The organism is Pseudomonas sp. AL10, assembly GCF_029960685.1.
Classification (GTDB): Bacteria; Pseudomonadota; Gammaproteobacteria; order Pseudomonadales; family Pseudomonadaceae; genus Aquipseudomonas; species Aquipseudomonas lactis.
In genome coordinates, this window is the sequence record NZ_JASBQZ010000021.1 from 1 (window position 1) to 57,671 (window position 57,671).

General features: G+C 53.6%; 46 protein-coding genes, 2 tRNA genes and 2 pseudogenes (1 of these 50 running past the window's edge). 27 read left to right on the plus strand and 23 right to left on the minus strand.

Annotated features, from left to right (window positions below):
• Positions 1-2 precede the first annotated feature (2 nt).
• Together QK296_RS18605 and QK296_RS18610 are read left to right on the plus strand one after the other, a co-directional pair.
• Positions 3-1,076: an ATP-binding protein gene (locus QK296_RS18605; protein WP_282391168.1), complete on the plus strand. Its 1,074-nt coding sequence runs from the start codon at positions 3-5 to the stop codon at positions 1,074-1,076.
• 141 nt (positions 1,077-1,217) lie between these two features.
• Positions 1,218-1,763, plus strand: a pseudogene (locus QK296_RS18610) (hypothetical protein).
• Positions 1,764-1,959: 196 nt separating this feature from the next.
• Here QK296_RS18610 and QK296_RS18615 read toward each other — a convergent pair.
• On the minus strand, positions 1,960-3,312 hold the full coding sequence (locus QK296_RS18615; RefSeq protein WP_282391169.1) for an MFS transporter: 1,353 nt from the start codon (positions 3,310-3,312) through the stop codon (positions 1,960-1,962).
• Between the two features lie 525 nt (positions 3,313-3,837).
• Between QK296_RS18615 and QK296_RS18620 the strand changes: the two genes are divergently transcribed.
• From QK296_RS18620 to QK296_RS18660, 9 genes are all read left to right on the plus strand, one after another.
• On the plus strand, positions 3,838-4,365 hold the full coding sequence (locus QK296_RS18620) for a VOC family protein (protein ID WP_108538195.1): 528 nt from the start codon (positions 3,838-3,840) through the stop codon (positions 4,363-4,365).
• A gap of 89 nt (positions 4,366-4,454) precedes the next feature.
• Positions 4,455-5,228, plus strand: a complete 774-nt coding sequence (locus tag QK296_RS18625; protein WP_224796969.1) for a class II aldolase/adducin family protein — start codon at positions 4,455-4,457, stop codon at positions 5,226-5,228.
• A 170-nt stretch (positions 5,229-5,398) separates the two neighbouring features.
• Positions 5,399-6,745: a DUF1329 domain-containing protein gene (locus QK296_RS18630; protein WP_158275424.1), complete on the plus strand. Its 1,347-nt coding sequence runs from the start codon at positions 5,399-5,401 to the stop codon at positions 6,743-6,745.
• Between the two features lie 39 nt (positions 6,746-6,784).
• A complete protein-coding gene (locus QK296_RS18635) occupies positions 6,785-8,635 on the plus strand; it encodes a DUF1302 domain-containing protein (RefSeq protein WP_108538193.1) in 1,851 nt (616 codons plus the stop codon).
• Between the two features lie 84 nt (positions 8,636-8,719).
• Positions 8,720-11,083 carry an efflux RND transporter permease subunit gene (locus tag QK296_RS18640; protein ID WP_282391170.1) on the plus strand — a complete coding sequence of 788 codons (2,364 nt, stop codon included), beginning with the start codon at positions 8,720-8,722 and terminating at the stop codon, positions 11,081-11,083.
• A 9-nt stretch (positions 11,084-11,092) separates the two neighbouring features.
• Positions 11,093-12,100 (plus strand): YCF48-related protein, encoded by a 1,008-nt coding sequence (locus QK296_RS18645; RefSeq protein WP_108538191.1) that lies wholly within the window; start codon positions 11,093-11,095, stop codon positions 12,098-12,100.
• A 54-nt stretch (positions 12,101-12,154) separates the two neighbouring features.
• Entirely contained in the window at positions 12,155-12,325 is a 171-nt protein-coding gene (locus tag QK296_RS18650) for a hypothetical protein (protein ID WP_158275423.1), read from the plus strand.
• 131 nt (positions 12,326-12,456) lie between these two features.
• The gene (locus tag QK296_RS18655) at positions 12,457-14,013 is read left to right on the plus strand and encodes an acetolactate synthase large subunit (RefSeq protein ID WP_108538190.1); all 1,557 of its coding nucleotides are present in this window, start codon (positions 12,457-12,459) and stop codon (positions 14,011-14,013) included.
• A gap of 105 nt (positions 14,014-14,118) precedes the next feature.
• Positions 14,119-15,753 carry a methyl-accepting chemotaxis protein gene (locus QK296_RS18660; protein WP_282391171.1) on the plus strand — a complete coding sequence of 545 codons (1,635 nt, stop codon included), beginning with the start codon at positions 14,119-14,121 and terminating at the stop codon, positions 15,751-15,753.
• Positions 15,754-15,883: 130 nt separating this feature from the next.
• Here the strand turns inward: QK296_RS18660 and QK296_RS18665 are convergent, their stop codons facing one another.
• From QK296_RS18665 to QK296_RS18685, 5 genes are all read right to left on the minus strand, one after another.
• Entirely contained in the window at positions 15,884-16,966 is a 1,083-nt protein-coding gene (locus QK296_RS18665) for a saccharopine dehydrogenase NADP-binding domain-containing protein (protein ID WP_108538188.1), read from the minus strand.
• A 166-nt stretch (positions 16,967-17,132) separates the two neighbouring features.
• The gene (locus QK296_RS18670) at positions 17,133-18,506 is read right to left on the minus strand and encodes an FAD-dependent oxidoreductase (RefSeq protein ID WP_158275422.1); all 1,374 of its coding nucleotides are present in this window, start codon (positions 18,504-18,506) and stop codon (positions 17,133-17,135) included.
• A gap of 53 nt (positions 18,507-18,559) precedes the next feature.
• Positions 18,560-19,108 carry a VOC family protein gene (locus QK296_RS18675; protein WP_108538186.1) on the minus strand — a complete coding sequence of 183 codons (549 nt, stop codon included), beginning with the start codon at positions 19,106-19,108 and terminating at the stop codon, positions 18,560-18,562.
• A 16-nt stretch (positions 19,109-19,124) separates the two neighbouring features.
• Positions 19,125-20,777 (minus strand): GMC family oxidoreductase, encoded by a 1,653-nt coding sequence (locus QK296_RS18680; protein WP_282391172.1) that lies wholly within the window; start codon positions 20,775-20,777, stop codon positions 19,125-19,127.
• Between the two features lie 37 nt (positions 20,778-20,814).
• Positions 20,815-21,684 carry an alpha/beta hydrolase gene (locus QK296_RS18685; RefSeq protein ID WP_108538184.1) on the minus strand — a complete coding sequence of 290 codons (870 nt, stop codon included), beginning with the start codon at positions 21,682-21,684 and terminating at the stop codon, positions 20,815-20,817.
• Between the two features lie 167 nt (positions 21,685-21,851).
• Between QK296_RS18685 and QK296_RS18690 the strand changes: the two genes are divergently transcribed.
• From QK296_RS18690 to QK296_RS18700, 3 genes are all read left to right on the plus strand, one after another.
• On the plus strand, positions 21,852-23,150 hold the full coding sequence (locus tag QK296_RS18690; RefSeq protein ID WP_150689058.1) for an FAD-dependent oxidoreductase: 1,299 nt from the start codon (positions 21,852-21,854) through the stop codon (positions 23,148-23,150).
• A 146-nt stretch (positions 23,151-23,296) separates the two neighbouring features.
• A complete protein-coding gene (locus QK296_RS18695) occupies positions 23,297-24,046 on the plus strand; it encodes a TetR/AcrR family transcriptional regulator (protein WP_108538182.1) in 750 nt (249 codons plus the stop codon).
• A 460-nt stretch (positions 24,047-24,506) separates the two neighbouring features.
• Positions 24,507-24,803 (plus strand): SCP2 sterol-binding domain-containing protein, encoded by a 297-nt coding sequence (locus tag QK296_RS18700; protein ID WP_108538181.1) that lies wholly within the window; start codon positions 24,507-24,509, stop codon positions 24,801-24,803.
• Between the two features lie 377 nt (positions 24,804-25,180).
• Here the strand turns inward: QK296_RS18700 and QK296_RS18705 are convergent.
• The 11 genes and pseudogenes from QK296_RS18705 to QK296_RS18755 form a co-directional block, all read right to left on the minus strand.
• Positions 25,181-25,657, minus strand: a pseudogene (locus QK296_RS18705) (efflux RND transporter permease subunit); the annotation flags it as partial.
• A gap of 460 nt (positions 25,658-26,117) precedes the next feature.
• Positions 26,118-27,056: a FecR domain-containing protein gene (locus QK296_RS18710; RefSeq protein WP_108538475.1), complete on the minus strand. Its 939-nt coding sequence runs from the start codon at positions 27,054-27,056 to the stop codon at positions 26,118-26,120.
• A gap of 19 nt (positions 27,057-27,075) precedes the next feature.
• Positions 27,076-27,582, minus strand: a complete 507-nt coding sequence (locus tag QK296_RS18715; protein ID WP_108538476.1) for a sigma-70 family RNA polymerase sigma factor — start codon at positions 27,580-27,582, stop codon at positions 27,076-27,078.
• A gap of 1,417 nt (positions 27,583-28,999) precedes the next feature.
• Positions 29,000-30,448, minus strand: coding sequence for a metalloprotease TldD (gene tldD, locus QK296_RS18720; RefSeq protein ID WP_108538477.1), 1,449 nt, complete (start codon positions 30,446-30,448; stop codon positions 29,000-29,002).
• Between the two features lie 16 nt (positions 30,449-30,464).
• The gene (locus QK296_RS18725) at positions 30,465-31,811 is read right to left on the minus strand and encodes a metallopeptidase TldD-related protein (RefSeq protein ID WP_282391173.1); all 1,347 of its coding nucleotides are present in this window, start codon (positions 31,809-31,811) and stop codon (positions 30,465-30,467) included.
• Positions 31,812-31,837: 26 nt separating this feature from the next.
• On the minus strand, positions 31,838-33,076 hold the full coding sequence (locus tag QK296_RS18730) for a thioredoxin domain-containing protein (protein ID WP_108538479.1): 1,239 nt from the start codon (positions 33,074-33,076) through the stop codon (positions 31,838-31,840).
• 9 nt (positions 33,077-33,085) lie between these two features.
• The gene (locus tag QK296_RS18735) at positions 33,086-34,825 is read right to left on the minus strand and encodes an ABC transporter ATP-binding protein/permease (protein WP_108538480.1); all 1,740 of its coding nucleotides are present in this window, start codon (positions 34,823-34,825) and stop codon (positions 33,086-33,088) included.
• Positions 34,826-34,855: 30 nt separating this feature from the next.
• Complete coding sequence (locus tag QK296_RS18740; RefSeq protein WP_108538481.1) at positions 34,856-35,281, minus strand: biopolymer transporter ExbD; 426 nt, start codon at positions 35,279-35,281, stop codon at positions 34,856-34,858.
• Entirely contained in the window at positions 35,281-36,027 is a 747-nt protein-coding gene (locus QK296_RS18745) for a MotA/TolQ/ExbB proton channel family protein (RefSeq protein WP_108538482.1), read from the minus strand. The genes QK296_RS18740 and QK296_RS18745 overlap by 1 nt, the downstream gene beginning before the upstream one ends.
• 22 nt (positions 36,028-36,049) lie before the next feature.
• Positions 36,050-36,847, minus strand: coding sequence for an energy transducer TonB (locus QK296_RS18750; protein WP_158275431.1), 798 nt, complete (start codon positions 36,845-36,847; stop codon positions 36,050-36,052).
• 19 nt (positions 36,848-36,866) lie between these two features.
• Complete coding sequence (locus tag QK296_RS18755) at positions 36,867-37,226, minus strand: STN domain-containing protein (RefSeq protein ID WP_108538484.1); 360 nt, start codon at positions 37,224-37,226, stop codon at positions 36,867-36,869.
• Positions 37,227-37,981: 755 nt separating this feature from the next.
• Between QK296_RS18755 and QK296_RS18760 the strand changes: the two genes are divergently transcribed.
• Positions 37,982-40,393 (plus strand): TonB-dependent receptor, encoded by a 2,412-nt coding sequence (locus QK296_RS18760; protein WP_108538485.1) that lies wholly within the window; start codon positions 37,982-37,984, stop codon positions 40,391-40,393.
• A gap of 70 nt (positions 40,394-40,463) precedes the next feature.
• Positions 40,464-41,462: a DUF2891 domain-containing protein gene (locus QK296_RS18765; RefSeq protein ID WP_150689056.1), complete on the plus strand. Its 999-nt coding sequence runs from the start codon at positions 40,464-40,466 to the stop codon at positions 41,460-41,462.
• A gap of 564 nt (positions 41,463-42,026) precedes the next feature.
• On the opposite strand, the gene QK296_RS18770 is transcribed toward QK296_RS18765, so the two are convergent.
• On the minus strand, positions 42,027-43,025 hold the full coding sequence (locus tag QK296_RS18770; RefSeq protein ID WP_224796968.1) for a LysR substrate-binding domain-containing protein: 999 nt from the start codon (positions 43,023-43,025) through the stop codon (positions 42,027-42,029).
• A gap of 59 nt (positions 43,026-43,084) precedes the next feature.
• Between QK296_RS18770 and QK296_RS18775 the strand changes: the two genes are divergently transcribed.
• The 3 genes from QK296_RS18775 to QK296_RS18785 are packed head-to-tail and all read left to right on the plus strand — an operon-like array spanning position 43,085 to position 44,825.
• Positions 43,085-43,645, plus strand: coding sequence for a sugar ABC transporter (locus QK296_RS18775; protein ID WP_108538489.1), 561 nt, complete (start codon positions 43,085-43,087; stop codon positions 43,643-43,645).
• Complete coding sequence (locus QK296_RS18780; RefSeq protein WP_108538490.1) at positions 43,638-43,964, plus strand: hypothetical protein; 327 nt, start codon at positions 43,638-43,640, stop codon at positions 43,962-43,964. The genes QK296_RS18775 and QK296_RS18780 overlap by 8 nt, the downstream gene beginning before the upstream one ends.
• Before the next feature lie 21 nt (positions 43,965-43,985).
• Complete coding sequence (locus QK296_RS18785) at positions 43,986-44,825, plus strand: MBL fold metallo-hydrolase (RefSeq protein WP_108538491.1); 840 nt, start codon at positions 43,986-43,988, stop codon at positions 44,823-44,825.
• A 45-nt stretch (positions 44,826-44,870) separates the two neighbouring features.
• Here QK296_RS18785 and QK296_RS18790 read toward each other — a convergent pair whose 3' ends face one another.
• Positions 44,871-45,779 (minus strand): LysR family transcriptional regulator, encoded by a 909-nt coding sequence (locus QK296_RS18790; protein ID WP_177480939.1) that lies wholly within the window; start codon positions 45,777-45,779, stop codon positions 44,871-44,873.
• Between the two features lie 153 nt (positions 45,780-45,932).
• Here QK296_RS18790 and QK296_RS18795 point away from each other — a divergent pair, with 153 nt between their 5' ends.
• Both QK296_RS18795 and QK296_RS18800 read left to right on the plus strand, forming a co-directional pair.
• Entirely contained in the window at positions 45,933-46,637 is a 705-nt protein-coding gene (locus QK296_RS18795) for a type 1 glutamine amidotransferase domain-containing protein (protein WP_108538496.1), read from the plus strand.
• 15 nt (positions 46,638-46,652) lie between these two features.
• Positions 46,653-47,834, plus strand: coding sequence for an MFS transporter (locus QK296_RS18800; RefSeq protein WP_282391174.1), 1,182 nt, complete (start codon positions 46,653-46,655; stop codon positions 47,832-47,834).
• A gap of 707 nt (positions 47,835-48,541) precedes the next feature.
• On the opposite strand, the gene QK296_RS18805 is transcribed toward QK296_RS18800, so the two are convergent.
• Positions 48,542-48,775, minus strand: coding sequence for a LysR family transcriptional regulator (locus tag QK296_RS18805; protein WP_158275432.1), 234 nt, complete (start codon positions 48,773-48,775; stop codon positions 48,542-48,544).
• A gap of 1,367 nt (positions 48,776-50,142) precedes the next feature.
• Between QK296_RS18805 and QK296_RS18810 the strand changes: the two genes are divergently transcribed.
• Both QK296_RS18810 and QK296_RS18815 read left to right on the plus strand, forming a co-directional pair.
• Positions 50,143-50,218: transfer RNA gene (locus QK296_RS18810), tRNA-Val, on the plus strand.
• Between the two features lie 19 nt (positions 50,219-50,237).
• Positions 50,238-50,314 (plus strand) — tRNA-Asp (locus tag QK296_RS18815).
• A gap of 89 nt (positions 50,315-50,403) precedes the next feature.
• Here QK296_RS18815 and QK296_RS18820 read toward each other — a convergent pair.
• A complete protein-coding gene (locus QK296_RS18820) occupies positions 50,404-51,537 on the minus strand; it encodes a catalase family protein (protein WP_282391175.1) in 1,134 nt (377 codons plus the stop codon).
• 29 nt (positions 51,538-51,566) lie between these two features.
• Positions 51,567-53,375: a di-heme-cytochrome C peroxidase gene (locus QK296_RS18825; protein ID WP_212614018.1), complete on the minus strand. Its 1,809-nt coding sequence runs from the start codon at positions 53,373-53,375 to the stop codon at positions 51,567-51,569.
• A gap of 247 nt (positions 53,376-53,622) precedes the next feature.
• On the opposite strand from QK296_RS18825, the gene QK296_RS18830 reads away from it, so the two are divergent.
• The 4 genes from QK296_RS18830 to QK296_RS18845 all read left to right on the plus strand — a co-directional run bounded on the left by QK296_RS18830 (position 53,623) and on the right by QK296_RS18845 (position 56,325).
• Complete coding sequence (locus QK296_RS18830) at positions 53,623-54,363, plus strand: FKBP-type peptidyl-prolyl cis-trans isomerase (RefSeq protein WP_005786709.1); 741 nt, start codon at positions 53,623-53,625, stop codon at positions 54,361-54,363.
• A 702-nt stretch (positions 54,364-55,065) separates the two neighbouring features.
• Positions 55,066-55,521, plus strand: coding sequence for a YkvA family protein (locus tag QK296_RS18835; RefSeq protein WP_282391176.1), 456 nt, complete (start codon positions 55,066-55,068; stop codon positions 55,519-55,521).
• 97 nt (positions 55,522-55,618) lie between these two features.
• Positions 55,619-55,957, plus strand: a complete 339-nt coding sequence (locus tag QK296_RS18840; RefSeq protein ID WP_282391177.1) for a helix-turn-helix transcriptional regulator — start codon at positions 55,619-55,621, stop codon at positions 55,955-55,957.
• A complete protein-coding gene (locus tag QK296_RS18845; protein ID WP_003190138.1) occupies positions 55,954-56,325 on the plus strand; it encodes a hypothetical protein in 372 nt (123 codons plus the stop codon). Before QK296_RS18840 ends, QK296_RS18845 begins: the two co-directional genes overlap by 4 nt.
• Here QK296_RS18845 and QK296_RS18850 read toward each other — a convergent pair.
• Positions 56,322-57,671, minus strand: the 3' portion of a protein-coding gene (locus QK296_RS18850; protein WP_003190139.1) for a bifunctional diguanylate cyclase/phosphodiesterase. 420 nt of this gene lie beyond the right edge of the window; the window shows 1,350 of its 1,770 coding nt (coding positions 421-1,770); its start codon lies beyond the right edge, outside the window; its stop codon occupies positions 56,322-56,324. The genes QK296_RS18845 and QK296_RS18850 overlap by 4 nt on opposite strands.

The following is a 57,671-nucleotide window of genomic DNA, read 5'->3' on the forward strand; positions in this document are numbered from 1 at the left end:
GCATGTGGATCAACTTCAAACTGTCTGACCGGTATTTTTTGCAACACTTGCCGCCGGCGGCGCGCAAGGAGTTGCTACAACTGCGCGCCGAGCCGCAGCTCAACGAGGTACGCTTGCGCCAGCTGGTCGCCGAATATTACCCGGTGGAGTTCTTCCAGCCGAACATCGCCAATCGTGACTGGCTGATCCTGGTCGGTCTGGTGCTGGCCGCCATCCCGATCATCATCGTCTGTGGCTTGTGGTTTTCGCGCCCCTTGTCCAGCCAGTTCTCGGCGATAGCCCAGGGCGCGCGTCGGGTCGCCGGCGGTGATTTCCTGACGCGCCTGCCGGTTCACCGCGACGCACCCGACGAGCTGCAACGGCTGGTCAGCGACTTCAACAGCATGACGACGCAATTGGAGCGTTATGAGCGGGATGTGCATGAGTCCAGCGCGGTCATCGCCCACGAACTGCGGACACCGTTGAATGCCGCCATGGGGCGCGTGCAGGGCATGCTTGATGAGGTCTTCCCCAGTAACGCTGCGCAGTTGGGCATGGTCAAGCGACAACTCGATCAACTCAGGAAACTGGTGGATGATCTGCATCTGTTGTCTATGGCCAGGGCGGGGCGGCTAGTGCTTGAATGCAGCGACTTTTCCCTGGCGGCTTTGGTGAGCGAACGGCTGGCCTGGTTCCAGCCGTATTTGGATGAGGCAGGCGTGCAAACGCAGGTAAGTATTGCGGACGGGTTTCGTATCCATGCCGATCGCGATCGACTTGGCCAGGTGCTGAATATCCTGGTCGACAACCTGTTGCGCTATGCGGCAGGGGGAGGGGAATTGGACATCATGGCGCGTCAATTCGAAGAGCGCGTTGTGATTGAGATCGGTGACCGAGGGCCGGGTATTGAAACACAGCACCTGGACAGTGTATTTGACCGCTTCTGGCGGGCGGAGCGCTCCAGGGCGCGTTATTCGGGCGGTAGCGGGTTAGGCCTGTCCATCGCCCGTGCGATCTGCCAGGCTCATGGCGGCACCATTGCTGCTAGCAATCGCGCACAGGGTGGCACGCTGATCAGCGCGGAATTTCCGATGTAGGCCTCCAGTTATATGTTTATCGTGTATTGGCGGTTGATTTCCCTGTTGACCCGGTCCGATGGTCAAGCCAGTGTGCCGTTCTCGAAATAAGTTATTGATAATCTCCTCTAAACTTCAACCGTCATCCTTGCCTTGGGGAGCCTGCAGTGGCGCCCCGGACATAACGCTTCCCCCGAAGAAACAATTAAGCTGAAACGGCGAGTCCGCTCTGCGACCGTCGCGTACAGGGAGGGTGGGCGTGTAGGCATAATCCTATTGGCCGCCGAAAGCGAAACCCGAGATAACATTGCGCGGCTGAGCGGCTTCTCCTGCACAACAATTACTCAGTCGTTCAGTGTTTCCAGGCACATCAACCGTTGGACGATAAGCTGGGACGCAAATCATCATTGCCTTCGGCGGCCGTCCGCGGTGTCTTGGAACAGGTCAAGCGACCTTGCATCGGGAAACCGTGCTGGAGCTATCAGAGCATGGCAAGGGCGGCGGGCATTTCCTCGACCACCGCCCATAAACCATGGGCCGTGCTGCTCATGTATGAGCGTGGAGAAGCGCTTCTCTCAAGACACTGCGGCGTACATCCGTGATGGCAAATTTGCTTCTGTGCTTGAGCTGAAGAGATCCATTACAACGTTCTTAGCGTCAGGCGACGCTGAGCCGACCCTCTGCGTTTGGAGTGCTAAGGGAGCGTAGCAACTGAGCAAAGCTCAACTAGTGCGTGAGGGGGCGGATATAGTAAATACTAAGTAAATTATTTCGAGAGCAATGCACTAGTGAGATTTATAGGTTGAAGAAAAAACTTTCAATAGAGGTGTTAATGATTAAAAACCCTTTCCCTAACAGGCAAAGGGCTGTCATTGGTTGCATGATCCAGGCTGCGATGACAATTTTAAGACGTTGTGATGCACGCGTTTAATTTTACGACTCGTTGATCAAATGCTTTGTAAAAAATGAAAATCAGGGCTGCTATGAGGTTCAACGCCGCGGGAATAAGTGAAACAGACATGCTAATCCCTGAAAGTGCGCTTCCCGGCTGGTCGATGAAGCCTTCAGTCGTTTCGACCAAACCGGTGGCCATGAAAATCGCGCCGCTCAAAAGGGCTCCTGTGGCGAATCCTAGCTTTTCTCCCGCAATAAAAATGCCGTTGTACATAGCTTCCGTTGTTAGCTCAGTGTCTGATGTAGTGTTTTCTCGAATGCAGTCTGCCAGCATTGAGAAGGTAAAAACTTGAATGCCTCCCTCGTGCATACTTGCAAGGGTCACTACTGCTAGAAGAGTGGTAAGTGAAGTGGTGGCGCCCACAAAAAAATAGGCAGTGGAGAAGATGACAATCAAGCATAAGCCAGTAATGTAAGCGTAAAATTTTCCGACCAGCCTCCCAAGCCAGACATAAAGTGGTATCACTAGCACTGATGTACCAAATGAGAGCAGAAACAGAAGTGCAAGGAAGTCGGTATCACGTTGCAGGATGTAGGCTACGAAATAGGCTAAGGCAGCCCCAGTAACTCCTGCTCCGACGATGTGTAGGAAATACGCAGATAAAAGCAGAAGAAAAGGACGATTACTTGAGATTGAGGTCCAAATCTGACGAAAAGAAGGTGGGGTAGTTGTATTTTTTCGAGCTGGCTCACGAGCGGTAACGAAAGTAATCATCGTGGCAACGGCCATTACTGCTCCCATCGCTATCCCCATAGCGGCATAACCATCTTTGCCTCCACCAAAATGCTCCACAATGAGGGGAGCACCAGCACCCGCTAGAAGACATCCCACCATCGAGTACATCGTCCGGTAGGAGTTCAGCGATGTTCGATCATGGTAATCGGTTGCGATTTCTGAATTAAGCGCCAGGAACGTCACGGGAAAACAAGAAAAACAGACAGTGCAGATGCTGAAGGCACCGATCACAAAGAAAGCAGAGACCGTTGCCGAAGAGAATGGCGATACCCAGATCAAGGCAAAACTTGGCAGGATTGTCAACGCAGCAAACAACATGTAAGGGCGCCGTCTTCCTAGTCGGGTCGTGGTGCGGTCGGACAGTGCGCCGATAAATGGATTGGCGAATAGATCGGTGACTTTGGGTAGAAACGCCGCAGCTGTTGCCAGTGCTACTGGAATACCCAATATGTTCGTCATATAGAACATCAGCAAAATGCTAGGGGTGACCGAGTAGATGCCGGATGCAAGGTCTCCAATGGTATAGATCGGATACCAGACATGGTATTTCGGTTTTTGAGTGTTCATGTCAGTAAGGCCACCAAAAATTGTGATTTTTGTGAAGGGGGCAGGCAATTGTTTGTGGAGGATGGGGTCGCTAAGTGCTCGCCGTAGCTCCATTTTCTTCTTGTTAGCGCTCAGGAATTGCTCGTAGCGTCATCCCTGGTTGCTTTGACCTGGATGAACGCTTTCTCAGTTAAGTTCTTGCACTGTAATAGTGCAAAAAACTACATCTACTCATCAAGTTGCTCCCTTTTCGAAAGAAAATCGTTCGTGGAAGGCAGCGTTTCATGCTTTTTGTGTGCCCGCTATCCGTAGGCAAACCCAGATTCGATGTCCCTTTACATGCACGCTTGGAGATGGCATTTTTTTTGCATTAACCTGGCGTAAGTTAGCTTTACACGGCTAAAATTCCTGGTCAAGGACGATTTATGTCGATTACACCCAAAAATTCGTTTGCTTCAGCAGATTTGCGGCCATATTATCTGACTAAAATAAAAATATGGGTGGCTGAGCTTTGCCACAATCAAGGCTGCCCACAGGAGAAAAGCAATGACTGAATGTACAACAGGTTCCCTGATGCAGATCGCCTATGTCGTTGAGGATATCGATCTTGCAGTCAAGCACTGGGCTGAGAAGCTCGGCGTCGCACCATTCTTTGTCACCCGGCACGCAAAATACTCGAAGCTCACGTATCAAGGTGAGCAAGCCTATTGCGACATCAGTCTCGCTTTTGCTTACTCAGGTGACTACCAGATTGAGCTCGTCCAGCAACATAACGACATGCCATCTGTCTTTCGGGACTTTGTCGAGCGCAATGGGTTCGGGATGCATCATGTCGGGATCCTGGCCGAAGACCTTGAAGAAGAAATACTAAAGCTGGCGGCACGAGGGGTCGATCCCGTACAGCATTGCATTTCAGAGCTGGGGGTTGAGGCGATATTTTTTAACTGCGACCTTCATCCAGGTGGAATGCTCGAATTGATACAGGCGACCCCTGTTCTGAGTGCGGCGTTTAGCTACATGAAGGATGCGGCAAAAAACTGGGACTGCACCAGTCCTTATTTAATCGAATACTGAATTTTCAATACCTAATAACTAATTTTCTAACGAATTCGCCCGGTCTGTTGCTGAAAGGCCGAAATATAACTGAAAGTTGAGAAAACGTGATGATGCTAAAAATCGGTGATGTTGAGTATCCATCTTTAAAGGGTAAAGTCTCGGAGGAGGAGTGGCAGGCGCGTGTAGAGCTAGCTGCTATGTATCGATTGGTTCCAATGATGGGGTGGGATGATCAGTCTCTGACTCACTGCTCTGCGCGGATCGGTGAGCACTATCTTTTTAATCCACTTGGGTTTTTGTTTGAAGAAATCACTGCCTCCAGTTTGGTGAAAGTCACCCTTGATGGTGAGATTATTTCGGATACGCCGTTTGAGATTACCATCGGGGGGTGGTATGTAATGAAAGCGGTACATGCGGTTCGTGAAGATGCTAACTTTGTTATTCATACGCATGATGATTTCGGTGCTGCCGTAGCCGCCCAGAAAAGAGGGCTGCTCCCTATATCACAACCGGCGGCATTTGCGATTGGTGATGGTTTGGCTTATCACGATTATGAGGGCGTCGAAACCTATGAGGCGCGCATGCCTTCTCTTCAAGCGTCGCTGGGGAAAGCCAATAATAACCTTATTCTTCGCAACCATGGTTTGTTGACGTTGGGGTACTTTGCCAAGCATGCGTTTCTGCGACATCATAATTTGAGAAAAGCATGCCGTATTCAAGTAATGGCAGGGGCGGATGGCTGTGAACTGGTTGAAGTTCCAACGCCCATTTTAGAAACGTTTCCAGTTGAAATTATGCGAGCGGCCTCTGGGGAGGGCAATGATGCTTGGCCTGGGTTGCTTCGAAAGCTTGAACGTCTTGATCCAGGGTTTAAAGATTGATATTCGTTTGTCAGTAGCATTCAGGTACTGACTATTTACTGAGTCTTGGTGCGAAGGTTTAATGGAAAACGATAATAAGTTTATCTATCGGGCTGTGCTATCCAAAATTTAGTATTTTGGGCTGATGGTGGTTGATAACTTTCGGGGAAACAAGAATGATACCAATTCGAATGATAACGACTGCTCTCGCATATATTGCCGCGACCGCTGTGTATGCATCTCCAAATAGCGCTGATATTGCCAAACTGGGGAGTGAGCTAACGCCAATTGGCGCTGAAGTGGCCGGAAGCAGTAGCGGAGGAGTTCCTGCATTTGGTGGAGCGGTAATGCATGCTCCTACTGGGTGGTCTGCGGGAGCAAAACCCGTCGATCCATACTCGAAGGAAAAGCCACTTTACATTATTGATGTTGGGAGCGCTGACCAGTACAAGGACAGGCTTTCACCCGGACAATACGCTCTAGTAAAGTCGCTGCCTGGTTATAGTATGGCTGTATTTGAATCTCATCGAAGTTGTGGTATCCCGAACGTTGTTGCCGAGCAAACAAAAAAAAATGCAAGCCTTGCCTCTCTTGATGGTGAAGATCGTCTAACTGCAGCAGTCGGTGGTGGTTATCCATTTCCTTTACCCAAAAGCGGAGCGGAAATCATTTGGAACCATAAACTGCGCTATAACGGACCATCTGTTGAGACGTACGTTGTCAATGTCATTCCGCCTAAAGGCTCGAAAGGAACTGATTTTGGTGAGGTCCAGCTCTATTTGGATCAGTTGTATTTTCCGATGGCGTCAACCTCAGTAACAAGTCCTACCGAAGTAGGCAATGTCGAGTCTGCGTTGCGAGAGCAAACTTTGGCACCTCCGTCGGTCGCAGGTGATGGCGTTGCGTCCATCTCTTACATAGATAAGCCTACAGAAGCTAATTTGTATTTTTCTGCTCAACGCAGGATGCGTCGCGCACCCAACTATCAGTACGACGCGCCAATTTTAAATACGGATAACCTCATCACTGCCGATGTGGCCTGGATGTTCAACGGCGCAATGGATAGATATGACTTTAAGCTGATCGGAAAGCGAGAACTGCTCATTCCTTATAATACCTTCTCGCTTTATGACCATACGCTAAAAGCAACGGATGTGTTTCAAGGGGAGTTTATAAAGCGCAGCATGGTGCGTTATGAACTTCATCGGGTGTGGGAGGTTGAGGCCACCGTCAAAGCAGGGAAACGGCACTCAATGCCGAAACGAGTATTTTATGTCGATGAAGATACTTGGACTATATCCGTTCAGGATCTTTATGATAGTTCTGGAAAGACCTGGCGTACTATGGAAGGGTATTTGGTTCCTGAGTATTCATTGGGTACATGTTTTCTCGCTGGCAGTACGATATACGATGTTCAAGCTGGTCGGTATGCCGGGCAAAGTATTGTTGCCGCCTCCGGTAAACCTGCTCGGTTTTCGAACGACTTGAAAGCCAGCGATTTTTCCGCTGATGCATTCCGGCGATGGATTGGTCGCTGATAGTACTGAACTTTATAGTTACTAGCGGAGCTTCCTCCAATGAAAATAAGTACTAATCTTCGAAAATTTGGCGTGTCGCCTGCAGCAACGTTAGCATCGGCATGTTTACTTCAGTACGCCCCGGCAGGCCATGCAGCATTATTTGATTTGGGAAATGGGGTATCGGGTAGTTTTGACAGTACCTTGTCTATTGCGACTCAGATTAGAACTGGCAATCCGAGTTGCCGCTATGTTGGCTATGACAACGGGGGGTGTCCAAGCGGCTCATCGGCTCGTGCTTCTGGCGTTTTTGATCAGACTGGCATAGTCAATATAGATGACGGGGACCTGAATTATAAAAAAGGGCGCCCATTCAGTACCACCGTTCGAGGGGTGCATGATCTTTATATACGAGCGCCAGACGATCTGAAAGTGCTTCTGCGCGCAGCGTGGTTCAAAGACTACTCCGTTACGCATACGGAAAGGACATCAATTGAGGGTGATGCTCATGATGATGCCGTTTCAGATATAGAATTGTTGGACGCCTACGTCGATAAAGGTTTTCAGTGGCAAGAACAGTCAGCTAGTGTCCGTATCGGCAATCAAGTAATCAATTGGGGCGAGGCGCTTTTAACTCAAGGTGGTATCAACGAAGCGAACCCGCTGGATATACGTAAAGCGACTGCAGCGGGGGTGCAACTAAAGGAGCTGTATATTCCGCGGCCGATGTTTAGTATTAGCAGCAGTTTAACTGACAAGCTTGGGGTGCAAGCGTTTTATGAGCTAGGATTCAAGCCTTCAACATTGCCTGCCTCCGGTACGTTCTTCAATACCGCAGATTTATTGGGGGCGGGGGGGCAAGCACTATATTTTGGTACTAATGCGCTGGCCGGCTTTATAGGGCCAGGCGCAATTGGTGGTGATAACGGAACAATAGACGCTGTCACTGGTCGCCCGCTTACAGTTGAAGAGCGTCTTGCCAGAGGGTTCGCTGTTGGTCGTGGTCGTGATATCAAGCCGGGCTCTGACCAGTGGGGCATAAGCATGAAGTACGCCTTGGATTCGGGTGACGAGTTTGGTCTTTATTACATGCGCTACCACGAAAAATTACCGATGGTTTCGTATGTGATGGACGCTAATAGTCTAGTTGCTACTAATACCGGGGGTGGATTTCCTGTGGCTGCCTACGCTGCTGAATATGTCGGTAATCGCGACGTATTCGGCGCCTCCTATAATTTAAAATTAGGTGATTTCTCCTGGGGGATGGAGGCGGCTTATCGCCCGAATCAAGTTTTAGCAATTGATCCAACGACGTTGTTTAACACCGGTTTATCTGGCGACTGTGCCGGACTTCCAAGTGGCTCTATATGTCATGGGTTTGTAGAGACCAAGAAGTGGCAGTTTACGGTGTCAGGCATGGAAATTTTGCAGTCGTCAAGCTGGGGAGGGTTAGTTGGTCTTCTTGGAGCGACTGAGGGTACGCTGCTGGCTGAAATGGCGGCGGCCTACTATCCCGATTTAGACCGTTCTCGGCTACAGGCTCCCTTGGCGTCTGCACCTCTAAATAGCACCCTCGTACCATATTCTAATAGTATTGGTTATGAGGTGCCGACAAAAAGCTCTGGAGGTCTCGCTTTCGATCTAGTGTTGAACTACGCAAACGTATTTGGCACGCGAATTAAAGTTTCACCGGAACTCGCGGTTAACCAGGGCCTATGGGGGATCGCAGCGCAGTCAATGCCTGGATTTTCAAGAGATGTAGGACAGATGACTGCGGCGTTGAATATTGACTTCAAAACAGAAGTTCCGTTGAAAGCACGTTTGGATTACACGCAATTCTACGGCGGGGGGGATACCAATCCGATGCAGGATCGTGATTACGTTAGTATTTCACTTAGTAGTTCATTCTAGGCCGTATTATTCGACCTGGCTTGATAAGGCAGGTCGATTACCCCAATAATCTTTCAGAGGTGCGACAGAGTTCGTAATGTCCTCATGCTAATAAGAGTTATTAATATTCTGGAGTCTTGGCTGTTTGGGCACCGCGCACTGGTTATCAGCCTATTCGCGTTGGCGACACTCGTTGCAGGTTATTTTGCGGTGGAGCTGCGAATGGAGGCAGGGTTTGAGAAGCAGTTGCCTCAAGATCATGAGTACATCAAAACATTTAATGAATTTCGGGACCAACTATTTGGAGCTAATCGGGTAACTGTGGTTTTGCACTCCAGGCACGGTGACATCTGGAACGAAAATGGGTTACGGCGTTTGCTTGATGTGACTGAAGCTATCAGTGCTTTACCGGGTGTGAACCGGTCGTCGGTGACTTCGTTGTGGACGCCCAACGTTTTCTTTACGCAAGTAACCGAGAATGGCTTTGAAGCTCAGCCGGTAACGGGGGGGGATGTTGCTCCAAATGGTCTTACCGATGAGGTGATCGCCCAGATCCGCGACCGTGCAACTCGAGGTGGGCATATAGGAACCTTGGTTTCGAATGATCAGACCAGTGGTGCAGTCACCGCTGATTTATTCGATCAGGAGCCGGGGTCAGGCCAGAAGTTAGACTATATTGTGTTCAATAAGTTGTTAGAAGGTGAGATTCGAACCAAATTTGAGAATGACGATTATGAGGTACAGATCATTGGCTTTGCAAAGCAAATAGGAGCCATTGCAGATGAAGGTCGTGCCTCCACGCCATTTTTTATTTTGGCGTTTGTGCTTACGGCGCTTGCAGTATTTTGGTATTGTCATTCGATTAAGCTTACTGTACTACCGCTATTTTGCTCGCTTATCTCTTTGGTCTGGCAGTTAGGGGCTTTGCATTTACTCGGTTATGGGTTGGATCCCCTTGCAGTGTTAGTGCCTTTCTTAGTTTTTGCGATCGGCGTTTCGCATGGTGTACAGCAAATAAATTTTATTGTTAGAGAACTTGCAGCCGGCAATACGGCAATGGGTGCTGCACGTGCCAGCTTTACAGGCTTGCTTATTCCTGGAACTCTGGCTCTTGTGACGGCTCTCGTCAGTTTTATTACATTGTTGATGATTCCGATTCCAATGATCCACGAGTTGGCGATCACAGCATCTATAGGTGTTTTGTTCAAAATATTAACTAACTTAGTGCTTTTGCCTGTTGCCGCATCCTTCATTAATGTCCCTGCTGAATATGCCCGTAGGGCAATGTTTCATAGAGAACGGCGTAGCGGCTGGCTGACTGGACTCTCTCGGCTTGCTGAACCGCAGTATGCCCGCTGGGTGGTTATGATTGGGGTGGCTGTTTTTTGCCTTGCCTACTGGCAAAGCCTTGGACGACATATAGGTAGCCTCGAGCGAGGAGCACCTGAGCTGAGAGCAGACTCGCGGTTCAATCAGGACGCGCTTTCCATTGCCAGCAGCTTCAATGTTGGATTGGACTGGTTGACAGTTGTATTGGTCGCACCGGCTAACTCCTGTGATAGCCAAGGCTTACTCCAATTAGCAGATGATATGGGATGGGCGATATTTCAAGCCCCTGGTGTAGTTGCTGTTGAGTCAGCGGCAACCCTAGGTAAGGAATATTCCGCAGCGCTCAATGAAGCGAACCCGAAGATGCTGAGCCTGCCAAGGGACTCTCGGGCGTTGGGGGGGGCCATTAATAATCTACAAAAGTTGCAAGGTGTTCGCGCTCGTGATTGTTCCGTCATTGCCGTTAATTTCTATCTTCAGGATCATAAAGCGACGACAATTCAGGAGGTTGTTGAGCGGGTCGAAGCATTTCGCACGAATAACATAGTTGCGGGTGTTGAGATACGTTTAGCTAGTGGAAACGCCGGTGTGCAAGCGGCCATAAACGAGGTCGTGGAGAAGAGTGAAGCTCCGATGCTCCTATATGTGTATGGAACTATTCTTTTGTTGGTTTTTCTGACCTACCGCGATTGGCGTGCCATGTTGGTCTGCTGTGTACCTCTGACGGTTGCTACATGGGTGGGCTATTGGTTCATGAAGGACCTGGATATAGGTCTGACAGTTGCAACTTTGCCGGTAATGGTTTTGGCTGTGGGAGTAGGAGTCGACTACGCCTTCTACATATATAACCGTCTTCAATTACACCTATCCAAAGGCATGACAACTACTCAGGCCGCAAAGCATGCACTACTGGAAACGGGCGTTGCTACGATTTTTACAGCAATAACTTTGTCTATTGGGGTCGCGACGTGGTCATTTTCTCAGCTTAAATTTCAAGCAGACATGGGCAAGCTCCTGGCATTTATGTTCATGATTAATATGGTCATGGCCATGACGCTGCTTCCTGCTGTGGCTGTGATGCTGGATAAGTGGATTCCAAGACGTAGACCTGTCCGTGCGTTGGGTATAGCGGCTCATTGAGTACTGATTATGCAAATTTTCCGATTTCGAACTGAGTTCCATTTGGTTGTTTTGTTTATCGCTTTAAGTTGTGCAGGCTCGTCTCTGCAGGTTCAGGCGAGCGCCCTAGACAAGCCGTTACGTATTCCCGCTGATCGGCCGGCCCTGCAAGCAGCTAAGGCCGTGTCTGCCAATATTGTATCGGCCACTCACGCCGGTGGTGGCGATGCGTCCAGGATTGTTGCCGTGGGTGACTATGGCGTGGTGTTGCTCAGTGATGATGGCAAGTCATTTCGACAGGCTGGCGAGGTGCCGGTTCAATCCACGCTGACTGATGTCCAGTTCTTGGATACAGAGCATGGCTGGGCGGTTGGGCACGATGGGGTGGTCCTGTCGACCGATGACGGAGGGGAGCATTGGAGATTGCTTCGGCGAGATGATGCGGCACGGATTCCCTTACTTGGTGTCTGGTTTGAGAACCCTTCGCATGGAATTGCTGTTGGTCAGTTTGGCATGGCAATCGAAACACAGGATTATGGAAAAACATGGTCCGTAATCCACCCAGCTGGTGATGACGCTGAGAGCATGGATATGCACCTCAACGGTATTGCAGGTGTTCGAGGAGGTCCGCTTGTTATAGTCGGAGAGCGTGGCTTAATTCTGGTCTCGATGGATAACGGCAAACACTGGGAACAGCACTCCACTGCGCAGAATGGTTCGCTGTGGAATGTCATTCCACTACGAGAAGGCGGATTTGTGGCGGGGGGCATTGGCGGACATCTCTATTTAAGCACAAAAAACGGGCTGCAATGGCGCCGTGTAAAAGTGGAGGGCCAAGAGTCGTTAAACGGTATTACTCAGTTTGATGATGGAAGTATTTGGGTTGCCGCTTCCGGGGGGCTGGTGCTGAGTAGTTATGACGGTGGCGAGACGTTCAATATGTCTACGCGAGCTGACAGGCTACCTCTCACGTCGATTGTCGGCAGCGCTGCAGGTCCAATTTTATTCTCGCCAATAGGGTTGGTTGGCGCTAACTAATCGTGCCACTGATCGGTCGGCAGTGGGGACGAGTTAATGTGGGAGGAGATCAATATGTTTAATTCAAATACAAGAAAAATTAAAACAGCAATTGACTCAAGGCCAGATCGAGAAAAGGAAGATTTTCAAGGAGGTATTGGAGACTGGGTTTGCTGCACGATGTTCATTGCTGTTGGGCTAGGTGCATGGGCGGGTGTGTGGCTGATACATGCTTGGTGGGGCTAATAAGGGGCTTGCTAACAAAACTAAGCGCTTCTACAAAATTACGGAATACGGTTATTCATCCTAAAGTTATTTGCATTTAGGGTAGGAAACTTTCTTTTCTTTATTTTAGTTTTAAGAGTTAAAGGGGCTTTATGAAAAACTCGCTCAATGGTGCGCAGTCACTGGTCAAAACATTGGTCAATTGTGGTATTGAAATATGTTTTGCTAATCCGGGTACCTCGGAAATGCATTTCGTGGCAGCTCTCGACTCGGTGCCAGAGATGCGTGCTGTCCTTTGTTTGTTTGAGGGCGTGGCCACCGGTGCCGCAGATGGCTATGGGAGAATCGCTTGTAAGCCTGCAGCAACGTTATTGCATTTGGGCCCCGGCCTTGCCAATGGACTCGCTAACCTGCATAACGCACGGCGGGCGAACACGCCGATCGTCAACGTGGTGGGGGATCACGCGACTTATCACCTTCAGTACGATGCGTTATTAACTTCCGACATCGTCGGCTTTGCTCGACCAGTTTCATCTTGGATACATCAGTCCACGAGTGCTCGAGTTGTTGCGAGTGATGCTGCCAGAGCAGTACAAGCAGCGAGATCCGCGCCCGGGGGGGTGGCAACGTTGATTTTACCGGCAGATACCGCTTGGAACGATGCTGAGCGACCGTCTGAGATGTTGGCAGATATTGGGCCGGCGGCCGTCAGTGCGAAGGCTGTTGAAGATGTGGCCAACTTGTTAGGGAACGGTAAAAAGACTGCGATTTTATTGCGAGGTGAGGCTCTATATGGCTTGGGGTTGGAGGCCGCCGGTCGGGTTCAGGCAAAAACGGGGGCTCGCTTGTTGTGTGATACTTTCGCTCCGCACATTGAATTAGGTGCAGGGCGCGTCCCGGTACAGCGTATCCCTTATTTTTCTGAGCAGATCACTGACTTTTTAAGCGACATTGAACAAGTCATTCTTGTAGGGGCCAAGCCTCCAGTTTCTTTTTTTGCCTACCCTGGAAAACCTAGTTGGTGTGCCCCGGAAGGCTGTTTATTCAGCTATCTAGCTCATCCCCATGAGGATAGCGTCGAGGCTCTGAATTCTTTAGCAGATGCTTTGGACGCGCCGATCCACTTAGTTGAGCGAGTCCCTCTAGCATTACCTGGTATGCCTAACGGGCTTCTAAGTGCGATAAGCGTGGCTCAGATAATGGCGGAGCTGACCCCTGAGAACGCAATCATTGCGGATGAGTCTGCGACGTCCGGGATGGCGCTGTTAACGATGTTCGGACGCGCGCGTCCGCATACGCACTTGCCACTTACAGGTGGATCTATTGGGCAGGGCTTGCCCGTGGCGGTTGGGGCAGCGCTCGCAGCACCAGACCGTAAAGTTATTTGTCCCCATGGTGATGGCGGGGCGGCCTATACAGTACAAGCGCTTTGGACAATGGCACGGGAAAACCTCGATATAACGGTAGTCATCTACGCTAATCGTTCCTATGCAATCCTTAATGTTGAACTGCAGCGTGTAGGGGTAATCGGGGCGGGGGACAAGGCGTTATCGATGCTGGATTTGCATAATCCGGAAATGAACTGGGTGAAGATAGCTGAAGGCCTGGGAGTCGAAGCGAGTCGCGCGACGACTTGCGAGCAATTTGCTGCTCAATATGAATCTGCAATGAAGCAACGAGGGCCGAGATTGATCGAAGCAATGATTTGATCTTAGCGGGTCATGGTAGTGAAGGGGCTCCTACGACTCTTCACATCTCGTAACCTTCTCGAACCGATATGCTTGTTGCACGCATCAAGCGCCAGGAGCGGAGCCGTGATACGTTTTTTTGCTGATTTAGGGTTTCGTTGGAAAATCGCCTTGCCGTTTATATTGCTAGCTTTATTGCTGGTGATTGTAGGCGGTATGGGCATGCAGAGCATAACTCAGGTAGCGGATTCCAGCAGACAACTAACTAACCGTTATCTACCCGCTGTTAGCCTGCTTCTGAACGCCGATCAGGATCTTTATCGAGCCTTTGTCGCTGAGCGTAATCTCGTGGATGATGCGGGTGGAGAACTTTCACCTTCGCTAAAAGCTGCTCATGAGCAAAGTTTGCAACTGGCCTACGAACGAGTTCAAAAGTATGCGGCCATGAACCTTGGGGGCGAATCTAAACAACTGCTGGCACAGTTTGAGCAAGCCTTCTCACTTTGGCGAGAAACCTCGCGCGAAGTTGCCGAGTTGTCGAGCCGTGACCCAGCAATGGCCAGCTCCATTAATGCGGGAGACAGTGAACGTCAGTTTTATAAAATGCGTGAGGTGATAGATAAACTCGGCAAATTAGAGGACAAAGCAGCCAAACTCGAAGGTCGACGGGCCATTGCGCTGGGTGAAGTCCATATTTGGCAACAAGGGCTGGTAATTTCCATCGGTCTGATTGTTTGCTTGGTATTGGTGATTGGCTTTCCGATGCTGGTTACACGATCGCTGCAGAATCTGTTGGAGCGTATTGAGCAGATTGCCGATGGTGATGGAGACCTGCGTATACGCTTGGTTGCCTTGTCGCAGGATGAACTGGGTAAGCTGGGGCGAGCGTTCAACCGTTTCCTCGACAAGCTGCAACTGCTAATTCGAGAGGTCACTCAGGTTACCGGTGAGGTGGCTGACTCCGCTCGCTGCATGGCGGATATGACGATGGCTAATGACCACTTGATTAGTAGCGAGCACATGGCGGTCAACCAGGTAAGCACTGCGGTGGCTGAGATGAGTGAGGTTGTGTTTCAAGTTGCACGTAATGCGCAAAGCGCCTCTGAGGCGGCACATCAAGCCGAGATTCGGACGCGCGAAGGTGGTGAGGTCGTGGGTGCAACCATCGATGCTATTCGTCGGTTGGCACAAGAGGTGGAGAATGCTTCCAATACTATCCAGGCTTTGGAGCAAGAGACCGCTAGCATTGGTTCGGTGGTGGAGGTGATCAAGAGCATTGCCGAACAAACCAATTTGTTAGCGCTAAACGCGGCGATTGAAGCTGCGCGTGCGGGGGATCAGGGGCGTGGCTTTGCCGTAGTGGCAGACGAGGTACGTGCTCTGGCAGCACGAACCCAGGACTCGACCAAAGATATTCAAAAGATGATCGATCGTCTTCAAGCTAGCGTTCAAAACGCGGTGGAGGCGACACGTTCTGGAAGTCTGAAGGCCCGCGACAGTGTAGTACGTGCAGCAGGAGTCGAAGAGGCGTTATCCTATACTGGCGACTCGGTGCGACGAATAAGTAATATGGCCGCACAAATCGCTACTGCCTGTCAGCAGCAGAGTTGTGTTACTGAGGAAATCGTCCGTAATATTACCGATATTCGTGATCTTTCAATTGATGCGGCTAAAACATCGGAGCAAAGCGCTCAGGCAAGTCAACATCTGTCGCGGCTTTCCAATGGTTTGGCTCAGTTGGTAGGACGCTTCCGGGTGTGATTTGCGAGCGCATAACGCATCGCAGGAGGGTCACAATTGCATTTTTTGTAGCTCAACACAAACTCACAAGAGCAGAAGGTCAACGATCCCACCCATGCTCTCATGATTTTTTATCTTAACAGTGTCGAGTTCAGACTTCCTTGATTTCCACTCCCATGGAGCGTAGAGCATCAATGTAGGCATGAATGTCATCAGCTTGTTCTGGATAGCTGATGCCGGTGGGAGGGCGAGATCGACCGTTGAGCCCCAGGAGTCGCTCAACCTGAGTTACTGTGCCTATGGCCGTCAGGTGAGTCTGCCCTAGCTTATGCTTTACTAGAATACGCTGGGTATCTTCTTCTTTTATGGTTATAACGAACTCATGGGAAGCGCCGCTCCCCGGGTTGTACAGCATCTTGATTCGAGTGTTTCTCGATAGTCGAGCCCATATCCCTGAGCGAACGACCTTGGCGAAAATGAACGTCATCAGCGAATTATCAAAGGCCATGCGTGTGGATACACCCAGTGCATTTCCTGTTCGGACGAGGGTCATTTGGTCTGGGCTGTCAACGCGACGACAGTTCGCCGACTGGTTATTGCTGAACTGTACCGGTCGACCGTCGGACATGGCTTGCACCAAGCGCCGCTCGCCGTTGCTCCAGATTGTAAACGGGTGATGTGCATCAATAAAGCCAACCACGGAGTCGGGTCCGGCCCTGTCACCCGTTGCAAATAGAATGTCGATATCTATCTGTTGAGCGGGTTGTGGGAGACGTCTGAATGCTGCCGCGGTCACTGAGGCAACTCCAGCCATCCATCCCGAAGATAACACCACCGGTGCCCGGAGGGGCTGGCCTGCCAAGACCTCTTGCGCATCGTGAATCCGCTCTAGCCATCGAGCAATATCAACTATCGCTACGCCGCGCTTTACTGCGGAAAGTAACAGTCGGTCATTGGTGTCATTGACGGCTACTACGATTGCATCCGGCATCGTGGCTAGCGACGCTAATGGGTCGCTATTGTCGACATCTATTAATATAGCGCTTGCATTTTTTATACCTTGAGCAATCCGTTCTGCTTTTACCAGTGATCTACCACCGACCCATATTTTTAGTCTGGGGTGGCGTTGGGACAGTAAATTACATACCTGCGTACCTACTACGCCATAGCCACCAACTACTAGAACTGAGAGAGGCGTAACGGATGCTGTATTTCTGTCAATTTCGGACTGCATCGGAGTGCTCCTGTTATATTAAGAGATGTTGATTGGTGAGTGTGCTGAAGCTTTGTTGATCTATTGTGGAGAGATTTTACTTCACGTGTGTGCGGCCATAGAGAATCCTCAATCTTGGCTTAAAATGCGCGATCTAAATCTAAGTGGAGTGTCTAGTGAATTATTTTCAGTTAGTGAAAGTAAACTTTGGATTCATTTTTTGACCCGCTTTGCGTATGTCGTGGCGCATCACCGCCGACAATCCCTTTACGACGGTCGATGTGATAAAGCGATTCGGCCATTTTAGTTTGTCTCGGGTAACCAACCAAGACAATGTACTATCAGTGGATCCTTCAAGCATGAGTTCTGCAAGTGTTCGCCCGTTATGCGCACCAATGGGAAGACCATGCCCCCAGCAGCCATTGGCATAACCAATTCGCGCGTCCTCAAGCAACCCGACGTGCGGAATGTAATCCCTTGTTGTTGAGATTGGGCCCCCCCAGCTCTGCTCAGTCCGCACTCCTGCTAGTGCTGGGAAGAACGACTGGAGGTGCTGTGGCCCATCCAACATAAAACCCTTGCTAATATCCAGGGCCATTTCGTTTCCGCTTGGCACCGCCGCATAGTAATTACCGACATACAAAAGCCTGCCGTCAGATGTTGGGGCAAAAGAATAGAATAGCTTCGACATCATATTGACCCCACATCGTCGAGGCCATTTCAGTTCGCGCCATTGCTTGGCGGTAAGCCGCTCGGTAATATTGGCGTAGACAAATACAGGGGATTGCATGCGGGTTGTGCCCAGATCTTGCAAACCATGAATCAAATGTGAATACGCATTTGTGGCAAGAACTAATTTTGCGCAACGAACGGTTCCGCTGCCTGTGCGAACGGTAATCCCGTTTAAGTCTCGCTCAATACTAACTGCTGGGCTATGTTCATAAATTTTTGCACCAAGCTGTTCTGTAGCGTTCTTTAGTCCGTGAAGCAGCTTCAAGGGGTTAAGTTGACCTCCCCGCGAATCGAAGCATGCATTGCCGAAGTATGGACTGTTGAATTCTAGTGCTACTTGTTCGGCGGAGATGCTTTCCAGGTAGCTTGCTTGCCCTATCGATTTGCAGAATTTTATGTAGTCATTTACTGCACCATCGCCATTTGATTTTAATCCCATTTCGTAATAGCCGGTTTGTTCATAATCGCAGTGTATATCGTGCTCTAGGATGAGATCCTCAATCATCTGCAAGCCTTCATGGACATAGTGATACGCTTGGGCTAATCGTTTCTCGCCGTAACGCTTTAGTTGCGCCCGGAAATCGCCCTCCCCAAACGCAATGATAAGCTGGCCAGCATTCCTACCGCTTGCACCGAACCCTATGACCTCTCCCTCGAGCAGCGCCACAGAAGCGTTCGAATCAATCTTACGAACGTGGTAGGCCGTCGATAGCCCTGTGATACCGCCACCGATGACGCATACATCGACCTCAACCGATTGCTTCAACGGTTCGTTGGGTGGGTATAGCAGGGCTGATTCAAACCAATGCGAACGACTCCTATGTAACATGGTAAGCATCTCTTTGATAGAATGATGAAAACGCTAAATTAGGCTGAGCAATCTCAGAGATCTAATACGGCAAAAGGATTTGTCGGATCGATGTAGCGCAAAGGTCGTTCGCCGTTCCAATTGGCTACCGTTTTTTGGAAGAGTTCAGTGATTGGTTTGTATATTTCGGGCATTTTTATAAACTCAACGAGCCCGCCATTGTGATGTTCGGTGTTCAAATAAATGGTTTCTACTCCGTCGGGTGTCGAACTATATTGAATGATATCCTCTGGCGTTAGAGAGTTAGTTATGATTTCAAGGTCATCACAAAAACTTGCCACATGAATGAGACCATTGCCACTGCGGTGCTTGAGGGCTGTGTAGACTGACGGCGCATCGTTGTGTTGATAGATTAACTCCAACATTATGGAACCTATGTAGGAGAACGCCAGTGTCAATTGTACGGGTGTGTCTTCATTCATATAAGTGAATTTTTCGTATTCAACATTTTGATGAATGAAAAATGGTCCGACTCCGCAAGTGTTAACCCAGTGCATGGCGGCTTCTTCGATATTGTCAACAATGAATCCCAGTTGATCAATTTTATTTATCTTGGTTTTCATAGAGGCTCCATATATTTTATTTGTAGAGTGTGGTGGGGCAAGGTGTTGGGTTTGTATGATTTTTGAGGATGTGTTCCGCTACCCGAAGTGCGTTGGCTGCAATTGTGAGTGAGGGGTTTGTGCCGGAGCTTGTCGGGAAGAATGAACTATCTACGACGTAGAGATTATCAAGCTCATGCGCCTTGTTGTAGCGGTCTAGGACACTGTCTTTAGGTGATTCACCAAAACGACAAGTACCGCAGACATGGCCCAGGAGGCTATTTTTTTGTGCCGCTTGATTTAATTTTGGGTGGTACTTTTTTAAAAGCTTCTTTATTTTATCTCGAAATAGTTCTAGGCGTTCTTTGTCGTTCTCATGGATCGAATAGTTAATGACGACCTTGCCATCAGTTCCAAGCGTGAGTCGGTTATCCGGGTATGGGTAATCTTCCATGATCGATGCGAAAACGATCGTTTTTTTAAGCGAGGCTTTTACAGCTTGCTCAATAACCGGCAAAAACTTAGATGCGATAAATCCGAGCACTGATGAATGGCGAGAGATGTCTTCCTTCATTGAACGCGCAATGATGCGTGGGGGAGGAAGATTGCCATTGGATTGCACCGTACCCAATTTTACGCCGTCGCTGATGTAGAGGTCGTTCCAGGCCAGTTGTTTGACTAAATCACTCTCATGTGGGGACTTTCGCGGTTTGACAACGTAATAGTCAAACAGGTGACGCATCAGGTTCCGTCCGACCTGATCCGATCCGTTCGCGAGTCCATGCGGCCATGCCTTGGAGGCTGAACGCAATAGTAATGCTGGCGTACCAATGGCGCCGGCTGCGAGTATTATCGTATTGCCACGCAAGGTGACATCGGCGCCATTCCACCGACAGTGCAAAGTCGTGACGCATGTATTTTCAGTGGTTAGCTTGAGGACGTCGCAGTTATCGGCAAGGACCGCTCCATGTTCACGCAATGCCGGTTCCAGGCAAATATTTACGCTGTCCCCCTTGCAGCGTTTCTCGCAGATAAAGCCAATACACTCTCGACAGCCTGGTTTGTAGTCGCACGCCATTGGCACATGGTAGGGGTTGCATCCTTGGGCGCTCAGGTACTCGAATAGCTCTGAGTTTGCAGGACTGTAAGAGGGTGGTGAGAGGATCGACCGGCACTCTGTATCAGGACGTAAGGGATCACGAGTCGCTTTTACACGGTAAAGCGCTTCTGCCTCGGAATAATAGGGCTCCAGTTCTTCCATTGTGATTGGCCACCGTTCCGGAACCTGGGCTTGTGTCGCTGCTTTAGCGTATTTGGCGGGCTCGAAATCGGAAGGGAAAAAACGCTCCATGACCATGCCGTAGAGCGTGCTGGACCCTCCAGTACCCTCACCCAAAATGGGGAGGACGGCTCTGCTTGTTATTCCGCTCAGCTCAAATATTGGGGCCGATAACCGTCCGCTACGTTTGAGATAATTCGCATAGGAGTCACCCTCGCATTCGCGTTCAAACAAGGTTTCTGTCCAATCGCCCGTAAGGGCAGTTGAGGTGCTCAGATGATCCATTCCTTTTTCGCAGAAGAGCACTTTCATTCCGGATTGCGCGAGGCTATAACCGAGAGTGGCACCCCCAATACCAGTACCAACGATGATTGCATCCCATTGGCATGCCTGTATTTCGGCTGGGGTCATACGTGCAACCTCATTTCTAGAATTGGCTCGCATTCCCTCAAACCTTTTTTGATGCGCGCTGTAAAAGATCAGTGATCGCCGTCAGCGACTGCGGCTCATCCAGCAAGGGAGGATGTCCTCGGTCTGACACGCTGGTAAGCGTCGCAGAAGCATTCACGGCCAGCATGCGTGTAGCGATATCGGCGGTAAGCAGATCCGATAGCTCTCCTCTTATTAGCGCAGCCGGTACTGCGCTCGCTTTGGCAAACTCCAGCCAAAATTCCGGTCGTTTTGCTTGCATGCGCGCAGATTCGCGCATCGTAAGCAGGTCAAAATCTCGCTCGTAACGGCCAGTAGTGGTCTCGTGGTAAGCGCGCAGCATCAAGCGACTCCACTCACTCTGTTCCAGCCCGGGGTAAATAGCCTCGTTGTGCTCTTTTACTCTCGCGACAGCTTCATCGAATGAGTAGTCTGCATTTTCTGCATGGCTGGCCATTCGTTTGAGCGCTGCCAAGGGGACTTCTGCTCCAATATCGTTAACCACGATTCCCGCAACGCGCTCAGGGTTTTGCCCTGCCATTTCAATGGCCATTAGGCCGCCCAGTGTTGTACCGATGATCACGACGCGCTTGATCTCCAAATGATCCAAGAGCTCCCACGTATCTTGGATTAGAAGATCAAAGTGATATCCCTCGGCGTCGGTGGCACGGTCGGATCGCCCGCGCCCACGCAGGTCAGGCGCGATGACGCGCCTGCCTGTCGACAGGTGAGGGGCGAGATCCTCAAAGTCACGAGAGTTGCGCATGAATCCGTGTAGGCAGATCACCGGAATTTCAGAGCCCTTTGAGGTGTAGTCTCGGTAGAAAAGCTTCAGCCCTGTCTTTGTCATGAACCACGATTTTTGGTATTCGGTCTCGTCGTTTTTCATCTCACCCCTACCCCTGTCTTGAAACTCTTATTTGGCGGTTGCTCGCGCAGATGTGCCCACCGTGGGCGCTTGCATCAGCTTCATATAAAACCTGATGTTAGTCAACTTGTAGTGGTAGCATCGCGGATCAGCGAGGTGGGAGCTTTGCGATGAAGGGGCGATGAAGCATGAAAGACGGACACATTATTGTGATTGGAGCGGGGATCACTGGGTTGGCATCTGCGGCTGCTTTGAGCAAGCGTGGTCGAAAGGTGACTGTCCTTGAGGCATCTGAGCGACCTGGTGGACGGATCCGGCGCTTAACACGTCACGGGGATTCAGTAGAGGTCGGTGCACAGGGAATTCATTCGAACTACACAGAGATGCTCAGTCTAATAAATCAAGTGGGTTTACAGAGCGAGCTTATGCCTTTGCAAGGCAAGGTTTCATTTCTTGATCGAAGCGGATCACTCCGTATCCCGGATAGGGATTTAGGCGTGATAAAGTTGATGAATGCGCGTGGTGTCCGGAACTTTTCCTGGTTTGCTGCTCGTTATATTGCTTTTGCAAAGCGATTTCCTCAATTCGAGATTTCTCGAGATATTCCCTCATATGATGATGTTTCTGCGGAGGACGCATTTTCTTGGGCGGGTGATGATTTTCACGATTTTCTGCTTCGACCAATGATGCATGCAATGACAAATACAACTCTCTCTGATACCAGCCTTTACCATGCTATTAATTCAATGAGGCTCGCGCTTTCGACAAAGGTTTTTGGGCTTCGTACGGGAATTGTAACGCTAGCTGAGCGCTTGGCATCATCGGTGTCGGTTCAATATTCTAATTCGGCCGCGCAAATTTTGACAACGGGAGCGCGTGTCGACGGGGTTCTTCTTGAGGACGGGAGAATACTCAAGTGTGATCATGTAATTGTTGCATGCCCAATTGAGGCGGCAGCCAAAATTCTTCCCGATGAACTAAGTGTTGCAAAAGAATTTCTGTATGAATGTCCCAGTGCTCCATTTGTATTGGTTTATTTTTTTCTGGATAGACCGGTTTCGTCCGAAGCTTATGTATACATGGGGCATCCCTATCGGGATGTGGTATTCAATATGGCGATTAATCACAGTAGGAAAGCGCCCTACATGGTACCTAGTGGTAAGGCGATCATTTCAGCGTGGTCGAGTTATCCGAGCTCAACCAACCTTTTTTTTCAAACGGATGACGCTGTTGTTTCCCAGGCTTTGCGGGATATGGAAGCATTTTTTCCTGGAATATCTGGGTGGGTGGATGAGGCCCGGGTGATAAGGCACTCGTGGGGGATCGCGAGATACGTCCCTGGTGCTTATCGCAAAATTCTTGAGTTCAAGAGGCATGCCCAGACGCTTGAGGGCATCTCCTTTGCGGGAAATGATTATGATGGCGTTCACATGGAGGCCGGCGTTCGAAGCGGCCAGCGAGCAGCTCGGCGCGCATGCGAGGGGTAATGCTATTCTGATTAAACTGGTGCGCGCGCGACTTTTTGCCGCATAAATTCAAGTGTCGTGGTATCTTTATAAAGTAGCTTACTAAGCTCTAGCTCCGGTTAAAATAAAGCAGGAAAAAGTTCAGAAATTCAAATTAGGTAAGTAAAGTGGACGAAAATTATTCAGGTGGCGGTGATGATGGTGATGTGCCGGTAGTTCGCGCTAAGGCGTCACATCGAAAGGGGCGAACTGCGGAGGTGCTGCGGACTCCTCGAGTTCCAACTCAGGAGCGAAGTCGGCGTCGATACCAATCGATTCTCGATGCTACCCAAAGATTGTTGAATGCCGCCAATATTGAAGATATTAGTTTATATGATATTGCCAAGGAGGCTGAGATTAGTCCTGCCTCTGTGCACTACTTGTTTAATACGGTGGCGGCGGTTCATGTTGAGCTGAACAGGGTTTATAATGATATTATAACGGGGCAGATAATCGCTGCGCAAACAACGCTCGTCGGTCAACAGGTCAGCACTTGGCAAGAGTGGACACGTATTAGTCTGGATGCAGCTCGAGTACATTTTAATTCGAATCGCCCGATGTGCGAGATTTTGTTGGGGCCAGCTTTACATAGGAAAAGTCGCGTGGCGAATATGCAGGGTAGTAATACCTTGGGGCAGGCTGCATTGGTTAACCTGAAACGCGTCTTTATGGTTCCGGATATTCCTGGTCTAGAAAAAAACTTTATGTACGCGGGAGAGATTCTCGATGCTTTTTGGTCGGGGGCATATTCTGCTCGTGGTTATATCGATGATGAAACATTCGAAGAGACAATGAAGGCTATCATTGGTTACTTACGAAATGTTCTTCCTGAAACGATGCGCTTAATTAATCCCAAGGCTGTCCTCGGAGCTAAATAGCGGTCTAAGGGGGTGTGTTGTAGTTTGATATCTAGGTATCCTGACACTCGTTCACGGCGCGCTGTTTAGAATGCATAGCCCACCCGGCGTACTGGTCGTTCATTGTTGAGTTGGCTTGCCAAGTGGGGCACGCAGTCGTGCTCTGTCTGCGTGAAATGGACGAGCGGTCTCTGGATTCGTACACGAGTCGAGCGGTCATCGAGACTCTTTCCCCCGCGTTGCGTGCGTTTCTTCGGACCCGTTTCAACCGCATGATGAGCGCTCATTCGCTTTCAGTGCGGTCAAATCGTCGAATTGATCCCTACCTTACTGACTGACTTGCGAGCCTTGTCTGAACGCTATAATCTGACTTACAGCAGGTTATGGTTGGTCAAGCAGTCCTCTTGTGCGGTATGAAGGCTTGGTTTTCCGCAATTTGCCCACGTAAATCCGTTAACATTTCAATGTCATGGAGTCTGCTATGAGCGATCAAATCATTACCGAAGGGCTGAAAAAGGTTCTGACAAAAGGTGTCTTGGGGGCTGTTGCGCGCGTTGAGTTCAACGACGGTTCTGCGATCGTAATAACGAGTACGACAGATACGCAGGACGTCTCCTGGGATTCGGACGAGAAGGGGACCTGTCAGTTATTGTGCTCAAAAGACACCTTCCTTGATCTCCTGTCCGGTCGGCAGGGAGCAACGATGGCTTTTATGAAGGGGCAGTTGAAGGTGAACGGCGACATGGGCGTCGCGTTGAAGCTATCTCAATTGATCTGAATCAGATATGCGGGCACGAGCGTTGAATTACAGATCGTGCCTACATTTATAATCAATGGCTATTGCTTGATCCACAACGTCTGGTGAGTCATATCGGGCGTTTTATAAATGATTTAGGACACGTCTGGGTGGTTTTCGTTCGGCGGTCTGCCGTCTATGGCGGCAAGCCCTGAAAAACGTCGTAGTGTAATCGGCTTCAATGGTCACGCTATAAACGCCTTGCTGACTTCTACATACCTAGTCCCAGAAATGCACATCCTTACCCTGAGGATCGCTTCGCGTCACATACCCGAGACAGGAGCCGTATTTGGTAGTTCCGCACGTACGGGTCTATGCGGGGGGGGGGGCGGCAGGTAACTGTCGTCCCTACCGCGACCCTTCAACGGTCCCCGCATCTCGCTCACGCTGTAGCCGGGCGCGGTGACGGCAATGGAGGCGACAGCGACACGCCCGAAATTGTCATCGACAAATGGGCCCTGTGTTCCCGTTGGAAAGTTCGCGCCTGCCTCGGCGGCTTTATTGCGTACTTGTTGCCACAGCACCCCCAGGTCCTTGATTTCGTCGCGAGCCGTCACCTGGATCACCACGCTGCCGGGGTGGATGGTGGTCACGATGTTTTTGATCTGCGACAGCTCGCGCAGCTTTTCTTCCGTGGGGCGGGCCAGCAGTTCTTCGACGCGTTCGCTGGGCCGCCCGGGGAACTGGATACTCACCAGTGCGTCGCGGATGGTCACTGAGGGCTCTTCCTGGGTCGGGAAGTTCAGGAGCGTTGCCACGCCTGCAAGCAGGATCAACAGGGCGGCGAATAATGTCAGGCGGCTCGCACCCAATGCGTGACGGGTCAGATTGATCATTCGGTCGTGCTCAAACGGCTGGAGGACTGAAGCAGGTTGACGGCCTGGCCGTCGTTGAGAAACGCGACGCCGGTGACCACGACTTGCTCGCCATCCTTGAGACCTTTAGGTCATCAGCACAGTGCGTACCGATTCAGCAGAGCTATGGCTTTGTTGGTTTCAGTGTATCTGGTCGGTAACTGCAAGCGCAGCCTCTGCGACATAGCGGCAGGTCCCCGATAAACTGAATCTAGAGGCACGGAAGCGGTAGGAGGGGCGTGTTGACTACAGCCTACAGCCCGAGCGTTTAATCTTCATGGTTCCTGGATAGTTATTGGCGCGCCGAGAAATGACCAAAGGTCCGTACGTCTGTGCGGCGTGAAAACTCCAGTTGTCAGTGTTTTTTTATTTTGCGACACCAGAAATCAAGTCGGTGTGAATAGCAACGCGTGTCGCAACCTCCGGGCAAGGGCTCGAGGGGTCAGGCGGCCGAGATACTCACCCAGTAGGCTGTCGTCCGGCTCACCACGACCGGTAATGTTTGCGCAACCGCTTCTAAAGCAAAGTCGGTGTTATCAAGCGGGAAAATTCCGCTGACGCGTATCTGCGCGGCCTGTGCCGACAAACGAATTATTCCGGTGCGATAGCTTCTCAATGCTTCGATCAATGTTCCAAGAGGCTGGTTATCTATTTCAACAAAACCATTAATCCAGGCGCTTTCAGAATCTGAAGATATCTGGTGCAACGCTATGCCTTGGCTGCTGATAAGCGCACCGTTGCCCGCTAGAAGGGGCGTCGTGCTTTGTCGCGTGCTGACTTGGGCCGTCTGCTTGAGCGCAGCAACGTGCGTGACTCCTTCGCGTGCCGCGACGGTGACAATCCCGCCGTTGAAGTTTATCTGGCCCTCTGCCGTAGTGACGAACACGGGGGGCTTGGAGGGGAGAGCATCTATATAAATCTGTCCGCTGAGCAAGCGAATATTTCGCCGGGTCTCATCGAAATCCAAGTTAAGTCGGGTTCGGGCGTTCAAGGTGAGAACGGTGCCGTCCATCAAATGCTCTGTTCTGCGCTCGCCGGTGTCTGTATGGAGGTCTGCGAAAAGCCCGGCAAGAGGGGTACGTCGATTGTACACCCAGCCGCTCGTTGAGGCGACGGCGGCAATGGTCAGCGCCATACGCAAAAACTCCCGTCTGTTACTGCCTCTTTTCAAGGTCTCTCGCAGTGCGGGTTGTGCCGCCAGATGTGGCATCCTGCCCAAGGACTCCTCAATCTTCGCGCACGCCTGATTGTGGCTCGAGTGCAAAGAGCGCCAGCGCTGAAATGCAGCTAGTTCTTCTTGCGTCATTTCTCCCGAATGCAGTTGCACCATCCACTCGATGGCTTGTTGTATAACTGCGTTGGGTACCTCAATTCTGGACATGGTTTTCGAACACTCGGATTTAGGCTATCACCAGATAACATTGGGTCATGGCCTTAGTCATGTACTGGCGTACCATGCTGGATGATACGCCAAGTTCACTTGCAATTTGGGCATAAGTGAGCCCGTCAAGCTGACTCAGAAGGAAGGCGTGCCGTGCTTTGGTGGAAAGTCCCTCCAGGACTTTGTCGATCGCGATCAGCGCCTCTAGCAAAAGGTGCTGTTCTTCCGGAGAAGGATGAACTCGTTCCGGGGCAGCAGCTAGAGCATCCAGGTAGGCCCTCTCCAGTTTTTTTCGCCGTGAACCTTCGTACATGACTCGGTTGGCAATGGTAGTCAGCATTGCTCGGGAGTCACGCACGCTTTCCAGCGCAGCTAATGTCGAGAGCTGGAGGAAGGACTCGGACGCGACGTCCTCCGCATTGTGTCTACAGCCCAACCGATACCGCAGCCGTTCGGCGAGCCATCGATAGTCACTGCGAAAGATTTCGGTAAGCAAAGCAGGTTGGCCAATCATTGCGCTGGACATGAGTCGACTATCTCGCGAAAAGCAGCTATCCGGACTCCGCTCACACCCGCAGCGGAAATTACCACGAGGGACATGCAAGGTAAATGCCACCTCAAAAGATTGGCTATGATGTAGCAAGATCCCTCGGTTAATCTCATCAAGGATTGAATCTCAGCAACATTCAAGGGCAAAAAAAACAAGCCTGCCAGCTTATGGTGCGGTGCTCAGCGTACTGTGTTGGGGGAGCTGGTCTGGGCCGGGAGAAGGTGTAAAAGCTACGCTCCATTGGATCCATCCGATGGCTAAAGGGATCATACGTTCGAGCGAGTGATTTCTAACCTGCGCTGTTACTTTTCTTCTCCTATCGCACATATAAGGTAACAATCCTACATGTGTTTGATAAATCCTCTTCGGAACAACTTGATGCTCTTTTCAAACCCATTGCTAGCTGGAAAAGTTCTACCAAATTCTTCTGCTAACAGCATAGTACGTTACTGCGGCGCTCGATGAAGTGTTGGCCAGCGATCGGCATACGTACCGAACTCTGGTCGGCTCGGAATACGCTCGTTTTACGTGGTAAAACTCCGCACATCAGATGGACGAATGCAAGCTGCGGTGGATGCGTTGTGGAGTACGGTCGACCATCCGAATTCGGTCTGAAGTAGGTAGCAATGCGTGATGCTCACCAATAGTCTTGGGCGAAGTATTCGATGTACATTACCGAGCTTGGTCAAAAAAAATTCTACGATCTTACGAAACGCTATTGGAAAACGTTGAGTATGTTGAGTTCGATGCTACTCAGAGAGCCGTGATCGATAATGCTTCTCGGAAGCTTCAGACTGTCGGGCTGTCGGGTGTAGAGAAGCAGCATCGTTATCGCGAACGCCACCCGCTGCTTAACCGATTGGGTGGTCAGTTGAGCAACAATGTACGTGACGCGACCAAGGCCGCGTATCGACTGACAACCAATTATGAATCATCTGCTCATTTGGCAAATAAATTTGAAGCTGTACACTTCAATTGCTATTACATCCTTGTGTGGAAGAGATTCTTAACGCTATTCTTAATTGCACAGCAATACCTACACAGCCGCCTGACTGTGCTCTCATATATTTTTTACGGATGGAGTGAGCATAAACACGGGAGCTTCCAAACTCATTGAAATTTGGCTCCTGTCGCCGTGATTCACTACATCATCTATCCGCGAATTAAAAAGGGATACATTCTGATAACGAATCATAGGCAAGTAGTCTCCACTGACTGCGCACCTAGGATCTGAGTGACCCGCTTCCAAGTAGCTGAACGTCGAAACGGCCTTGCCGAAGATTTTCAACCCCAACATTTTGGCTAACCGACGCCAACACTTGTTTTATAGAGAGCTGAGAGAACCCCCGCAGACATGAACATGTCTGAGGGGGATATCGGTTGCGTTAATACTTCAGGCGGTTCCGCCAACTATCAACCTGTCGATCTTGAGCGTTGGTTGGCCGACACATACCGGTACGCTTTGCCCGGATTTTCCGCACGTCGCGCCACCATTATCCAGAGCCAAGTCATTGCCAATCATGCTAATGACCTTGAGGGTGTCCGGTCCCGACCCGGTCAAAGTAGCGCCTTTGACAGGTCGTGTGATCCTGCCGTCCTCGATGAGGAAGGCAAGCTCGCTCTCGAACGTGAACTGTCCACTGACGATGTCGACCTGCCCGCTGCCCAAGTTAGCAAGATAGAGGCCTCGCTTGACCGTGCTGATGATTTCCTCGGGGCAAAATTCGCCATTGAGCATGAAGGTGTTGGTCATGCGCGGCATCGGCAGGTGCGAATAGGATTCCCGTCGTGCGTTGCCGGTGCTGGCATGGCCCATCAAGCGGGCGTTAAGGCTGTCGTGCATATAGCCTTTGAGAATGCCGTCCTCGATCAGTGTGGTGCGCTGGCCTGGTTCACCCTCATCGTCGATATGAAGAGATCCGCGACGTCCCATTAGCGTGGCGTCGTCGACAATGTTGACACCGGGCGCTGCAACACGCTCGCCTATTTTATCTGCGTAGATCGAGGTGCCCATCCTATTGAAGTCACCCTCGAAGCCATGTCCCATGGCTTCATGCAGCAGCATCCCCGGCCAGCCTGGCGCAATAACCACAGGCATGCTGCCGACTGGTGCAGCTTCCGCCTCGAGGTTAGTCAATGCAGCATCGACTAGACGACGGATTTCCTCGTCCAGCCGAGTGGCGTTGAACAGGTTGAAGTCACTGCGTCCGCCTAGACGTCCGCTGCTGCTTTCCATTCGTCCATTCTGGTTCACAAATACGCGCATTTGTAGGACGAGCATCGGTCTTACGTCGGCGGCCAGTCTGCCGTCGTTGCGCATGATCATGACTATCGAATGACTCAGGTGAAGATGTGCCATCACCTTAGACACGCGAGGGTCCCGCGCGCGGGCTTTGCGATCAACCGACTCGAGCAGTGAAATTTTTTCGGCTGCATCGCAGGCTTGCAGCGGGTCGTCATGCCCATATAAACCTAGGCGTGAGACTGACGCATTGTTCAGGGCTATCCGGGCGTCACCATGGGCGGCGACGTTTCGGACTGATCTGGCCGCCGACATTAGCTGTTTCGCGTCAATCACCTGGGAATAGGCAAAGGCGGTCTCGTCGGTGTGTAGGGCGCGTAAGCCGAAACCCTGATCCACGGAGTAGGATCCGGACTGAACGACGCCGTTTTCCATCGACCAGTCTTCTTTCTTGATCGACTGCAGATAGAGGTCGGCATAGTCGACCTTGTGTTCGTGAATACTGGCGAATGCGCGATGAATATCGGATAAATCAAGGCTGTTAGGCGCCAGCAGGATTTCGCTGGCTATTGATAAATGATTGACTTCAGAATGGGACATAAAAATTTACCTCAGCTTATTCGCCAGAAATTTGCATCTGGTCAACCAAGATTGACCCCGTACTGAAGGAGCCTTGAATGAACCTGTCGCTACCGAGCCCAACAATGCCCATGAACATCTGCGCCAGGTTGCCGGATATGGTGATGCCGGTTACTGCATGTTGAATGACGCCATTTTCCACCCAGAAGCCTCGTGCTCCTCGCGAATAGTCACCGGTAATCATGCGAATCCCGTTGCCAGTTAGACTGGTGACTAGTAGGCCAGTCCCCAACGCTTTCAGCATGGCAGGGAAATCGTCCCTCGACTGAGTGCGGCTGCTGCTAAGCAGCAAATTGGAAGGACCGAAGCCGTTGCCAGTGGGTGTTAGGCCAAGCCGGCGAGCGCCATACAGCGATAGAAAATAGCCATTCAGACTGCCGCCATTGACAACATATCGCTGCAGCGGGGCGATCCCATCACTGTCGAATGCGAGACTGCTGTTACCCGCTAAGGCGTATGGATCTTCGTAAAGACTTACATGATCAGCCAGTACTTGCTGCCCCAGCTTGTTCCTAAGGAAGCTGGACCCGGTATAAAGCGCCTGGTCGCTGATGGCTTGTGTCAAGTGGCCAATGAGGCTACAAGCGCTCCTCGCATCAAACAGCACTGGGCTACGACGGCTGGTCAGCGGTTGCTGGTTGAGATATGCGCGCGCATTAACCCCGGCCTTTCGACCAATGTCTTCGGGCTGGGGAATTAATGCGAAATTGCGTGCTCCTTCAGACCACATATCCATTTCGCTGAAGTTGGCATTCCGCCCCAATGCTGAAGCGCCAAGATTGTGAAAAGACTGGGTAGTGCTGCTGTTGAATCCTTCACTTGTAGCGAGCAGGTAAAACAACTGGTTGCTGTTTATCCACACGCCTTCGCTTTGCACGTCGTCGCCAACGCTTGCCAAGCCTTCTTCCATTCGAGCAGCCAAACGCATCGCTTTAGCTTCATCAAGGTCCCACGGATGAAACAGGCTCAGTTCTTTTGGGGCGCGGCACAGTTGTTCTGGGCTGGCCAGCCCGGCGGCAGCGTCCTCTCCGGTAAACCGGGCAATAGCGCAGGCTGCTTTCACCGAATCTTCAAGGGTGCGGCCCCTCAGGTCGGTTGAGTTGACCGAGCCCTTTTTCTGGCCATTGAAAACGGTCAACGTAAAGCCACTGTGGGTTTCCCGCATGCGAGAAGTTACGCGACCCTGGCGCATACGCAGGGATAGACCGGTGCTGTGTGAAAGACTGACTTGAGCCTGGCTTGCGCCCTCGACGGCGGCGAGCTTGAGGATTTTATCTGCAAGCGCTGAGTATTCCTCAGCGTTGCTTGAGATTTCGATTGCCATTTTTAAGTGCTTTCCTCAGCGCCGGCTTATGTAAAGGCCGGAGCGCGGTTCATAATATGAATGAATTGTTGTTGCAGTACGGACGTGACGGGGCGGAGACCTTGGATATCATTCTCGAAGAAAGCTTTTTCTTTACGTTGATATTCATCATTTTCCTGATTCCATTGACGCTGATATTCGGCCAGCTCCTCATCAGTAAACCTGCCATCGGCAGTGAGCCCTAGTCGCTGCGTGAACCAGACATGCCGACGCTCTTCGGTCTGGCGGTCCTCAAGTGTCCAGCCGCTGAGGTGCTGTGCCACGGGGAAACAGAGCGACATAGCAAGGTTGAAAATATGGATCCACTCGTCTGACTCTGCAGCGGCCGGAGGAGGGGATAGCGACTCGATTAAGGCGCGGGTCAGTGCTGCTGCACGGTCGCTGGGGACCTCGATGTTCTTCACCCGTTCAGATAGTTCCAGAAACAAGTCACGTGCAGGATCCCCATCAAGGTAGATATCTGCCTGCCTGATCCAGTCATTCCGCAATGCCTCAATTTTGGGTACTGCCGACAGCAACAGTGGCCAGTCAAAGGCTGTGGCGCTCATAAATTGGCGAATGAGCTGTAGCGGTATCAAATTAAGGTCCGTGCCCGGCTTGAGTGCGGCTAATAGCGGGTTCAACGCACTAGCCGTGGAGGCTCGGGCGAAATCGAACGCCCGCAAAAACGAGCCTTGAAGCCCGGTCAGCCGTTCAAATACAGTGGTATCCGCTGAGTGCACCCAAGCGGCGCAAGGCGTGCCTACGCCATCTAGCCAAAAAGGTTCGCGTGCCGAGCAGACTTGACCATTTTCAGCGTGCCGCAGGAGTCGCTCGCATAGAAACTGCTTGAGTTCGCCGTCTCCATAAAATGCACCGTATTTTGCTGCGTCTAACGCTTTCGGGGCGGGCTCACTGACATTTACGTCAAATTTCATTACCCAATCCTTGAGCTGTGTCAGCGTCTTGGACCCCAATTCACGTCCGACTTCTTTTCCATCCTTGAACAATAGTAAGGCGGGAATACCCCTGACGTTGAAGCGCGCCATGGCGTCAGGGTATTGTTCAACGTCGAGTTTGGCGATGATTAGATTTTCGCTTGTCAGGCTGGCCAAGCGCTCCAGGCTGGGGGCCAGTCCACGGCAAGGGGCACACCACGGGGCCCAAAGGTCAAGCAGAACGGTTGTACTTGCGCCATAGACATCGGCGGCCAGAGATTCTTCTGTCACGTTCAAGATATTAGACATTATGTTGCCTCAATTCTTCAGATACAGGGTGTACGGATGGAAGCGCACAAGGGATTCACGGTGGGCCACACTAATCACTGCGCTGTCGGACAGTTGCTGGGTCAGCGCGTCGTATATCTTCTGTTCCGTCTCAGGGTCCAGCGCGCTGGTGGCCTCATCAAGAAAGACGAATTCTGGACGCTGGAGGAGGACGCGAGCCATGGCAAGACGCTGTTGTTCGCCACCGGATAACGTTTGTTGCCAGTGCTCATTGACGGAGAGCGAGTCCACCAGGTCAGGCAGACAGCAATCTCGGAGTGCTTGGCGGCACTGGTCGTCCGGGAATGCGTTGCTGGATTGCGGATAGCAGAGGGCGTCTTTCAAAAGCCCTTGCGGAATATAACTTTTCTGCGGAAGGAACAATGATGTGCTTGCACTTGGAAGCAACACCTTGCCCGAACCATAGGGCCACAGGCCTGCGCAAGCTCTCAGAAGAGTGCTTTTGCCGCTTCCAGAAGGGCCAGTAATCAACCATCGCTGACCTTTTTCAACGCTCCAGTCGGTGACATTATTCAGCCGTTTTGCATTCGGCAAATTCAAAGTCAGATTTTGACACTGCAGGATCGAGTCAGTGCCTCGCACATATGCGATCTCGCTGGCATGATGCTCGACCTTACTGATCGCACAGGTCAAATCGCGTAGTCGATTGGTAAGTGCCAGCCAGTTGGTAAATGTGATATACGCTTGCGGGAAAAAAGCGATCGTGTTGGAAAGCATCATGTAAGCGCCGGTTATTCGAACCATGTCGCCGTAGGTGATCTTGCCCGTTAAAAGCAGAGGTAGCGCCAACAAGGTTGGCAACAAGTGAAAGAGGTTGCTGTAGAAGCTTTGGCCAAACATAACGATAAAGGTCTGAAGCAAAATACGTTTAGTGTTGGTTTTCACGCGTTCAAAGAGTGTGTACATTAGCTCGCGTTCTTGTGGACCGCCCCGATAGAACGCAATCTGCTCCGCGTATTCACGTACCTGCATGCCTTGATGGCGGAAATCCGCTTCAACGGTCTGTTTGTGCATGTTCAGCCCAATCAAAGATTTGCCCAGCCAATGTGATAGCCAGAGATGAAAGAAGCAGTATGCATAAGCCGCGTAAACCATGTATCCAGTTACACTGAACGAATGGTCAGCCAAGGTGAAATCTAGCGTGCCGGAAACAGTCCATAGAAGCACGGTATACGTAACCGTATTGACGATTACGCTCACTAGGGAAATGAGTAAGTTAATACTTTGATCGGCCGTAAGCCGGATGTCCTCCGCAATGCGTTGGTCAGCGTTCGATATCAGCTGATCCCGTTCCAGCGCATAAAAAATAAAGTGACTGGTCCACTTCTCTAGATAGCTGTGAGTCATCCATGTGCGCCACCTCAGTTCCAAATGGCCGGAGGCGTACGCGCTAGCAATAGGTAATAGCGCAGTTAGCCCTCCCAGCAGCAGGCTTGCTACAAAAAGCGGCTTAAGCGTTTCCAAATCAAGCGCAACAAGTGCGTCCGTTAGTTTACCCTGAATGCCGTTCAACGCGACAAAACCAAAAGTGCTTGAGAACCCGATCACAAGTATGGCCCCGAGCATTCCCAGCGCCATCCAACGCTCCTCGGATACCCAATAAGGCAGCAGAACTTGAGCGATGCTAGGTCGCAATACCGCGTTAGCATCCCTGGTTTTTTTCGGCAAGGGACTAGCCTGTCCAGTAGTGGCAGACGTTTCAAAACTCATGGCAGCTACTCGTATTGAACAGGGGGGTTGTCAGTGGCTGGGCGTGGCATCAGTCACGAAATCAATCTTCGATAACCCACCCTTCTGAGCCGCCGCCAACAAATAGACGACGCGCTCATAACGGACCTGTTTGTCGGCATAGACGCGCAGCACGGGCACGCTAGTCTGTACTGCCGTGACGGCAACGCGTTGAGCCAGTTGGATGTCATCAACTGGTTCCTTGTCCCAAAGAATGGTCCCGTCAGGCGTAATAGAGATGTCGATGCTTTTTTCATCAGAGGCAATGGCGTGCGCATCGCCCTTGGGCAGATCTACTTTCACTGCCTTATTGATCACCGGGAGGGTAATGATGAAAATGATCAGCAATACCAGCATAACGTCGATCAACGGTGTCATATTAATATCGTTGAGCAAAGCGTCATCGCTGTCGAATTGCGAACCTTGAGACATGCTCATCAGCTTCGGCTCCCTTGTTTGGTCATCATCGGAGCCACATTCGAGGACGTGCTGGACTGTCCGCTCGCGTTATCCAGATTGACCCGCGCCCCGGTCAGGAAGAACGCGTGCAGGTCGTGCGCAAATCGGCTTAGCTGATGCACTGCACCTTTGTTCTGCCGAGCGAGGGTGTTGTACCCAAGCACGGCTGGGATGGCGACGAATAAACCGAACGCTGTCATAATCAAGGATTCACCGACGGGCCCGGCCACTTGAGCAAGTGACGCATCGCCGGTGGTGCCAATTACCTTAAGGGCGTGGTAAATACCCCAGACAGTGCCGAACAGACCAACGAATGGAGCAGTGCTTCCGATCGAAGCGAGAATGGCCAAACCCGCTTGAAGTTTGGCGATGTGATCATCCAGCACTTCTTTGAGGCAACGAGCTAGCCAGTCGCTGAGATCGAATCGCTGGTGCAGCTGTGAGCTTCGGTCGTATTGATGTGCGTTGGCAGCATGCCCGGCCAGTGCTAGCTCACGAAATGGGCTGTGCTTAGGGACCGATAAGCCTTCGACGCCCTCTATGAAATTACTAGCATTCCAGAACCGCAATGCGTGCTTTCTATGACGGCTCAGTTTGAGCAGTTGCCCTGTCTTGAGCAGCATGACGCTCCAGGACAAAATAGACATGGCAATCAATACAAACGCAATTGTCTTGGAGACGTAATCGGCCTGATCCCAAGCGTAAGCTAATCCTAATTCCTGCATATCTGATACCTCGTAGGCTGTTCTATCGGGTCAAACGAAAGGAGACGGGTTGGGCTGCACGCACGGCAATGGCCCGTCCGTTTTCGATATAGGGGGAGCATGCCGCGCTCATGACTGTGCGACGTGCGGCTTCGTCAAGTTCTTCGTTTCCACTGCTGCGAGCAACAGATGCTGATTGCACCAGACCCTGGGCGTTGATCAGCACGGTCACGAGAACATTGCCTTCAATTTTCAGGCGGCGGGCTTGGCGTGGATAATCGGGAGCGGGAACGCGACAACCCACTGTTTGGACGTCTTTGGCCCCAGCCGAAGGCAGATCCATCAGTTTTTCCTGATTTTCGCTCGGTGCTTGCGTAGTGGGTTTCGAAGGCACCGCTATAGGGTCAGCCGGTTTTACGTTTTCAGTTGGTTTTGGCTCTACAGATTTAACGATGGGCTTAGGCTTGGGTTTGGGGACTGGCTTGGGAGTTGGCTTCGGTGGCTCGGCCTTTGGTATTTCTTGCGCCACCGTTCGCTCTGCTTTCTCGACGGTTATAACAGGGGGCAGCGGTTGAGGTGGCACAATCTGCGTTGGGGGAACCTGCGGTGCCGTAACCATGTTGATTCGCACACTGGAAGGCGGCGCAGTGCTAGCGAGTGTGATTTCTTTATCGGCGCGCTGATAAAGGACAATCGCGAAAACGACTACATGAGCAATGACCACTGCGGTGAACGGAAGCAAAAAAAGCCAGGAGCGACGGTTGTCCGTCTCGCAAAGTGCTTCGGGGACCCAGCAGGGCCGGTATTCGGCGTTTTCTAAGTAAATCTTGAGATTGGTCATGGCGGGCAGATTCCTCATTTCAAGGCTGAGCCTGACGGGGCCCGCTACGCTTGCGGATTGTCAGGGAGCCGTTGGCAAGCTGCACGGCTTCAAGATCGCTGCGGATTAGCGCTAAATCCATCGCGTGCTGCACACTCATTTCGCCATTGATTGCTTGGCTAAAAAAGTCATGGGTACTGGTAGGTTTGAATGCCACCAGACATCCGCTGGTTCTACTGATAAATAGAAGGGTCTCGCTGAGGCGATTTGCGTCGATAGCGTATGAATGCACTTCGTCCAGATCACAACCCAGCGCCAGGCGGCCTACGCTGACTAGAGACAATCCTGCGATGCCCATGAATTGGGCTTTGGTAGCAATACTGAATTTTCGGGTAGTCACGTCAGTGCGCTCTCACTTGTTCTACTAGGTTTGTGCAACCAGAGAGAAAAAGTGACAGTGAGAAGTGCGAATATTTTTAAGATGACAGCGCAAGACCAAGTTCGGGGGAAGGCTCAGGTGCCAAAGTATGAGTCATGCACATTTCTGATCCGGGCCGAAGCGACGCGTGCAGGTCCAGGTCGCGGCGCTGCCCCTTGTCTGGGTTCGAAGGGTGCACCTATATTTCAGGAATATCGAATGTTCGATTCCGACGGCACCGCACACCCGTTGATCTACATCCTTCAGCTAAGCGGTCTGAGCTAGGGGCCGCGGACGGTTGAAACGTCTCCCGTGAGTAAGCGGAGCAGTTCGTCTGTTTTATCAAGGAGCCTAGATCGTTGGGACGTAGGCTTGATGTTGTTGATGGGTACACATCGTCATGCTTTCGCGGCATGCGCGTCAGGCTCGCAGATAGAGCCTGTCTCTGTCGCGACTTGAGGCGAAGCGGCCTACCGCGAAGAGAACATCATCGAGAGTCGGATAGGAGCAGGGGACTACATTCAGCAGCGCGAGTGGTCTCTGGGATATCGGTAACGTGGTTTAAGCGTATTCATATCGACGTGGCTGCCGCTGATACCAAGCACGCATAGTCTGAACGTCAGAAGCGCTGGAATGGTGAATTGACATTTATTATTTATAGGCACTGTCACTTTTTCAATCTCGTTCGCACATAAGGGGTAACACCACTCATACATGATTGCCGGCGAGGACGTCTGATGAAACAACCTACAAAATATTACGCGTTGAAACCGCTGCGTCTGACTGTTGCGATTATGCTCGGTAGCCTCTCGTGCTACTCGTCAGCGCAAGCTGCACCGAACTCTGTCGCTGACCGGCAGAGCTACGTCGTTCCGGCTGATCCCCTGAATAACATGCTGCTAAATATCGCTCGGCAAAGTGGACGTGTCATCTCCTTTGACCCAGCGGCAGTTGCGGGGTACCGAGGCCGTGCAGTCAATGGAGACATGACGGTGGAGCAAGCAATTGCAAGCTGCCTGCAGGGCACAGATCTAATTTTGAACGTGACGTCCAATGGGACCTTGACGGTGTCCCGCGCAAGAGAGCCAGTCAGCGTCGCGGTCACCGGCGGCGTTGCAAGCGCTGCTCAATTACCAGAGATCGCAGTAACTGGAGCCGCACTCAGTGACGATCAGCTCTATTACAATCCGTCTAACTCCAGCACGGTCTCGAGGTCGGACACACCACTGAAGGAAACTGCACAATCGGTTGAGGTTATCAGTGGAAAGCTTATCAAGGATCGTCAGGCAACGGATCTGGCCCAAGCACTGGAAGGATCGGCTGGCGTCCAGCAGACCTTGAACGCGCGCGGGGGATCGACGTTCACCATCCGTGGGTTCAGCGTTCAAAACACTTCGACTAACGGCGTTGCGAATCCCGGAATCAACAGCACCCCTATTCAAGGTATCGAGCGCGTCGAAGTGATTAAAGGCCCTGACTCGATCATGTCGGGCAGCTCGACCCCGGGAGGCACTATCAACATAGTACGAAAAGCGCCAGTTACCGAGGACTTACGCACCGTCACGGTAGAAGTCGCGAAGAATGGTGAATTCAAGCAAGGTCTGGATCTCGGTGGGGCGCTCACGGATGACAAATCGTTCAGCTACCGACTAAATCTTTCGAACATGAAGTCTGACAGTTCCGATCCTGATTATTCCGGTGAGCGCGAAGTATACGTTGCTCCCGCGTTAACTTGGAAAAGCGATTCGACCCGTCTAACGGTAGGTGCCGAGTATAGTAACTCGCGTACGGCAGCGCCTCGCACAACCGTTGCCATCAACGGTGTCGTACAGAAGTCTGCAAGCGAGCGTCTGTTCCGAAAAGATGACGGATTTCGTAACGAGAGTAAGACCGGGTATTACGATTTTAAGCACGATTTGAGTGAGAATTGGTCGTTCAACAGTAAAGCCAATTACTTAGACACCACTGATGACATTCGTGTTTGGCAACTGCAGGGTATCAATACTGATGGGACCATTGGCTTCGCCGCCCCGTTTTCAGCCGTGATTAACAGTCGATCGTGGAGCACGCAGAGCGATTTTCGTGGCAAGATAAAAACTGGCTGGTTAACGCAAAAGTTGCTGGTCGGTATGGATTATCAACACACCAATACGACTCAGGACGAGCGCAGCGTTCCAGGTGAGGATTCGGCTTACCCGAACGTCAGTATCTACGATCGCTCGTCATTCGATCAGCTTCCACGTATTGGGGGGCCTACTTATCGCTCTCAAGAATCCCGATTGCAGCAGCGGGGGCTGATACTTCAGGATCAGTTGGAGATCGGTGACAGGACACACGTGCTAATTGCGGCGAAAAAAGCTAAATGGATCAGCGACAGTGCAGCGTACCGGGATACCGGCAAGCTCTTCAGCTCGTCGAGCATGGAAGCTGAAAAATGGGTACCCAACTACGGTATAAGCTTCGACGTAGCCAAGGAGATGACCGTCTACGCAAACCTGCTTCATGGGTTCACAGCTTCTAGTAGTATCGACCAGACTACCGGCCAACCGCTGGCGCCGCGGACCAGTAAATCGAAAGAAGTGGGTGTGAAATTCAGTCTCTTGAATGATAGCCTAACACTGACCTCTGCTTATTTCGAACTACAGGAAGACAATATACCTCTAACTGATCCCCTCACTTCGAACATCGTTGGTAGCCAATCTCGCTTCAGTAAGGGCTACGACTTGAACTTGACGGGCGAGTTTGTACCGGGGTGGAATGTCGCGGCGAGTCTTACACACGTCAAATTCCAAGATCCGGACGTCTCCAGTGGCCAGCTGACAGCATTTTCTACCCAGCCCTCTAATTCTGCAAATGTCTGGACTTCCTATGAAATTCAGAACGGAGATTACAAAGGGTTCGGTGCGGGCGTTGGCGTTGATGCGTTCAGCAGCACGATAGGCGGTAGTGGAAACGTCTCAAATTCCTACTCGCTACCGGGCGGTGCTAGTACTGATCTTTCGGTCTTCTACCATGCGAACAAGTATTCAGTGACCCTAGGAATCAGAAACATTTTTGACCGGGAGCTCTACTACTCGTCTTCGGCAGCGACGTTCATTCCATTACGCGAAAGTAGGAACGCACGGCTGACCGTCGTTTACGATTTCTGATGTAGAGAATACGGAGGTGCTGCGTGCAGAGTCGTAGCTCCTGCTAACTTGAGCCTAGAAGAGTTACTCTATGGACATACGCCGACTTCAGAGCATTGCGTCAGCGCTGCTCAAGCACGTTTCTCGCCAATATCCTCACTCGCAATCTAGAGTTTTTGAGTCAGCAACGGACTTTTCCGAGCCGAGGACCGTGCATCCGATCTTCTTTGGGTGTTTCGATTGGCATTCCTCGGTCCACGCTCATTGGCTCCTACTGCGGGCGCTAGAGCTTGTACCGAATAGTGAGATAGCGCCTCAAATCGAAACGCACTTCAACGCTCAGTTCACTGTCGAAAACGTAAGGATCGAGGCAAGCTTTTTCTCTAGGAGCGCGCAATCGGGATTTGAGCGGCCCTACGGCTGGGCTTGGTTGCTGAAGCTGGTTACGCAGTTGAAAGTTTCGCGACTGCCCGTCTCAGAGATTTGGCATTCTCGGCTGGATCCGCTCGCCAGTTTGTTGTCGGGCGCGTTTCAACAGTACTTACCCAAACTCCTGTATCCGATACGCTCCGGTCAACATAACAACACGGCGTTTGCTCTCCTATTCGCCCTTGAGTATGCGGAGGTGCACGGGCGCATTGAGACGGCTGTGGCCATACGAGCGTATGCGTCGAATTTTTTTGGGAGGGATGTGGCTTGCACGCGGGTGGAGCCGGGCGGGGAGGATTTTCTTTCTCCGCTATGGCAGGTCGCGATGCTGATGCAACAAGTTTTGCCGCATAACGAGTATGTGTCGTGGTTACAGCGGTTCTTACCCGAGCCGTCACTCTGGGCCGGTCACTCATTTCTTCGCCCAGTCTCGGTAAGTGATCGCTCTGACGGGCGTCTGGCGCATCTGGACGGCCTTAATTTCAGTCGCGCCTGGTGCATGAAAAAAGTTGCCCGCAGCTTTCCAGTGGGCTGCATCCAACAGCGTCTTCTTTTCGATTCTGCAATTGCCCATCTCAAGACGAGCCGTAATAGCATTCATCTGGACTATATGGGTGAACACTGGCTGGGGTCATTTCTGATGCTTGCCGAAGGAGATTGATATAGCTGACGTCAATCCCTCTCAGCGCCTATACTTAAGCCACCGCAGTATGCGTCCGGCCAAAACCCCTTGCGCAGATCAGCAGCAGTTGGTCAATCTCGCTTGCTCGCTACGCCAGCGCCGCGTAGGCAGATCCTGAAGATAAGCATACGGGTCATGCATCATTGATGCGCGCTGACTGGGTCAGGCTTGATTGCAGCTGCCCGCTCGTCGCCGCGCAGCGACCCAGCAAACAACTAGTTCGACCGCCCAAGCGCCCACGGGCAGATCAGATTTTTGATCTAGTTGGACACGAATAAAACACGCGCAGCCCTCCGGATCTGAGGCTGGCCATTTTACGGTAATGGATTTATCACCCAGAGGCAGTGAGATAATCGCCGTATCTTCTGTTGCACGCTAGGGTGTAGCTTGTACGGGAGGCCGGCAGAGTTGCGGGTGATTGATCTATATGCCGCTGTTCGCCGCAGATCAAGGGCCTACAAGATGATCTTTACGACGCGGATTTAATGAAAGATCGAGCTGCAACGTAGCCCGTCTATCTAAATGAATGGAGAAGAATATTTCCTATGAGTCAACCGTTGTTCCTTTCTTCGCTTCTTCTAATAGCCATTGAGCAAACGCTTGTATTGGTTGCCGGCTTAATCCGATCGGCTCGGGGAGGATGAGGCAGAAGGTTTTGGAAATGGTTTTCCCCTCTGGCCACGGGGCCACTAGGCTTCCTGACGCAAGTTCGGTCTCAACGTATAGACGCGGTACTAGCGCGACACCGAGGCCGGCCAATGCGGCTTCTATCAACATACCGTGGAGATCATAGCGTGCACCATTTGCAGGGTTGGTAAGCGGGGTACCCATTTCCAGGGAGTAGTGTTGCCAAGCTTCAGGGTTCTGTCGTTGGTGAAGGCGCGGTAATTCGTCCAGTACGGTTGTTCGTTTGCGTCCTGTCAGAAGTTCAGGATGGCAAACCGGAACCAGCACTTCATGCAACAAAGGGTATGTCCTCATTCCCGTCCACGCTGGGTGCTCGAAATGGATGGCAGCATCGAATCCGCTCCCGGCCAGGACGAAGGGCTCCATGCGCTCGGCCAAATGCACAGTAATGTTCGGATGCTTCTGCTGGAATCGTCCCAAGCGAGGAATGAGCCATCGCATCGCGAACGTCGGGATAGTGGCAATGTCCAGGCTTGCGCCATCGTTCGGCTGCCCCATTAAGTACTGACTGTCCCGATCCAAGCGGTCAAGCGATTCGCGAACCTGTACCGCGTAACGCTCTCCATTGGGTAGGAGGCGGACACGATTGCCGACCCGCTCGAACAGCGTGACCCCGAGGAAGGCTTCCAGCCTGCCAATCTGGCGACTGATGGCTCCTTCAGTCAAAGACAGTTCCTCTGCCGCGCGCGCGAAGCTGCCGTGGCGCGCAGCCACTTCGAATGCCATCAGTGCCGTGCTGCTGGGGATCTTCCTTCGCATGAGCGTTCCTAGCTTAAAGCTGGTGATCGGTTTAGCTTGATTTTTTGTCACTGAAGCATACCGAAAAATCGTTTTATACGTCGATTTCCAGGTCATACCATGATGAAACATCAACAGTGAGGACCGAACGCACAAGGGTTCGGTAGCGTGATTCCATGATCTATACCGTCGAGTGCAGCTTTGCCGACCTAGCCAGCGAAGCAGAGTGGAATGATTTCTATAGCCTGGAAAAGCTACCCGCGCTTATTTCCGTGAGCGGGTTCCGTACTTCGCAGCGCTTCAAGGCGTTTAGCGATGGCTGCCCTGTCTACCTGGCCATGCACTCGATCGACGGTCTGGCTGTGCTTGAGGGCGACGAGTATCGCCAAAAGGGCGGGGGCAACTTCGCACGCTGGCAGCAGCACATCACCGATTGGCACCGCAATCTTTACGGCGGCCTTGAGCGTGCGCCTGCCATCGGTGAAGACGAGCATCTGATCGTGAGCGCAGTCGGTCCCGAGCCGCTCATCGAGATGGGGCTCACGCCTGAGCAGATGTGGGCCGTCGCATTGGAGAAGTGTCCTGAAAACAGGTGGCTGGCGAAGCTGGATAGCGCCATTAGTCTTGGTGTAGATACCCTTCCGAAGAATGTGCATCTCTATGCCCCGATGACCGTGCAATTGACGAGTGGCAGAGGCGCAGAGCCCCAGACGCAGGTGCAGAACCGACATGCCTAACCTGACGATCTTCATCCAGGCGGACGAGATGCCATCCGACGCAAATCTGGCGGAACTCACCGAACGATGCACTCGACTTTGCACGGACGTCCTTCAGGCGGCGCTGGACAACGTGCATGTCATCTATGTCGCTGCCCGCCACGGGCGCGGGCATCCTGCTTACGCGGAAATCAAGTACCGCCTCGAACCGTTTAGAACGCCATCGGTCATGGACGATTTCATGGCGCGACTGGACGAGGCAATAAAACGTCATGCGGGGCTAACGGCGCGCATTCGTTGCTTTGGCTATCCAGCCGATACCATCTACGCGCGGAACTGATGATCCGCAAGGAGTGCCGCAATGAACGACATGAAATTTCCGGGCCAGCAGATCGGCGAGTTTACTATTACGGCCATCAGTGACGGATACCTTTGCGCAAGTCTAGATCTTCTCTCCAATATCGATCCTACGGAGGCGTCCAAGTTGCAGCAGGACGCAGGCGTGAGCGATCCATCCTCGATCCACATCAACTGTTACCTGGTGCGTGGGATGGGCCGCACGATCCTCATCGATGCGGGGGCTGGTGGTTTCAAGCAGTGGGGCGGCAAGCTAAAGGCGAATCTCGCGCTTGCTGGCGTGCAACCCGCTGACATTGGCACCATTCTTCTGACCCATGCACATCCCGACCATGTTGGGGGGCTGCTTAACTCTTCAGGGGAAGCTGCCTTTCCCGATGCGGAGTTGGTCGTCCACCAGCGTGAGGTTTCTTTCTGGGAGGACGATGGCAATCTTAGTCGAGCGAGTGAGCGTGCTCGTGGCAACTTTCTGTTTGCCCGGAAGGTGTTCGATCAGTATCGGGAGAAGACGCGCATGTTTACTGGTAGCGAAGTTCTCCCTGGCATTAGTGCGATTCCCCTTCTGGGGCATACCGCAGGACATTCCGGTTATCGTCTCGATTCCAATGGTCGTAGTCTGCTGGTTTGGGGGGATATCGTTCACTTCCCCCAAATTCAGATTGCTCGTCCCGACGTATCCATTGCATTCGACCAAGATCCGCTTCTTTCCGCCGAAACACGATCCAAGCTATTGAATGTTGTTAGCTCGGATAAGATTCTTATCGCTGGTATGCACCTTGGCGAACTCGGATTTGCACATGTCGAGCGGCTAGGCAAGACCTACAAAATATCCTACGAAACTTAGCGGCTGTTCAAGATGCCTACGATGCGTTGGCTACGGCGAATGAGGTCATTGATCCCACGGCGCCTCCTGCCAGCGGTCGAACAGAAAATCGCTGAACGCCGTCAGCCGGCGCGGCACTGGTTCGCGCCGCGCCCGCACGATGCTGATCTTCGAGGGTGTGGCTTTCCATTCAGGCAACACGCGCAGTAGCGTCCCGTCGCGCAGTTCCTCGTGAATGTCCCAGGTCTCGCGCAGCGAGATGCCCAGCCCGGCCACGCACCACGCATGTAGCACGTCGCCGTTGTCGCTGCATAGCGTACCGCTGACCGCGACAGGCTTCTCACGGCGGCCCTTGCGCAGCGGCCAGGTGCTTTGCAGCAGGCCCGGATAGGCGAACACCAGGCAGTTGTGCCGTTCCAGTTCTTCCGGCTGCGCGGGACTGCCATGCGCTTTCAGGTAGGCGGGAGAAGCTGCCAGGATGCGCCGGTTGTCGGCCACGCGCCGCGCCACCAAGCGCGAATCGGCCAACTCGCCCATGCGGATCGCCAGGTCGAGGTCGCCGCTATACAGATCCTGCACCTGATCGGACAGGCGCAAGTCGAAACCGACCCTGGGATGCAGGCGGCAGAAATCGTGGATAGCCGGGGCCACGAACTTGCGCCCGAACGGCGTGGGCGCGGTCAGGCGGATAGTGCCGCTCAGCTCCTGGCTGCCGCCGGTCGCCAGTTCCTGCAGTTCTTCCAGCACCGCCAGGGCAACCCGTGCGCGCTCGGCGATGGCGCGGCCTTCGCTGGTGATGCGCACGTTACGGGTGTTGCGCTCGAACAGCGTGGTGCCCAACGCTTGTTCCAGCCGGGCGATCTGCTTGCTGACCGTCTTAGGCGCGAGGTGCAGGTCGCGTGCGGCGGCGGAAAAGCTGTGGCGCTCCACCACATGCACGAACACCGCTAGGTCATCAAGATTGCGCAGGGCCATTTGGGTCATTCCGGGGAAAGTGTTTGTCTATTTTGGTCATTTAAACGATATACCGGATTCACCAGAATGAGGATCCCAACTTCCCACGCTGCAACACGCATGCCTCCGTTGGAGGTGTCCGGTGGTGTGCTCGATTCGCTGCAGGAGCTTCTGATGACCCAACGTATTCTTTTCGTCCTGACCAGCCACGACCGCAAGGGGCCGGCCGGCGCCGCCGATACCGCGCCCAGCGGTTTCTATCTGTCCGAGGTCACGCATCCGCATCGGGTGCTGGCAGACGCCGGTCATGCGGTCGATTTCGTCAGCCCCAAGGGCGGCAAGACGCACGTCGATGGACTCGATTTGGACGATCCGATCAATGCCGCGTTCTGGAACGATGCGACGCTAAGAAGCGCCACCGAGAACACCATGGCACCCACGCAGGTCGATCCCGATGCCTACGCCGCGATCTTCTACGCAGGCGGCCACGCGACGATGTGGGACTTCCCGGACAACGCCGAACTGGCGGCCATTGCGGCGTTCATCTACGAGCGTGGCGGCGTGGTCGCGGCGGTGTGCCACGGGCCGGCCGGGCTGGTAAACCTCAAGTTGTCCGATGGCGGCTATCTGGTAACGGGTAAGGACGTGTCGGCCTTCACCAACGAGGAGGAGCGTGCGGTCGGCCTGTACGACACGGTGCCCTTCCTGCTGGCCGATGCTTTGCAGGAGCGTGGCGCCCGGCATGTGCCTGCGGCGAATTTCCAGGCGCAGGTAGTGGCGAGCGAGCGCCTGGTGACGGGGCAGAACCCGGCCTCGGCCAAGGGCGTCGCGGAAGCGATGCTGCCCCTATTAGCGGTGACAGCCGAGAAGCGAGCCTGAACCATGAATCCACGTATGCCTTTCGTCATCTATGTCTTCGCGCTTTGCGCGTTCGCCCTGGGCTTTACCGAATTCGTCACCATCGGTCTGGTGTCCACTATTTCCGCTGATCTGCATGCCAGCGTCAGCCAGGTCGGCACGGCGGTTACGGCCTACGCGCTGGGTGCGGTGATTGGTGCGCCGGGCCTGACCGCGCTGGCGACCCGCTGGCCGCGCAAGCGCCTGCTGCTGGTGGCGATGGGGCTGTTCACGTTGGGCAACGCTGTAGTCAGTCTGTCCGATGCACTGACACCCATGCTGGTGGCCCGCTTCGCCTCCGGCCTGGGACATGGGGTGTTTCTCGCCGTAGCATCCAGCGTGGCAACCCAATTGGCGGGCCGACATCGCGCCGGTGCGGCGGTGGCCGTGGTGTTCGGCGGCCTGACGCTGGCACTGGCGCTGGGCGTACCGCTCGGCACCTACCTAGGCAGCGTGTTGAGCTGGCAGGTCATCTTCATGGCAGTGGCCGCAAGTGGTGCCATTGGGTTCGTCGGCCTGCTGGCCCTGATGCCGAAAGATAGCAACGATGCCTCGGCGCAGGCCAATGCGATGGATGGCCTGAAAGCCATGTTCAATCATCGTCTGCTGGCCGGAGCCGGTATCACCGTGTTGGCGTATGCGGGATCTTTCGCGCTCTACACCTATATTTCGCCGATCCTGCTGCAAGTGACGAACGTGAGTGAAAGCATGGTGAGCCTGTTAATGCTGGGCTACGGCGTGATGGCCGCCATTGGCAATGTGTGGGGCGGGCGGCTGACCGACCGCAAGGGTGCCGACTTTGCGGTGATGACTGTGCTCGTCGGCCTGGCCGTCGTGCTGTTGGCGATATGGGCATCGGCACCATCGTTGCCGTTGATGGTGTTGCTGACTGGCCTGCTGGGTGCGCTGACCTATGCGGCGGTGCCGGCCTTGCAGGCGCGGGTGATCGGGCTGTCGCACATCCACGCGCCGCAGGCGCCAGCGGTGGCGGCTGGGCTGAACATCGCCGGCTTCAACGGCGGCATCGCGTTGGGTTCGCTGCTAGGCGGGGCCAGCCTGGAAGCGATGGGTCTGACCAGCACGGCCTGGGTCGGTGCGGTTGCCGTGGGCCTGGGGATCGTCTGGATGCTCTGGCAGATGCGAGAGACCCGCGCACAACGCACCGCAGTCGCTAGATGAGGATATAGCGATGGAGCTTCGTCAACTTCGTTGCTTTCGGGTCGTGGGCAAAAAGCTTCACTTCCCTTATGTGGCCGCCCAGTGTCGGTTGCAACCGCCACTGTGCATTCCACGACGCCTCGCGCCATTGCTCGGCCAGGAAACTCACGAAAGCGGCTACCCCGCTCGGCAGAGGGGCGTGCTGGACACGCACGGCCTGGATTGGGTGGTAGATTCGGCCCATTCGGACGGAACGCGCATCAGGGCATCGCTACGCAGTTCGTCGGAGACGTCCCAGGTCTCGCGCAGCGAAATTCCCATCCCGGCAACGCTCCGGCGCGCAGCGCCGTTGTCGCTGCGCAGATCGCCTACAACTGCCACCACCTCGGTTCTGCCGCGGCGGGTGCTGTGCTTGAGCGTCCAACGGTTCTGGCGCAGGCCGGGATAGGCAAACAGCAGGTATGTGCTGGTTCAGCTCGCGGGGATGTGAGGGCGCACCCGATTTTCGCAGATAGCCCGGTGCCACCACCAGAAGCCGACGCGTACGGCCAGGACAATATCGCCGCCGTACAGATCGACCACACGGCCGCTCAACTGCAAATCGAAGCCTAGCCGGGGATGACGCCCGCGGAAGGCCGCGATGACCGGCACCAGGTAACGTACTCCCAGCGGTACTGGCGCCGTCATGCCCGTCAACGTCTGTGCCCCTGCAGGGCCATGTCGGCGGCCTAGTCCAGCACGACCAAGGCCGGGCGGGCGCGCTCGACGACGGCGCGGCCTTCGTCAGTGATGCGCAGGTGCCGCGTGTTGCGCTCGAACAGGCGGGGGCTCAGTGCTTGCTCCAGCCGCGCAAATCTGCTGCTCACCAGGGCCAGATCCAGCGCCCGCGCGGCGGACGAGAACTCGTCGTGTTCCACTCCCTTCAGGAAAGCCGCGAGATCGTCAAGATTGCGCAACTGCATGAGTTGATCCATTTCGCCATAAGTGCTCTGACAATGTACTCGTTTCTGGAAACAAATGAGACGCGTCTTCAACCTTGGCATCACCTTGGGCGAGATATTGGGTAGCGACTTTGTGGCGCGAGAGCAAATGGCACTGACTCCCTGGGCCGGTGTGGCGCTGGTGCTGCTAGCGCTGGCGCCGCTGTGGTGGTTGGCACGCCGAAATTCCTGGTCCGCTCCCATGAAAGTGCTTCTTGAAGGAGGACGACATGCCAGCAGTCGATCTTATCGTTATGCTTCAAGCATCGAAAGGTCACGCCGAAAAACTGCGAGACATGCTTGTCGCCTTGCGCGACGCGAACCTTCAGGAGCCCGACTGCCTGGCCTATCGCGTTGCCCAGGGCGAGCCGTCGAACCTCGCTCCTTTCTGCTGGAGCGCTGGGCTGACGCCGAGGCGCTGTTCCAGCACGAGCATACACCGCAATTCCTGGAGGGCGTGGCGCAACACAGGCTGTCGTCGCGCTGCTAATAAAATTATAGAGGCATGAAGAAACGCGTAGCGGTAATGCCGTCGAATTAGAGGCTGAGCCTGAAACGAGAAGCCGGAAATGGTGGATCTTTCGCCGAAGTATTTTTTGGGATGCTCCTAAGGCAGTTATTGCCAATGTCGTTTTGATCCGCATCTCACTATAGACCTTGTTCATACCGGGTGAGGGGGCGATCAATTTGGGCCGTCCTCCCGTGCAAAAACTATATGAATTTGATCGACTTCCCGCTACGCATTCACGAATGATGGAGCAGATCTGCAACCAAGTCGCAGCTCAAAGTGTGGCAAATGTCTCCAGCGACACACGCAGCCAACGGATCTGGCCAAATGCTGGAGCTTCGAGGCTATAGGAGCGACCTGCAGGGCATCCTCGTTAGACTCGCCAGCTAGAAGGGCTTGGGCAGTGAACTCTAGATCTGCATTAAACGTATGAAGAGCACCGCTTATAGGGCCGCGTCTAACTAAGACTTATATCTCCGTAGGCGCCGTCCCAGTTGCTGACAGTACGGCCACGATAAAATGGATCGTAAATCCCGTCAGCATTGATCCTTCACAGCTGACTTTAAAAAGTACATAATCAAGTCCAGCAGTGAAGCACTAAAATCACAGAGCTTAGGTATTTCAAAGAGTTGGAGGATGAGTGATGGTCCCGTCCGCTGCGCCATATTCGGTCACCTGGAACGCTGAACGCCAGGTAGCCAAAGAAAGCCCGCTCATCGAGCGGGTTTTTTTCTGTCCGAAATATGGCAAAAAATCGTGCGCTAAACTTTTTTTAAATAAATTGCATTTAAATCAAGACATTACGATTTTTTGGTGTATGATGCGCCCACACCGAAACGAAGGGTGATTAGCTCAGCTGGGAGAGCGTCTGCCTTACAAGCAGAATGTCGGCGGTTCGATCCCGTCATCACCCACCATTCGCTTCATGTGTTACGCGCAGCGGTAGTTCAGTCGGTTAGAATACCGGCCTGTCACGCCGGGGGTCGCGGGTTCGAGTCCCGTCCGCTGCGCCATATTCGGCAACCTGGAACACTGAACGCCAGGTAGCCATAAGAAACCCGCTCATTGAGCGGGTTTTTTTTCGCCTGCGATTTAACACGCCTTACGGTGCGTTGCGGCTGTGGCGGTAATCGCTGACGGCTTCGTACACCGCTTTGCGCAGCCGGTTGATGCCGCCGATGGGGCGGTGCGCTTCCAAACCGAACCAGGGGTTGAACGACTGGTTATCGCACGCCAGGTTCTGCGCCGGCGTGTCGAAGTCCTGGGCGGGAATCCTGACCTTGGCCACGGTTTCATACGGCGCGTCGCTTTCCTTCCATTCGATGCTGGTGTCTTCGATGGGCATGAACGCCTGCGGGTTTTGCCGCTGGATCTGCAGCACGAAACACGCATCTACACGATCGGTGGACAGTTGCTGGTTGAGCGCGCTGCGCAGGAAGTTGGGCAGGTCCTGGTTCTGTTTGGGTAATACGTAATCCGGGCAGCTTTGCGGGTCGGGCGCGACGCGAAACTTGGCGTTGGCCGTGCCAAACTTGTAGGGCGACACTGAAAAGTAAGTCGTCTGCGTCGGGCTGGCCGGTGCGGGCGCCAGGGTTGCCAGGGCGATAAACAAGTGACGCACTTGCCAGCTGCGCGGGTCGAGCTTGGGAAAGAACGCCAGGACCTTCTTGCCATCCGCTTGCGCACCGACGTTTTGCGCGTATTCCGCGACATCGCTGACAAAGAAGTTCGGATGGCTGAACATCACGAAATCCTGCTCGGTACGCGCTTGCTGGTCGGCCATCAGTTGTTTGCCCGGCACATCCAACAGCTTGATCGCCATGCCGCGGGCATCGCGGATGCTGTCGAATTGCGGGTAGGCGTTGCCGTTGGACAGGCGCATTGTCGCCTGCCAGGTCTTGCCTGGTTCTGCGAACACGCCCTGGCGCAAGGCCGGATCGAGATCTGCCAGAACGCTGACCTCGGCTTTCACGCAACCATGGGCCTTGGCATGGGCATCACGCAGGTAGCGAGTGCCTTCGCGATGCTGGTCAACGATGCGCACGGCGGTCTGGATGATGCCTTGGGTCATCGCTGCTTCACCCGGCGGGATCTGTTCCTTCACCGACACCGGGCCCCTGTGCTGCCAGGCGAACCAGGCCGTGGCCAACACCCACCCCAGCAGGCCCAGGCCCAGTAGCCACAGCAGGGTTTTACCCACAAAGGCGCCAAGGCGCAGCCAGAGACGAGCAAGCATGGAGCGGTCCTTGTTTTGCGATCGGATAATCATGGCAGTTGTTGCTCCAGAGGGCCGCCCAGCACTTTGAGGTATTCGAGCAGCGCCCAGCGTTCCTGCGGCAGCAGGCCACGGCCGATAACGCCATTGCCACGCTCGCCGGCACGGAATTCGTGGCCGCTGTTGTGGTTGCCGGTGATTCTGGTATCGAACAGGAAGGCATTCTTGAAGGCGATGGTCTCAAACCCCAGGTGACGCGGGTCGTAGTTGAAGGTGCCTTTATAGAAGGTGGTGCTGCGTTCGTCCTGGGGCGAGAGCAGTTGGTAGATCGTCGGCACCGAACCGTTGTGAAGGAACGGCGGGGTGGCCCATACGCCGGCCAGCGGCCGCGCCTTGTAGGCACGCAACTCGCGCACGCCGATGGGCAGGCCGAACCCGTCCAGGCCTGGGCGCTCGGCCGGGGTGACGCCGGCCGCACGGTAGGCATGCTCTTCGACGAAGGCCGTGACATAGGCCAGGCCCTGGGCCACCGACATTTTTTTCAGGTCCATCGGCGCGGTGGGGGTGGGGTGCAGTTCGACATTGAGCCGGGCCAGTTCGGCCGGGTCCCATTGCAGGGCACTGAGGTCGTAGCGTTGGTCGGCAATGTTGTTGGCCGTGCCGGGGTCGGTGCCGATGTAGTCCACCGGCAGCATTTTCAACTGCTGCACCGGGCGGCCGTTTTCTTGGGTAACGGTGGGCAGGTGGCAGCCGGCGCAGTTCTCGGCAAAGAGTGTGCGGCCCTGGGCGGCGAGGGATTTGTCGATGGCCCCGAACAAGTCTTGCGGCCAGGTCGGCGGCTTGAGCCGTTGCAGGGTTTCTTCGATCAGGTGCAGGTCGCGCACCCGTACGCTGGACGGGTAGCGGGCATCGCCTTTGAGCGGTTGCCCGGCTGCGTCGAAGAACGCCAGGGTCGCGCCTACGCCAAGGGCTTCGCCGATGTTGCGCGCCATCGGCTGCTGGGCCGAGCCATTCCACTGCACCCAATCGAAGGTCCAGATGTCCCACAGCTGCGGGTAGTCCACCGGCGCATTGGCGACGCGATAATTGTCTGGGGAAATAGCGTCGCCAAAACTGGCGTTGGCGATGCGCCCAAAGGCATCCGTACGGCCCGGGCCTTCTTCGGTGGGGTAAAGGCCGCGATGGGTGTCATTCCAGGCGACTTTGAGGAACTGGTTCAACGATTGCTTGAAGTCCGTGCGCAGTTGATCGCGCTGAGCATCGTACTGATCCCCCAGCACCTTGTGGGCGAAGCGCTCGAACTTCCATGGGTTGTAATAGGTAGCGGCCAGGCTGGCGACCAGGGCCTGGCCGAAACTGCCGCCGCGCAACGTGGGAACGCTGGAGGGCAGCACGTGTTGCGCCGAGCCGCCGTCGATGCGCAGGGCCTGGCCCTTGAAGTGCAATTCGCCGGTGTGGCAGGCCGCACAGGTGATATCCAGGTACTGAGCCTTGCTGTCGGCGTTCTGGTGCCGGGCGAACCCTACCGGCAGGTTGCCAGGGTTTTGCGCGGTGGCCGTCTGCTTGGGGTCGACCAGGAAGCCGAAGCGCGCCAGGTATTCCGGCGCGGCAAAGCGTTGCTCGGAGAACGGCAGCTCCAGGGCGGTGAACCAGTCGTAGTGCAGGCCTTTTACTTGGGTGCCCTGGGGCGTGAAGTAGTAGGTCTGGCGGTCGGCGGCACTCCATTGCTCCTGGTAGTGCACCTGCTTTACTGGAACGTAGTCCGGCAGCTTTGGGTTGAGGGTGTAGTAGAGCACCACGGCCAGAATCAGGCCCAGTGCGATCAGTATCAGGAGTAAAACACGGGAAAAAATGCGCAAGATAACTATCCTTGTCGAATTGTCGCGTTGTTATGCCACTGCGCCACAGGTGCGGCAAGTAGCAATTGGCCCTCTATCAGGCGGTCCCGCGATCCGTCGCGGGGCCCCATGATAAATGGAAATGCTTTTAAACACGTGAACTTATCAGAAGTTTCCTGCTCACATGCCGGTAGCCATTGGTCGTGGCCGCCTGATAAGCTCGCGACTTTATTCGAATGCCCTTATGGCGCATGAACAAGGAAATAGCATGAAACAGCATCGGTTGGCGGCGGCGGTGGCCCTGGTTAGCCTGGTACTTGCGGGTTGTGATTCGCAGACCAGCGTAGAGCTGAAAACCCCGGCGCAAAAAGCTTCCTACGGCATCGGCCTGAACATGGGCAAGAGCCTTGCCCAAGAAGGCATGGACGACCTGGACTCCAAAGCTGTTGCCCAGGGCATCGAAGATGCCGTCGGCAAGAAAGAGCAGAAGCTCAAGGACGATGAGCTGGTTGAAGCGTTTGCCGCACTGCAAAAGCGTGCTGAAGAACGCATGACCAAAATGAGCGAAGAGTCGGCAGCCGCTGGCAAGAAATTCCTCGAAGACAACGCCAAGAAAGACGGTGTCGTCACCACCGCTTCCGGCCTGCAGTACAAGATCGTGAAGAAGGCCGACGGCGCCCAGCCTAAGCCAACCGACGTGGTGACTGTTCACTACACCGGCAAGCTCACCAACGGCACCACCTTTGACAGCTCCGTAGATCGCGGTAGCCCGATCGACCTGCCGGTCAGCGGCGTGATCCCGGGTTGGGTCGAAGGCCTGCAACTGATGCACGTGGGCGAGAAGGTTGAGCTGTACATCCCGTCCGACCTGGCCTACGGCGCCCAGAGCCCGAGCCCGGCGATCCCAGCGAACTCCGTGCTGGTATTCGACCTGGAACTGCTGGGCATCAAGGACCCAGCCAAGGCAGAAGCGGCTGACGCACCTGCTGCACCAGCCGCCAAGAAGTAATCGGCGCCTGAACATACAACGCCCCGTCTCGACGGGGCGTTGTTGTTTTCGGCGTTGGTCAAACGACGCAAAATTCCCTGTGGGAGCGGGCTTGCTCGCGAAAGCGGCTTGGCAGTCAACACAGTTGGATGGTGTACATGCAAAAGTAAGCAAAACGCTCTTGCCCCACCACTCGGCACCTCGCCTAGGCTCGGTGTGCCCGAACACAGTCTTGAATCCGTGGGCCGCCGCCCCGCGCCATCCATGGCGCGGGGCGGCTAAACCGGCATCCCTGCCGGTTTACCCCCCAAACCCCTGTCGAATTCCGGCCAGCGTGGTTTAACGGGGCGCCAAAGATCAAGATCACAAGCAGATCAAGAGCGGCTCGCTTCGCATCGTGGTTAGCGTTGGCTGCTACAGCCTGTAGTGTTGTGTAGAGACTTATGGCAATCGCAGGCAAGCCAGCCCCTACCTTTAAGCCTCTGCAAATCCAAACGAACGTCCGCAACCAGACACAGTCTGATATAAGACTCGAGCACGGGTAGCCGCACATACATGCCAAGTCAATGAATTCTTGGGTTTTTTTTATGTGCGCAAAAAACGCCCGATCTGACTGTAGGCCTTGTAGTCCGTGGCTTTCAGCCGATAAAACAGGCTCTGTTCACAAGGTTATCCACAATTTGTGTGGATAACCTTTTATGTCGCCTGGAACTGGAGTGCCCTATGAAACCACCGTTAAATTTCACCCGTTTCCTGCCTATGGCCGCGCGCTTGCTCGGTCGTGGGCGTTTGCCAACCTTGCTGTTTGCCGTCGCTGCCAAAGGCTCAAGCCAGGGCAATCGGCTCGGCCAGCTCAAGGATGATCTCAAGTTGCTGCAGGCCCTGTGCCTGGCTTACTGGCGCGGCGAATACCGTGCGATCAGCCCTAAGGCGTTGATCTCGGTGGTGGCGGGGCTGATGTATTTTCTTAGCCCGATTGATGCGATTCCGGATTTTCTTCCCATGTTCGGCATGCTCGACGACATCGCCGTGCTGGCGTGGGTCATGAAGACCCTGAGCGGCGAGCTGAGCGCCTTTCGTACCTGGCGCGATGCGCAACGTCCGGAAAAACTTGCGGTGGTTGAGCGCCTGCCTGCGACGCCTGAGCTGTTGGCCCGGGAAAACCCGCAAAAAAACTAATGATGCCTGGTATCCCCCGGCGACCTTCGTGGCTGTTAGGATTACACTCTTAAGGAAATAACTTACTTAGTAAGTGTTTTTATCCTACGGGGCAGTCATGGATATCCAGATCATTTCACGCGATGGCGAACCCGAGTATGCGGTGTTGCCATGGGACCAGTACCAGGCGCTGCTAAAAGCCGCCGGTCAGTTGCAACCGCCACGCGCTTCTCCTTCTGCTGCACCCACCGTCTCCGAGCAGGACCTGCGCCCGCTCGCAGCCCTGCGCGGCCTGCGTGAGGCCAAGGGCCTGGCGATCGAGGCCCTGGCGCGTACCGTGGGCATCAGCCCTTCGTATCTTGGATTGATAGAAAGTGGTGAACGCCAGCCGGATGCCGCCATTCGCCGCAGCCTGGCCTGGGAATTGGGCGTTGCAGGTTGGAGGGATGAGTCTTGAGCCTACGTATCAGCCGTCAACACTGGGATGGGTTAATCAATGAACTGGACCAGGCGCGTCGCCAGCGCCATTTGCTGACGTATCGTGCGCTGCTGGAGCGCCTGCAATTCCCCACGCCGGCCATGCAGACCCTGGCTGCGGCCCTGGAGCACCTGGCGGCGCTGGATGCCAAGGCGGAGCAACCGCTGCGCAGTTCCCTGGTGATCAGCCAGGGCGCGAGCCGCCTGCCACGCACCGGTTTTTTTGAGTGTGTGGAGCGACTGGGGCGGTTCAGCGGGCCTTCCGATGGTGTGGCCGCTGCGTCCTGGCATGCATCCGAAGTGGTGCGGGTGTTCGAGTACGAGTACCCGGAATCTGCCGAGGCCTAAAGCGCCTGGGAGCAGGTGTCCATGCTGTCGATCACGTGGATGCTGTAGCCCGCAACATCCTTGGCATGGTGCTTGGCTTGTGAAGCCAGCTCTGCCAATTGGCTGGCATCGAGTTGCGCACAGGCCTGTGGATACAAATGCACCACGCCGATGGACAGCGACAGCAATGCAAATTCCTGGCGCGCGCCCTGGCGGTTGAGGGCCACGAAGCACCCAGCCTCAAGGTGTTCAGCGCGGTAGAAGCGCCGGCATTGGGTGTGGAAATCGTCCAGCAATTGGTTGAGCCGCTTGCGCCAATCCTGCGGGCCCAACACCAGCAGAAAGTCATCGCCGCCAATGTGCCCGACAAAGTCGCGGCTGGGGTCTACCCGATCGTTCAAGCACTGCGCCAGGCACAGCAGCACTTCATCCCCGCGCCCGTAGCCGTAGATATCGTTGAACGGCTTGAAACTGTCGATATCCACATAGCAGATCACCGACTCGCGCTGTTGCTGCAACAGCCTAGTGAGGCACTGCTGGATCGGCACGTTGCCAGGCAGCAAGGTCAGCGGGTTGGCGTAGCGGGCCTGCTGGATTTTCAGTTCGGTGATCAATTTGAGCACGTCGATAACCCGGCCCAGCCCCAGATAATCACCGTTCAGGGTGATGATGAAATCCTCTTCGATGCGTTGTCGTGCGCGGCTGGTCAATAAGCGGCTGACCTGCTGCAAGGACTGGCTCAGTTCCACCGCCAAAAAATCATCGCTCATCAAGCGGCTGATGGGTTTGCGCGCGAACAAGTCGGTCGCGAATGGCTTGAGCAGCGCGTCCGATAGCGAATGCCGGTGCACAATGCCGACCGGGCGACCGCAGCCGTCCAACACCGCCAGCGAGTTGAGGTTGGCCTGGCGGCGGAACGATTCCAGCACTTGGGCGGTGGCGGTGTCTTGATCCACGGCGGGCTGCTCATTGAGCAGGGCGCTCAGGTCACTGCCTTCATCATTGAGGGCCAGCATGGCGTTATCCGGTTTGGGCAGCATCAGGCGCGCTTCCTGCGGGGGCTGTTCCTGAGGGCGGCAGAGCAGGTAGCCCTGGACCAGGTCGACGCCCATTTCGGTCAATACCGCCAGTTCTTCCGGCAACTCGATGCCTTCGGCAATCACTTGGGCGCGGGACGCCTTGGCGATCTGCAGGATGGAGCCGACAAACTCGCGCTTGAGGGCGTCCTGGTGAATGCCGTCGATAAAATGCCGGTCGATCTTCACGTAGTCCGGGCGCAGTTCCGACCACAAGCGCAAGCTGGAATAACCGGCGCCCAGGTCATCGAGTGCGATGGCAAAACCCATGTCGCGGTAGTGGTGCAAGGC

Coding starts and splice junctions, on each gene's coding strand:
- QK296_RS18605 (WP_282391168.1), top strand. CDS start 3: ATGTGGATCAACTTCAAACTGTCTGACCGGTATTTTTTGCAACACTTG.
- QK296_RS18615 (WP_282391169.1), bottom strand. CDS start 3,312: ATGAACACTCAAAAACCGAAATACCATGTCTGGTATCCGATCTATACC.
- QK296_RS18620 (WP_108538195.1), top strand. CDS start 3,838: ATGACTGAATGTACAACAGGTTCCCTGATGCAGATCGCCTATGTCGTT.
- QK296_RS18625 (WP_224796969.1), top strand. CDS start 4,455: ATGATGCTAAAAATCGGTGATGTTGAGTATCCATCTTTAAAGGGTAAA.
- QK296_RS18630 (WP_158275424.1), top strand. CDS start 5,399: ATGATAACGACTGCTCTCGCATATATTGCCGCGACCGCTGTGTATGCA.
- QK296_RS18635 (WP_108538193.1), top strand. CDS start 6,785: ATGAAAATAAGTACTAATCTTCGAAAATTTGGCGTGTCGCCTGCAGCA.
- QK296_RS18640 (WP_282391170.1), top strand. CDS start 8,720: ATGCTAATAAGAGTTATTAATATTCTGGAGTCTTGGCTGTTTGGGCAC.
- QK296_RS18645 (WP_108538191.1), top strand. CDS start 11,093: ATGCAAATTTTCCGATTTCGAACTGAGTTCCATTTGGTTGTTTTGTTT.
- QK296_RS18650 (WP_158275423.1), top strand. CDS start 12,155: ATGTTTAATTCAAATACAAGAAAAATTAAAACAGCAATTGACTCAAGG.
- QK296_RS18655 (WP_108538190.1), top strand. CDS start 12,457: ATGAAAAACTCGCTCAATGGTGCGCAGTCACTGGTCAAAACATTGGTC.
- QK296_RS18665 (WP_108538188.1), bottom strand. CDS start 16,966: ATGCAGTCCGAAATTGACAGAAATACAGCATCCGTTACGCCTCTCTCA.
- QK296_RS18670 (WP_158275422.1), bottom strand. CDS start 18,506: ATGTTACATAGGAGTCGTTCGCATTGGTTTGAATCAGCCCTGCTATAC.
- QK296_RS18675 (WP_108538186.1), bottom strand. CDS start 19,108: ATGAAAACCAAGATAAATAAAATTGATCAACTGGGATTCATTGTTGAC.
- QK296_RS18680 (WP_282391172.1), bottom strand. CDS start 20,777: ATGACCCCAGCCGAAATACAGGCATGCCAATGGGATGCAATCATCGTT.
- QK296_RS18685 (WP_108538184.1), bottom strand. CDS start 21,684: ATGAAAAACGACGAGACCGAATACCAAAAATCGTGGTTCATGACAAAG.
- QK296_RS18690 (WP_150689058.1), top strand. CDS start 21,852: ATGAAAGACGGACACATTATTGTGATTGGAGCGGGGATCACTGGGTTG.
- QK296_RS18700 (WP_108538181.1), top strand. CDS start 24,507: ATGAGCGATCAAATCATTACCGAAGGGCTGAAAAAGGTTCTGACAAAA.
- QK296_RS18710 (WP_108538475.1), bottom strand. CDS start 27,056: ATGTCCAGAATTGAGGTACCCAACGCAGTTATACAACAAGCCATCGAG.
- QK296_RS18715 (WP_108538476.1), bottom strand. CDS start 27,582: ATGTCCAGCGCAATGATTGGCCAACCTGCTTTGCTTACCGAAATCTTT.
- tldD (WP_108538477.1), bottom strand. CDS start 30,448: ATGTCCCATTCTGAAGTCAATCATTTATCAATAGCCAGCGAAATCCTG.
- QK296_RS18725 (WP_282391173.1), bottom strand. CDS start 31,811: ATGGCAATCGAAATCTCAAGCAACGCTGAGGAATACTCAGCGCTTGCA.
- QK296_RS18730 (WP_108538479.1), bottom strand. CDS start 33,076: ATGTCTAATATCTTGAACGTGACAGAAGAATCTCTGGCCGCCGATGTC.
- QK296_RS18735 (WP_108538480.1), bottom strand. CDS start 34,825: ATGAGTTTTGAAACGTCTGCCACTACTGGACAGGCTAGTCCCTTGCCG.
- QK296_RS18740 (WP_108538481.1), bottom strand. CDS start 35,281: ATGAGCATGTCTCAAGGTTCGCAATTCGACAGCGATGACGCTTTGCTC.
- QK296_RS18745 (WP_108538482.1), bottom strand. CDS start 36,027: ATGCAGGAATTAGGATTAGCTTACGCTTGGGATCAGGCCGATTACGTC.
- QK296_RS18750 (WP_158275431.1), bottom strand. CDS start 36,847: ATGACCAATCTCAAGATTTACTTAGAAAACGCCGAATACCGGCCCTGC.
- QK296_RS18760 (WP_108538485.1), top strand. CDS start 37,982: ATGAAACAACCTACAAAATATTACGCGTTGAAACCGCTGCGTCTGACT.
- QK296_RS18765 (WP_150689056.1), top strand. CDS start 40,464: ATGGACATACGCCGACTTCAGAGCATTGCGTCAGCGCTGCTCAAGCAC.
- QK296_RS18770 (WP_224796968.1), bottom strand. CDS start 43,025: ATGACCTGGAAATCGACGTATAAAACGATTTTTCGGTATGCTTCAGTG.
- QK296_RS18775 (WP_108538489.1), top strand. CDS start 43,085: ATGATCTATACCGTCGAGTGCAGCTTTGCCGACCTAGCCAGCGAAGCA.
- QK296_RS18780 (WP_108538490.1), top strand. CDS start 43,638: ATGCCTAACCTGACGATCTTCATCCAGGCGGACGAGATGCCATCCGAC.
- QK296_RS18785 (WP_108538491.1), top strand. CDS start 43,986: ATGAACGACATGAAATTTCCGGGCCAGCAGATCGGCGAGTTTACTATT.
- QK296_RS18790 (WP_177480939.1), bottom strand. CDS start 45,779: ATGGCCCTGCGCAATCTTGATGACCTAGCGGTGTTCGTGCATGTGGTG.
- QK296_RS18795 (WP_108538496.1), top strand. CDS start 45,933: ATGACCCAACGTATTCTTTTCGTCCTGACCAGCCACGACCGCAAGGGG.
- QK296_RS18800 (WP_282391174.1), top strand. CDS start 46,653: ATGCCTTTCGTCATCTATGTCTTCGCGCTTTGCGCGTTCGCCCTGGGC.
- QK296_RS18805 (WP_158275432.1), bottom strand. CDS start 48,775: ATGCAGTTGCGCAATCTTGACGATCTCGCGGCTTTCCTGAAGGGAGTG.
- QK296_RS18820 (WP_282391175.1), bottom strand. CDS start 51,537: ATGCTTGCTCGTCTCTGGCTGCGCCTTGGCGCCTTTGTGGGTAAAACC.
- QK296_RS18830 (WP_005786709.1), top strand. CDS start 53,623: ATGAAACAGCATCGGTTGGCGGCGGCGGTGGCCCTGGTTAGCCTGGTA.
- QK296_RS18835 (WP_282391176.1), top strand. CDS start 55,066: ATGAAACCACCGTTAAATTTCACCCGTTTCCTGCCTATGGCCGCGCGC.
- QK296_RS18840 (WP_282391177.1), top strand. CDS start 55,619: ATGGATATCCAGATCATTTCACGCGATGGCGAACCCGAGTATGCGGTG.